Annotated in this window: 45 protein-coding genes and 7 pseudogenes (2 of these 52 only partly in view); 40 read left to right on the forward strand and 12 right to left on the reverse strand. The window is 60.0% G+C overall.

All coding sequences use genetic code 11. The features are described 5' to 3' along the window. Positions 1-1813, reverse strand: the 5' portion of a protein-coding gene (traA, locus tag IEI95_RS07300) for a Ti-type conjugative transfer relaxase TraA (RefSeq protein ID WP_194416219.1). The gene continues 1490 nt to the left of window position 1, outside the view; only the first 1813 of its 3303 coding nucleotides appear in the window; the start codon lies at positions 1811-1813; the stop codon falls past the left edge of the window. 257 nt (positions 1814-2070) lie between these two features. Between traA and traC the strand changes: the two genes are divergently transcribed. From traC to IEI95_RS07340, 8 genes and pseudogenes are all read left to right on the forward strand, one after another. Next, positions 2071-2367, forward strand: a complete 297-nt coding sequence (gene traC, locus IEI95_RS07305) for a conjugal transfer protein TraC (RefSeq protein WP_194416220.1) — start codon at positions 2071-2073, stop codon at positions 2365-2367. Between the two features lie 4 nt (positions 2368-2371). Further along, entirely contained in the window at positions 2372-2587 is a 216-nt protein-coding gene (gene traD, locus IEI95_RS07310) for a type IV conjugative transfer system coupling protein TraD (RefSeq protein ID WP_194416221.1), read from the forward strand. Then, on the forward strand, positions 2574-4535 hold the full coding sequence (traG, locus tag IEI95_RS07315) for a Ti-type conjugative transfer system protein TraG (protein ID WP_194416222.1): 1962 nt from the start codon (positions 2574-2576) through the stop codon (positions 4533-4535). Before traD ends, traG begins: the two co-directional genes overlap by 14 nt. Positions 4536-4540: 5 nt before the next feature. Continuing rightward, positions 4541-4993: a thermonuclease family protein gene (locus IEI95_RS07320; RefSeq protein WP_194416223.1), complete on the forward strand. Its 453-nt coding sequence runs from the start codon at positions 4541-4543 to the stop codon at positions 4991-4993. Between the two features lie 96 nt (positions 4994-5089). Next, on the forward strand, positions 5090-5356 hold the full coding sequence (locus IEI95_RS07325) for a WGR domain-containing protein (protein ID WP_194416224.1): 267 nt from the start codon (positions 5090-5092) through the stop codon (positions 5354-5356). Between the two features lie 83 nt (positions 5357-5439). Beyond that, positions 5440-5607, forward strand: a pseudogene (locus IEI95_RS07330) (HU family DNA-binding protein); the annotation flags it as partial. A 610-nt stretch (positions 5608-6217) separates the two neighbouring features. Beyond that, positions 6218-7759 (forward strand): group II intron reverse transcriptase/maturase, encoded by a 1542-nt coding sequence (ltrA, locus tag IEI95_RS07335; protein WP_194415678.1) that lies wholly within the window; start codon positions 6218-6220, stop codon positions 7757-7759. A gap of 78 nt (positions 7760-7837) precedes the next feature. Continuing rightward, positions 7838-7951 (forward strand): annotated as a pseudogene (locus tag IEI95_RS07340) (HU family DNA-binding protein); the annotation flags it as partial. A 45-nt stretch (positions 7952-7996) separates the two neighbouring features. Here the strand turns inward: IEI95_RS07340 and IEI95_RS07345 are convergent. Then, a complete protein-coding gene (locus IEI95_RS07345; RefSeq protein WP_020046828.1) occupies positions 7997-8305 on the reverse strand; it encodes a DUF736 domain-containing protein in 309 nt (102 codons plus the stop codon). A gap of 206 nt (positions 8306-8511) precedes the next feature. Here IEI95_RS07345 and IEI95_RS07350 point away from each other — a divergent pair, with 206 nt between their 5' ends. Beyond that, on the forward strand, positions 8512-9540 hold the full coding sequence (locus tag IEI95_RS07350; protein WP_060718548.1) for an IS110 family RNA-guided transposase: 1029 nt from the start codon (positions 8512-8514) through the stop codon (positions 9538-9540). Between the two features lie 422 nt (positions 9541-9962). Here the strand turns inward: IEI95_RS07350 and IEI95_RS07355 are convergent, their stop codons facing one another. The 3 genes from IEI95_RS07355 to IEI95_RS07365 all read right to left on the reverse strand — a co-directional run bounded on the left by IEI95_RS07355 (position 9963) and on the right by IEI95_RS07365 (position 11872). Continuing rightward, on the reverse strand, positions 9963-10274 hold the full coding sequence (locus IEI95_RS07355) for a hypothetical protein (protein ID WP_194416225.1): 312 nt from the start codon (positions 10272-10274) through the stop codon (positions 9963-9965). A 28-nt stretch (positions 10275-10302) separates the two neighbouring features. Next, entirely contained in the window at positions 10303-10893 is a 591-nt protein-coding gene (locus IEI95_RS07360) for a pyridoxamine 5'-phosphate oxidase family protein (protein WP_337926565.1), read from the reverse strand. A gap of 394 nt (positions 10894-11287) precedes the next feature. Then, positions 11288-11872 (reverse strand): hypothetical protein, encoded by a 585-nt coding sequence (locus IEI95_RS07365; RefSeq protein WP_194416226.1) that lies wholly within the window; start codon positions 11870-11872, stop codon positions 11288-11290. Positions 11873-11885: 13 nt separating this feature from the next. Here IEI95_RS07365 and IEI95_RS07370 point away from each other — a divergent pair, with 13 nt between their 5' ends. After that, a complete protein-coding gene (locus IEI95_RS07370) occupies positions 11886-12197 on the forward strand; it encodes a hypothetical protein (RefSeq protein ID WP_194416227.1) in 312 nt (103 codons plus the stop codon). Between the two features lie 366 nt (positions 12198-12563). Here IEI95_RS07370 and IEI95_RS07375 read toward each other — a convergent pair whose 3' ends face one another. Beyond that, positions 12564-13214 (reverse strand): DUF7007 domain-containing protein, encoded by a 651-nt coding sequence (locus tag IEI95_RS07375; RefSeq protein WP_194416228.1) that lies wholly within the window; start codon positions 13212-13214, stop codon positions 12564-12566. 81 nt (positions 13215-13295) lie between these two features. Further along, positions 13296-15011, reverse strand: coding sequence for a ParB/RepB/Spo0J family partition protein (locus tag IEI95_RS07380; protein WP_194416229.1), 1716 nt, complete (start codon positions 15009-15011; stop codon positions 13296-13298). A 320-nt stretch (positions 15012-15331) separates the two neighbouring features. Between IEI95_RS07380 and ligD the strand changes: the two genes are divergently transcribed. Next, positions 15332-16378 (forward strand): non-homologous end-joining DNA ligase, encoded by a 1047-nt coding sequence (gene ligD, locus IEI95_RS07385; RefSeq protein WP_194416230.1) that lies wholly within the window; start codon positions 15332-15334, stop codon positions 16376-16378. A gap of 175 nt (positions 16379-16553) precedes the next feature. On the opposite strand, the gene IEI95_RS07390 is transcribed toward ligD, so the two are convergent. Both IEI95_RS07390 and IEI95_RS07395 read right to left on the reverse strand, forming a co-directional pair. Then, a complete protein-coding gene (locus tag IEI95_RS07390) occupies positions 16554-21461 on the reverse strand; it encodes a helicase-like domain-containing protein (RefSeq protein ID WP_194416231.1) in 4908 nt (1635 codons plus the stop codon). A 127-nt stretch (positions 21462-21588) separates the two neighbouring features. Continuing rightward, entirely contained in the window at positions 21589-22170 is a 582-nt protein-coding gene (locus IEI95_RS07395) for a recombinase family protein (RefSeq protein WP_060716698.1), read from the reverse strand. A 137-nt stretch (positions 22171-22307) separates the two neighbouring features. Between IEI95_RS07395 and IEI95_RS07400 the strand changes: the two genes are divergently transcribed. From IEI95_RS07400 to IEI95_RS29735, 4 genes and pseudogenes are all read left to right on the forward strand, one after another. Then, positions 22308-25274: a Tn3 family transposase gene (locus IEI95_RS07400; protein ID WP_070167330.1), complete on the forward strand. Its 2967-nt coding sequence runs from the start codon at positions 22308-22310 to the stop codon at positions 25272-25274. A 324-nt stretch (positions 25275-25598) separates the two neighbouring features. Continuing rightward, positions 25599-26357, forward strand: coding sequence for a FadR/GntR family transcriptional regulator (locus IEI95_RS07405; protein WP_071206344.1), 759 nt, complete (start codon positions 25599-25601; stop codon positions 26355-26357). A 398-nt stretch (positions 26358-26755) separates the two neighbouring features. After that, complete coding sequence (locus IEI95_RS07410; protein ID WP_071206342.1) at positions 26756-28393, forward strand: carboxylesterase family protein; 1638 nt, start codon at positions 26756-26758, stop codon at positions 28391-28393. A gap of 362 nt (positions 28394-28755) precedes the next feature. Beyond that, positions 28756-28947: pseudogene (locus tag IEI95_RS29735) on the forward strand (amidohydrolase family protein); the annotation flags it as partial. A 42-nt stretch (positions 28948-28989) separates the two neighbouring features. Here IEI95_RS29735 and IEI95_RS07420 read toward each other — a convergent pair. Next, positions 28990-29697 carry a GntR family transcriptional regulator gene (locus tag IEI95_RS07420; protein WP_071206340.1) on the reverse strand — a complete coding sequence of 236 codons (708 nt, stop codon included), beginning with the start codon at positions 29695-29697 and terminating at the stop codon, positions 28990-28992. A 171-nt stretch (positions 29698-29868) separates the two neighbouring features. On the opposite strand from IEI95_RS07420, the gene IEI95_RS07425 reads away from it, so the two are divergent. From IEI95_RS07425 to tnpC, 10 genes are all read left to right on the forward strand, one after another. Continuing rightward, positions 29869-30471 carry an amino acid synthesis family protein gene (locus IEI95_RS07425; RefSeq protein WP_071206337.1) on the forward strand — a complete coding sequence of 201 codons (603 nt, stop codon included), beginning with the start codon at positions 29869-29871 and terminating at the stop codon, positions 30469-30471. Continuing rightward, positions 30468-31664 carry an amidohydrolase family protein gene (locus IEI95_RS07430; RefSeq protein ID WP_071206335.1) on the forward strand — a complete coding sequence of 399 codons (1197 nt, stop codon included), beginning with the start codon at positions 30468-30470 and terminating at the stop codon, positions 31662-31664. Before IEI95_RS07425 ends, IEI95_RS07430 begins: the two co-directional genes overlap by 4 nt. Positions 31665-31704: 40 nt before the next feature. After that, positions 31705-32388, forward strand: coding sequence for a DUF4286 family protein (locus IEI95_RS07435; protein ID WP_071207467.1), 684 nt, complete (start codon positions 31705-31707; stop codon positions 32386-32388). Between the two features lie 25 nt (positions 32389-32413). Next, on the forward strand, positions 32414-33676 hold the full coding sequence (locus IEI95_RS07440; protein ID WP_337926568.1) for an FAD-dependent oxidoreductase: 1263 nt from the start codon (positions 32414-32416) through the stop codon (positions 33674-33676). Positions 33677-33719: 43 nt separating this feature from the next. Further along, positions 33720-34700 (forward strand): ABC transporter substrate-binding protein, encoded by a 981-nt coding sequence (locus tag IEI95_RS07445; protein ID WP_081356564.1) that lies wholly within the window; start codon positions 33720-33722, stop codon positions 34698-34700. A 15-nt stretch (positions 34701-34715) separates the two neighbouring features. Beyond that, positions 34716-35510, forward strand: a complete 795-nt coding sequence (locus tag IEI95_RS07450; protein WP_071206327.1) for an ABC transporter ATP-binding protein — start codon at positions 34716-34718, stop codon at positions 35508-35510. Beyond that, complete coding sequence (locus IEI95_RS07455) at positions 35507-36319, forward strand: ABC transporter permease (RefSeq protein ID WP_071206325.1); 813 nt, start codon at positions 35507-35509, stop codon at positions 36317-36319. The genes IEI95_RS07450 and IEI95_RS07455 overlap by 4 nt, the downstream gene beginning before the upstream one ends. 700 nt (positions 36320-37019) lie before the next feature. Continuing rightward, the gene (gene tnpA, locus IEI95_RS07460) at positions 37020-37448 is read left to right on the forward strand and encodes an IS66-like element accessory protein TnpA (protein ID WP_071205534.1); all 429 of its coding nucleotides are present in this window, start codon (positions 37020-37022) and stop codon (positions 37446-37448) included. Between the two features lie 11 nt (positions 37449-37459). Next, positions 37460-37795 (forward strand): IS66 family insertion sequence element accessory protein TnpB, encoded by a 336-nt coding sequence (gene tnpB / locus IEI95_RS07465; RefSeq protein ID WP_197433302.1) that lies wholly within the window; start codon positions 37460-37462, stop codon positions 37793-37795. A gap of 47 nt (positions 37796-37842) precedes the next feature. Beyond that, positions 37843-39507, forward strand: a complete 1665-nt coding sequence (gene tnpC, locus IEI95_RS07470) for an IS66 family transposase (RefSeq protein ID WP_071205530.1) — start codon at positions 37843-37845, stop codon at positions 39505-39507. Here tnpC and IEI95_RS07475 read toward each other — a convergent pair. After that, entirely contained in the window at positions 39488-39721 is a 234-nt protein-coding gene (locus IEI95_RS07475; protein ID WP_071205529.1) for a DUF6429 family protein, read from the reverse strand. The genes tnpC and IEI95_RS07475 overlap by 20 nt on opposite strands. A 720-nt stretch (positions 39722-40441) precedes the next feature. Here IEI95_RS07475 and IEI95_RS07480 point away from each other — a divergent pair. The 6 genes and pseudogenes from IEI95_RS07480 to IEI95_RS07510 form a co-directional block, all read left to right on the forward strand. Continuing rightward, entirely contained in the window at positions 40442-42106 is a 1665-nt protein-coding gene (locus IEI95_RS07480) for a carboxylesterase/lipase family protein (RefSeq protein WP_081356563.1), read from the forward strand. A gap of 157 nt (positions 42107-42263) precedes the next feature. Then, positions 42264-43673 (forward strand): neutral/alkaline non-lysosomal ceramidase N-terminal domain-containing protein, encoded by a 1410-nt coding sequence (locus IEI95_RS07485; RefSeq protein ID WP_071207469.1) that lies wholly within the window; start codon positions 42264-42266, stop codon positions 43671-43673. Positions 43674-43764: 91 nt separating this feature from the next. Continuing rightward, positions 43765-45285 (forward strand): annotated as a pseudogene (locus IEI95_RS07495) (carboxylesterase/lipase family protein). A gap of 372 nt (positions 45286-45657) precedes the next feature. Beyond that, a pseudogene (locus tag IEI95_RS07500) lies at positions 45658-46179 on the forward strand (DUF1403 family protein); the annotation flags it as partial. Between the two features lie 2 nt (positions 46180-46181). After that, positions 46182-46881 (forward strand): annotated as a pseudogene (gene scpB, locus IEI95_RS07505) (SMC-Scp complex subunit ScpB). Positions 46882-46959: 78 nt separating this feature from the next. Continuing rightward, positions 46960-47259 (forward strand): annotated as a pseudogene (locus IEI95_RS07510) (VOC family protein); the annotation flags it as partial. Between the two features lie 94 nt (positions 47260-47353). Here the strand turns inward: IEI95_RS07510 and IEI95_RS07515 are convergent. Beyond that, positions 47354-48304, reverse strand: coding sequence for a LysR family transcriptional regulator (locus IEI95_RS07515; RefSeq protein ID WP_071205809.1), 951 nt, complete (start codon positions 48302-48304; stop codon positions 47354-47356). Positions 48305-48401: 97 nt separating this feature from the next. On the opposite strand from IEI95_RS07515, the gene IEI95_RS07520 reads away from it, so the two are divergent. The 9 genes in view from IEI95_RS07520 to IEI95_RS07560 are tightly spaced (at most 57 nt apart) and all read left to right on the forward strand, a layout consistent with a single transcriptional unit that may run on beyond the window. Then, complete coding sequence (locus tag IEI95_RS07520) at positions 48402-49280, forward strand: dioxygenase family protein (protein ID WP_071205811.1); 879 nt, start codon at positions 48402-48404, stop codon at positions 49278-49280. Continuing rightward, on the forward strand, positions 49277-50338 hold the full coding sequence (locus IEI95_RS07525; protein ID WP_071205813.1) for a maleylacetate reductase: 1062 nt from the start codon (positions 49277-49279) through the stop codon (positions 50336-50338). The genes IEI95_RS07520 and IEI95_RS07525 overlap by 4 nt, the downstream gene beginning before the upstream one ends. 57 nt (positions 50339-50395) lie before the next feature. Continuing rightward, complete coding sequence (locus IEI95_RS07530) at positions 50396-51676, forward strand: ABC transporter substrate-binding protein (protein WP_071205919.1); 1281 nt, start codon at positions 50396-50398, stop codon at positions 51674-51676. Between the two features lie 50 nt (positions 51677-51726). After that, the gene (locus tag IEI95_RS07535; protein ID WP_071207466.1) at positions 51727-52446 is read left to right on the forward strand and encodes an ABC transporter ATP-binding protein; all 720 of its coding nucleotides are present in this window, start codon (positions 51727-51729) and stop codon (positions 52444-52446) included. After that, positions 52446-53168, forward strand: coding sequence for an ABC transporter ATP-binding protein (locus tag IEI95_RS07540; protein ID WP_071207465.1), 723 nt, complete (start codon positions 52446-52448; stop codon positions 53166-53168). Before IEI95_RS07535 ends, IEI95_RS07540 begins: the two co-directional genes overlap by 1 nt. After that, on the forward strand, positions 53155-54018 hold the full coding sequence (locus tag IEI95_RS07545) for a branched-chain amino acid ABC transporter permease (protein ID WP_071205819.1): 864 nt from the start codon (positions 53155-53157) through the stop codon (positions 54016-54018). Before IEI95_RS07540 ends, IEI95_RS07545 begins: the two co-directional genes overlap by 14 nt. Before the next feature lie 4 nt (positions 54019-54022). After that, positions 54023-55141 (forward strand): branched-chain amino acid ABC transporter permease, encoded by a 1119-nt coding sequence (locus IEI95_RS07550; RefSeq protein ID WP_234892424.1) that lies wholly within the window; start codon positions 54023-54025, stop codon positions 55139-55141. Further along, positions 55134-56888: an FAD-dependent oxidoreductase gene (locus IEI95_RS07555; protein WP_071205821.1), complete on the forward strand. Its 1755-nt coding sequence runs from the start codon at positions 55134-55136 to the stop codon at positions 56886-56888. Before IEI95_RS07550 ends, IEI95_RS07555 begins: the two co-directional genes overlap by 8 nt. A gap of 7 nt (positions 56889-56895) precedes the next feature. Then, positions 56896-57671, forward strand: the 5' portion of a protein-coding gene (locus IEI95_RS07560; protein WP_071205824.1) for an intradiol ring-cleavage dioxygenase. 133 nt of this gene lie beyond the right edge of the window; only the first 776 of its 909 coding nucleotides appear in the window; its start codon is at positions 56896-56898; its stop codon lies beyond the right edge, outside the window.

Consider the following 57671-nt stretch of genomic DNA (forward strand, 5'->3'; position numbering starts at 1 on the left):
GCTTCCGCACGTCGCGGCGCAGATGCGCGAGGATCAACGTTGTCTTCGTCTGGTCGTAACCGTGGTTCCAGTCACCGATGAGCCGCTCGACCGCTTCGGCCTTGAGGCGCGTTCCCGTGATCCTGACATTGGCATCATAGGCGGCCAGCGCCTTTTCCACATTGCCTCGCGCCAGATCGAGCGAGGCCTTGCGCATCCAGTCCTCGCGCTGGCGATAGATCGTCTCGAGTTCGGCATAGCCGATGCGGTCGACGATGGCGCGGAAGGCAGCCCCCGCCTCGATCGGCTGGAGTTGTTCGGGATCGCCGACCAGCACGATCTTGGCGCCTGCCCTGACGACGGCATCGACGAAGCCGGCCATCTGTTTTGAGGCGACCATGCCGGCCTCGTCCATGACGAAGACGGTTTTATCATCGAGAACGTCACGGCCCCGATTCCAGCGCAACTCCCATGATGCCAGCGTGCGGCTTTCGATGCCGGCTTCCTTCTCCAGGCCTTCGGCCGCCTTGCCGGCAAGCGCGCCGCCGACAACCCGGTATCCGGCAAGTTCCCAAACCTCGCGGGCGGCTTTCATCATCGTGGTCTTGCCAGCGCCAGCGCGTCCAACCACGGCCGCGATCCGGGCGGGACCGGCGATCCGCTCGATCGCCGCTTTCTGCTCCTGCGACAACCGCTCATGCCGCCGGAACGTTGCATTCAGAGCAGCTTCAGAGACAGCATGGCCGTCCCGGTTCGACAGCCACAACGCCTGCCGCACCATCGTCGCTTCCAGCCGGATCATCGCCCGGGTCGAATAACGGGCGGGTACTTTTTCTCCGGTCGCGAACTCGATCGTGTCGCGCTGCAAACGCAAAACTTCCGGGTTCAGCATGATGCGTGACATCAGTTGCTGGAAGACAGCCGGGTCATCGACATAGCGATGCAGAACCTTGGCGACATCGCGTTCATCGAAGACGCTCTTCTCTCGCGTGATCAGGTCAAGCACGATGGCTGGATTGTTCAGAATGCGGCGGGTGTTTTCGCTCCGCCGCTCTTCGTTCAATTCGATGCGCTCAAGCTCTGGCCGGACGCCCTTCTCCTGTGCCTTGCGCTCGATCGCCTTGGCGCCAACGCCGAGGTGGATCGTCGGTTCAAGCTCGATACCTTGTTTTTCATAGGAACGGCCATCGATTTTGAGATCGATCCCGCCAAGCGCCAGGTGATGGTTCAACCGCTCGAACCATCCATCGCGTAAGGAATTGAAGTCATCCGTCGATCCGGCCCAGAGCTCATAGAGGATTTTGCCGGACTTCGTGCGGACCGGCTGGCCATCCTCGCCATTGACCGCAACCTTCTTCGATCCGAACCCCTCCTCGATCAGCGGGCGCAATGTCGTCATCAGATGGATGTGCGGATTGCCTGGATTGTCGTGGTAGACCCAATCGGCAACCATGGCTTTGGCGAGGATGTGTTTTTCCACGAAGTCGCGAACTAACGCGATGTTCTGCTGCGGGGTGAGCTCCAGCGGAAGAGCGATTGTCAGGTCCCGGGCAAGTTGCGCATCAGAGCGCTTTTCGAAAGCCTCGACCTTGTTCCAGAAGGCTTCCGAAGCTCCGGCAACAGAGCGGTCAGCAATCAACGCGCGGACCCATTTCGGCGCGTCGGCCGGAAGCATGAATTCCTCATGCAGCAGCCCCTGTTTGCGGGTGTAGTCGATGGTGCGGGCCTCGCGCTCATATTCCATCTTCGCGCAGTGCCGGTAGGCCGCAGACAGCACCACGCTGCGGCCGCCGCCGCGGCTGATGATGCTGGCTGAGAAGTGGGCGATAGCCACGACGTAAAACACTCCTGGTTCGAACCTCGTTCGTCGGAAGCGACAACCCTACGACGGCCCCGCCAGGGCCGTGGGCAAGCACGTCGCATCAGCGACGTATAATTGCGCCCTTGGATCCGCTCCTTCGGAACGGCGGGATCATCCTCCAAAGTGTCGGCTTTGCCGACGTGCAGATCTGCACGTTCCTTCGGACGTGCTTTTGAGGAAATCTTGCAACGGAACAGAGCCGCCAAGATTTCCAGGGAGATGCGACCGGAATGAAGAAACCATCATCGAAGATCAGGGAAGAAATCGCCAGATTGCAGGATCAGCTGAGACAGGCCGAAACACGCGAGGCCGAGCGCATCGGCAGGATCGCGCTGAAGGCCGGCCTCGGTGAGATCGAGATCGAGGAGACCGAACTACAGGCGGCGTTCGAGGAGATTGCAGGGCGGTTTCGCGGAGGTAAGGCGCCTTCGACCGGAAGGAAAAATGCCGGGGATGGTCGAACCAGCGGTGAACCGTCGGCGACGATCGCGTCTGGCGCGCCTGCGGGCGGGCCTGGTGAGGCTTGAACGCATGGCCCGCACGATGACGAATGACGCGCGAAAGAAAGACACGCGCGAAAAAATCGAACTCGGTGGCCTGATCGTCAAGGCAGGATTGCGCTTTGAGAAGCGGGCACTGCTGCTCGGCCTGCTGATCGATGCCAGTCGCCGCCTCAAGGGCAACGATGCCGAGAAATCGCGCCTGACAGTGATAGGCGCGGAGGCGTTCGCTCATGACGGCGAGTAAAGTGTTCCTCGCCGTCATCCTGGCCACGACGATGATCGCCGTGGTGGTTTTTATGCCGGGGATCGAACACTGGCTGGCCGCGTTTGGGAAAACCGCGCAGGCCAAGCTGATGCTCGGGCGGATCGGCCTCGCGCTGCCCTATGCGACCGCGGCTGCTATCGGCACGATCTTTCTGTTCGCGGCGAACGGGACAGCGGCTATTAAGGCGGCAGGATGGGGGATCGTCAGCGGAAATGGTGTGGCAATCCTCATCGCGGTGCTACGTGAGGGGGTTCGCCTGGCCGGGATCGCTGGTGACGTGCCAGCAGGACAGTCCGTGCTCGGATACGTGGACCCCGCAACGATGCTTGGCGCATCGACAATGTTCCTCGCCGGCGTCTTCGCACTGCGCGTCGCGATGAAGGGGAACGCCGCCTTTGCCAAAGCCGCACCACGGCGGATCGGGGGAAAGCGAGCGGTGCATGGCGAGGCCGACTGGATGAAAGTGCAGGAGGCCGCAGAACTTTTCCCCGATCCCGGTGGCATCGTCGTCGGTGAACGGTATCGTGTCGATCGCGATAGCGTTGCGGCGGTGTCGTTCCGCGCCGATGATCCGTCGACCTGGGGCGCGGGAGGCAAGAGCCAGCTCCTATGCTTCGACGGCTCGTTCGGCTCCTCGCATGGCATCGTCTTCGCCGGCTCCGGCGGTTTCAAGACGACGTCGGTCACCGTCCCGACCGCGCTCAAGTGGGGTGGTGGACTCGTTGTCCTCGATCCATCGAGCGAGGTCGCGCCGATGGTATCGGAGCATCGCCGCAAGGCTGGCCGGAAGGTGGTCATTCTCGATCCCTCGGCGTCAGGCGTCGGCTTCAACGCGCTCGACTGGATCGGGCGACGTGGCAGCACGAAAGAAGAGGACATCGTCGCCGTCGCAACCTGGATCATGACCGACAATTCGCGCTCGGCGTCTGCCCGCGACGACTTCTTCCGGGCATCGGCGATGCAGCTCCTGACGGCCCTCATCGCAGACGTATGCCTGTCCGGTCACACGGACGAAGAAGACCAGACGCTGCGCCGTGTGCGTAAGAACCTTTCGGAGCCTGAACCCCAGCTACGGGCGCGCCTGACAAAAATCTACGAGCAGTCGGAATCGGGCTTCGTGAAGGAGAATGTTTCGGTCTTCGTCAACATGACACCCGAGACCTTTTCTGGCGTCTACGCCAATGCGGTGAAAGAAACCCACTGGCTGTCCTATCCGAACTACGCCGCGCTCGTCTCAGGCGACAGTTTCTCGACCGACGATCTTGCCGATGGCGGGACAGACATCTTTATTGCGCTCGATCTGAAGGTACTGGAAGCCCATCCGGGATTGGCCCGTGTGGTTATCGGATCGCTGCTCAATGCCATCTACAATCGAAACGGCGATGTGAAAGGTCGCGCTCTCTTCCTGCTCGACGAAGTCGCCAGGCTCGGCTATCTGCGCATCTTAGAGACCGCACGGGATGCCGGACGCAAATACGGCATCACTCTGACGATGATCTTCCAGTCCATCGGCCAGATGCGCGAGGCCTATGGCGGTCGGGACGCGACGAGCAAGTGGTTCGAATCCGCGTCATGGATCTCGTTTGCCGCGATCAACGACCCTGATACTGCCGACTACATTTCGAAACGCTGCGGCGATACGACGGTCGAGGTCGACCAGACTAACCGCTCTTCAGGGATGAAAGGTTCGTCGCGCTCACGTTCCCGGCAGCTCAGCCGCCGTCCACTGATCCTGCCGCATGAGGTGCTGCGCATGCGCGCTGACGAGCAGATCGTGTTCACATCGGGCAATCCGCCGCTCAGATGTGGACGTGCCATCTGGTTCAGACGCAAGGATATGAGCGCGTCCGTCGGAGAAAACCGTTTTCACAAGCAAATCACAGACGGGGTGAAGAGCTATAAGGCCGCTCCGACGACAGACACATAGGCGACATGACATTGAGACTTTTTACGGCAATTGCCAGCCTATCCCCCTTAGCCATTGGCTTCCTCGCATCTGGCGCTTCCGCCCAGCCTTCAAGTAGTGCAAGCAGCGTGAACGAAGCCTTCTCTATCTGCGGAAGCGGGCAACGTATCACCTGCGTGGTGGATGGTGATACGTTCTGGTTTCGAGGTGAGAAGATCAGGATCGCCGACATCGACACGCCGGAGCTCAGCCCGCCAAGATGCGAGCGCGAACGCAAGCGCGGACTTGCGGCGAAACAGCGTCTGCTCGACATTCTCAATTCGGGTCCGCTCTCGTTCAAGACGACCGCAAGGGATGAAGATCGCTTCGGTCGCAAGCTCAGGATCGTCTATCGGGAGCGACGATCGGTCGGCGATCTTCTCGTCGCCGAAGGCCTGGCTCGGAAGTGGGAAGGATCACGTCGCAGCTGGTGCGAATGATCCGGGCGCCGGCGGATCATTGTTGTGAATCGATGATGCCCGACCGATTCAAAACTCTCATTGGACGGCAGATTACGAACGCGCGATTCTACGGGCATGATCACGCAGCCCTACCACATCTATGTCGAGCGTATCGCGCCGGAACAGAACATGGCGCAGTTCTATGCGCTTGCTGTTCAGCCGACATTGTTCGGAGAGGTGTCGCTGGCGCGCGCCTGGGGCCGGATCGGAACGCGCGGACAGCAGATGGTGCGTCTGTTCGACAATGAGCGCCAGGCCATTAACCTGTTCCTCGACGTGCTTCGCGAGAAGCCCAAACGAGGTTATCGGCCAAAACGACCTGTGGACATCCCACGGATCTGATCCTCGTCTCCATCGTCGCCGATGACAATCCGGTCATAAGCTGACACGGATTTTATCTTTGATAACAACATGCGAGGAATTCCATGACCACCACCAATGAAATCGCCGACAAGATTGCAGCCGATAACGGCCTGACGAAGGTTCAGGCCAAGGGCATTGTCGAGGCCGTCTTCCAGGCCATCGCCGATGCCGCAGGCTCCGATGCTGAAACCTCGATCCCAGGCTTCGGGAAGTTTAAGGTCAGTGCGACGTGAAAGTTGCCTAAGTAATTGTTTGTACGGGATTTATATTCCGGGACAAACCTGATGTTCCGTCATCAGTAGCCTACCGGCACATGCGGGACTGGTAACGGTCCGGTTTGAAGCTGTCGGGACAATGTAGCCGGGCCTTCGGGCCATGCCGATGTCGTGAGGCTGAGGCATCTTCTGCGAGCATCAGTGCGGATGAGGCGCTAGGCTGGGTGGTATGATCAATGCAAATGAACTGCTGATAAACGTCGTGAAATTTGACAAGCCAAAGATGCTGACAGGCTTGAACCAAAAGGTGTGCGGTCGGCTGCTTCCCTTTACTTTGGAGGCACACGGACGAAGGACCGCCGGCGGATAGGCAGGATCTAACCCACCCGCGTTATTTAGGTGAAACACGGTAAACCCGTATCGTCGCCCGGCAACGGGCAGGCCGACCGCAAGGAAAGTTGTTGGCGGTGCGGGCAGAGGATGTCGGAGAAAGCGAACGCCGGACTGTAATGGTTTGGACAGGGGTTGCGGCTCGCCAACATCACCCCGCCCGAAAGGGGGCAGACTTCCGACGGGTCTCCCGTCGCGAGAGAATGTGCAGAACCCTCGGCAGGAGGACAGGCAAATGACGGTCACAACAGTGACTGGTGCGGCCTCCCGCGAAGCGGTGAGCTGGGACCAGATTGACTGGCGCAAGGCTTACCAACACGTGCGACGGCTGCAGATGCGTATTGCGAAGGCGGTTAGGGAAGGTCGCTGGGGCAAGGTGAAAGCCTTGCAACGGCTGCTGACCCACTCGTTCAGCGGCAAAGCGCTTGCCGTGAAACGGGTTACTGGAAATCAGGGAAAGAGAACACCCGGAGTGGACCGGATCATCTGGGACACACCGGGTAAGTGCGTCAGAGGATTATTGTCGCTCAAACGGCGTGGGTATCATCCTTTGCCGTTGAGGCGGGTATATATCCCGAAAGCAAATAGCAAGAAACTGCGTCCGCTCGGTATTCCGACGATGAAGGACAGGGCCATGCAGGCACTTCACCTGCTCGCTCTGCTACCTGTCGCGGAAACGACGGCAGACCCGAATTCGTACGGTTTCCGACCGTTTCGAGCGACCCGTGATGCGGCCCGCCAGTGCTATATTGCTCTGCGCGGACGAGGCACGGCGGAATGGGTCTTAGATGCGGACATTGCTGGTTGCTTCGACGAAATCAGCAAAGACTGGCTCATCGCCAACATCCCCATGGACAAGGTGGTGCTCCGGAAATGGCTGGACTCCGGTTACATACAGGATGGTGATTGGCACGCGACGAAAGCGGGTACTCCGCAAGGGGGAATAATCTCGCCCACGCTCGCTAACATGGCCTTGGACGGAATGGAAAAGATGTTACGGGACTTCTACGGCCCAAGACGTCGCAACAGCCTGACCAAGGTCCACTTGATACGTTACGCCGATGACTTCGTCGTCACAGGTGCTTCGAAAGAGGTGCTTGAGGAGGCGAAATCTCTAGTCGAGGACTTTCTGTCGGAACGAGGTCTGTCTCTGTCTGAAGAAAAGACTCGCATCGTGCGGGTCGAGGAAGGTTTCGACTTCCTCGGCTGGAACGTGCGCAGATATGATGGGCATACCCACATCAAACCCGCCAAAAAGAACGTGGTGGCGTTTATGCGCAAGATTCGGACGATCATCAAGGGTGCCGCCGATGTGAAGCAGGAGTATCTGATAATGCGGCTGAACCCGGTCATAAGGGGATGGACCAATTATCATCACAACCAGGTGGCGAAGGAGACCTTCCGCAAGGTCGATCATCTCATCTGGAAGTGTCTCTGGCAGTGGGCCTGTCGTAGACACCCGGACAAGCCGCTTCGCTGGGTGAAGTATCGTTACTTCGCTCGGGAAGGTACACGAGACTGGGTATTCCGCGCAGGGATGAAGGATAAGGCAGGAAACCTCAAGTTCATCCGCCTCATCCACGCGTCCGACGTACCGATACGTCGCCACTGCAAAATCCGGGCCGAAGCGAATCCTTTCGATCCCATGTGGGACAGCTACTTCGCCGGAAGGCGCGGTCTGCCGTCGGAAGTTACGGATCGGCCCGGTGATTCCACATCTCATACCGATGCACAGGAACTGGCGGCTCTGGTCAAACAGGGCTTGGCGGAGGCTTGAGCTGTATGCTGGGAAACTCGCACGTACAGTTCTTAGGGAGGAGCGGCCCGGCAACGGGTCGTTCCTACCCGACAGGCATCGCCGGAGCGCGAGGGCCGCAATCCCGCGACCGGAGAAAAGATGACTGTTGCCGCTTCGAAGAAGCTGACCTTCGCGCCTGCCAAGGCGCTCAAGGATGCACTGAACAAGTGATCCCGGTAGCGGAGAGCCCCGCCTTGGCAGGCGGGGCATCCAGTCTCAGTCCCGGTTCGACCGGGACCAGATGAGGGAGAGGCCTTCCTCGCCTTCGACCTCGATCAGCGTTGCGTAGATCGGGGCCGGGAAGCTCGGGTCGTCGAGCTTGACCGAGAGGTAGTCGCGGCCTTCGTTCGAGGTCTTCTTCCAGCCTGCGCCGAATTCCGTGGCTCCCGCGAGGATGCGGTAGTCAGGGCCTTTCTCGGAGGTGCGCTCGACGGCGCGGATGGTTGCCTTGACGTTGAGGTTGAGGGTTTTGATGGTGCCGGAGAAGCCGTTGCCGGAAGCGGTGAAAGAGCCGATGGTTGCCATTGTCGTAATCCTTTTCGGTTGTTCGGGCCGCGTCCATCGCGGCCTCGATGGCAGTCGATAGGACCGGGGACGATCGGCCTGCACCTGAAAGGCCGAAACGCAGTGGAGGACGGCCAAAGGAGAGGCTTTCTTGATGATGTGGACACCCCCACCACTACCGCCGAGAATATCGGCAGGGACCAATCAAACGTTGGAAAGGAAACGGGATGTCCAGGCTGACAATCGGAATCGACCTTGCAAAGAATGTCTTCCAGGTTCACGGCATTGATGACAGCAGTCGTGTCGTGATCGCTCAGAAACTCCGGCGCACACACCTTCTTGCATTCTTTGCCAAGCTGGAGCCGAGTCTGATCGGCATGGAGGCGTGCGGCTCCGCGCATCACTGGGCTCGCGAACTGACAGGCATGGGCCATGAGGTCAAGCTGATGGCGCCGGCTTATGTGAAGCCGTACGTGAAGCGGGGGAAGAACGACATGGTGGATGCCGAGGCGATCTGCGAGGCTGTGACCCGGCCGACCATGCGGTTCGTTCCAATCAAAACCGCGTCGCAGCAGTCGATCCTGATGGTGCACAAGTCGCGTGCTCTCCTCATCCGGCAGAGGACCATGCTGGTGAACGCCTTACGAGGCCATCTCACCGAGATCGGCATCGTGGCGCCGGTCGGGATCGAAAGAACGGCAGAGCTCGTCGAGCGGGTGCTCGCACACGAGCCGACAGAGCTGGACGTTCCGCCGCTCGTGACTGACATTGTCGTATCCTTGGCCAGGCAAATCGACTCCCTGACCGCCGAGGTCAGGACACTTGAAGCCAAGATACGCGAATGGCAACGAACGAGCGAAGCAGGCCGCAGGCTTGCGACGATCCCGGGCGTCGGCGTCATCACTGCCACAGCACTGGCGGCGACGGTGCCTGATGCGTCAGTCTTCAGGTCGGGGCGAGAATTTGCCGCATGGCTCGGGCTGACGCCACGATCGAATTCGTCTGGAGGAAAAGAGCGCCTCGGCAGGATCACGAAGGCCGGGAACCGATATCTGCGAACGCTGCTGATCGTCGGCGCGACAGCCGTCCTCAGGCATGTCAGGCATAAGATGCACGGGCCGCTCATCGAGTGGGTCAGGAAATTGTTGTTAACGAAGCCCCCGCGCCTGACGACCGTGGCGCTGGCGAACAAGATGGCGCGGATCGCATGGGCCGTGATGACTCGGCAGACGGTATACACAAACGCCATCGCATAGAAACCGACGCACCAGCGTCACCGAGTTCGGAGGGCCTGCCAGACGATCGTGATGAATACCGGTTCCGCCGGGGATCAGGACAACCCGTTCGCGAGACTGCATCTGCAGAATGCGCTTTTTTGATTGGGACCATGATCCGCGGATTTCATCAAGGCCCGCGGCCGTTCGGCCGATCATCAGAGAGGCCGGACATATGCGAGCAGCCAGCCGGGTTCAAAAAGATCAGAAGAAAGGCTTGACCGAGGGGGTGTCCACATATGCCTCGCGAGGAATGGGCGCTTCAGCGCACAGGGGAAGAAAACGAGCCGGCCGTTGCGGATGCCGATCGAGCCGAGCATCGCGAGGTGGTCTTTGGTCAGACATGCCGCATCGAGACCGCAGTGGACGTGCCAGCTGACAGATCAAGTGGTACGGCTATGGCATCAGCTGATGGTGGCCAATAAGGATATGTGCAAAGCACCAACAACCCGGATCGAATGGTCGGAGCCAACGACTGCATGTGGGAGGCTGCCGGGAATGGAGCATTGTAAGAGCCCCTCGCTTAGCGGGTCGCGGCGCCAGGCCTTGATGATCAACCGTACAGGGAACCGCTCTACCTTCTCGTCGGCAGCTCCATGCGGGTTTTCAGCGTCGTTCAAGCGGCCACTTATCGTGTTGGCGCTGACACCCAGCGGGCGACCTACGCCGACCACGGACGCGGCGGTTGCTGCTTCTGGAATCGATTTACTGTCCATAAGCTGGGTGTTGGCGCGAGAGCCGGTGCTACCGCTCGCCGGGCGTTTCGAAAAGGCCGGTCGGAAAGCCGTCGAGGCTGACCTGATTCTTTTCCCGCCAGTAGTCCTCGATCCCGTCGACGCCCTTGGCTCTGGCCCAGGCGTCCATCTGCGGGCGCTCTTCCTGGTATTCAAACAACGGTACGCCGTAGCCGCAGGATGTCTGCACCAGATCGAAGTCGAGCCTTATCATCTGCCGCGCGCCAAGCGGCGCCTTGCCATCGAACCGCTCGTCCAGCAGGCTGGCGAACTCGTCGCTATCGCGATGGATGACGCGCCCTTTGCCGAAAAGCCGCATGATGAGCGGCGGCCCCGAAACCGCACAGAACATGATGGTGAGGCGGTCGTTTATCCCCAGATGGGCAGCGGTCTCGTTGCCGCTGCCGGTGCGGTCGAGATACACCGCGGCGTTGTCGCCAAGGATACGAAACATGTCCGTGCTGCGCGGAGACATGTTGACATGACCGGTCGGCGCTGCCGATGCGGTGAAGAACATGTGCTGTGCCACGATGAAGCGATGGTGTTGCGGTTCGAGAGTTGGGAAGAATTTGGCCATGCCCGAGAATATGGCTGGCTTCATTCGCTGCCAAGACCGGAATTGCGAAAAGTTGATGACACCGGCAACCTTGCTTTCAAGTGAACCCTGCATTTTGACAGTGTTACCGGACACAGGTCACCTGAGGAGCGCCAGCACTTTGAAAAGCGCCTGAACAGTCACCTCATTGCCCAACGCATAGCTGCACTGCACAAAAATTAGGTGCAGCGTGTTGAAAATTCGGGCATAAAGACTTCAGCTGATGCACATGGCGGCTTCCTCCCAGTTCCGCCGCAGCAGCTGTTCCCCTCTGGAGGTCCATGACCTTCACACTTTATGGGCCGCGGTTTTCCGTCGGCCCTTTTTTCTTTTTCCGAACCAGGTTGTAGGGACGGTACCGGACGCTGGTGAAAAGCGGGGCCGAAGCCCCGCGGCTCGGCTACTCGAACGCTGACATCTGGGCAGTCGCGGCTTGTCTGTCGATCGAGTTGGCGGGCTGTTCGACCGTGCGCTCATAGGGCTTCCAGGTCTCTCCGGTGATGTCTTCGTAGGCGGAGACCGCACCTTCGGCTGCCATGCGAAGCACGTGGGCCTGCAGGCCCATGTCGGCTGCGAACTCGCGCTTGCGCTGGGCGCGGCTGTCGAAGCCGACCGGGCCGTCGAGGTCCTCGTCCCTGGTATCGTTGGAGAGTTTCGTGGTGAGATCGCGGGCTTCTGTGACCGCTCGGCTGTAGAATTGCCCGGCGCCATAGGCTGAGCCGACAAACGATCCGACGATGCGTTGCATGTGGATCTGCATCGCCTTTTCGGCAAGGCCCTCCTTCAGGGCGTCGGCGCTTTCGATCAACTGGCCGCGATGGAGGTCGCGGATCCCGTCGCTGTCGATGAGGGCAAGGCCGAAGCTTTCGGAGATGCGCAGTGCCTGGGTGGCGTTGGGGCAGGCGAGCCTGACCATTTCGAGGGTGGTGGCGCGTTGGGATTTGGCGGGACGGTATTTCTGGGTGGAGCGGTTGAGCGGTGCCATGATCGGATCCTTTATGAGCGATGTTTTCAGCGAAGCCCGGGGTGCCGGTTGTCATCCGGCTCAGCCCCTCGGGTGCGGGCAAAAGGACAGGGGCATTAGTGGCCCGGCCCAAGGTCAGGGCATCGCCAAGAGGAGCGAGGACGGTTTGCGGATGGTGCGGCCCGCCTTTAAGCGGGCTGCGGCAGACGCGGGCCTGCCTTGCAACGAGGCGATGCTCCTGCCGCAACGCGGCGCGCCAGCGGCCTTTGACCGGGACGCGCCCATGTCAGACCGCAGCAAAACCGAGGTGCTGTGCCGGCCGACGATCTGGTCCACGACAGCATGATGCAATCGCCATCCCCGATCCGACCCTGGCAACGCCGCGTCACCCACTGGGGGCCCTGACAAATCTCGGGGCAAGCACACGCCATTGCAAGCCGGTTGCCCTGTGGGGTCTCTTCCGCGCTTCGATCAACGCTTTATCGCACCCTCGCGTTGGCCGGGCTTCCGCTCTCACCCGGCTCCGTTGATATGCGTGCAGTATTCGATGGTTGGCCATGCCATGCCTTGCAGGTCCACCGCGCCTTCGTTTGTCGTGTCAGCTCAGCCCGCCGGGAGCGATAATCCTGCTGCCGTGCCCAGATCCTGCGATAGAGCTCGATGAAATCGATCACCTGATTTCGGGGAGGGTGGCTGTCTGTGAGCGCATCAGTCATTGCCTTGCCGCCCAGGTCACGAAGCTCGACGGACCGTCATATGGCTCGTGCTTGGCTGGATCGATGACGAAGCCATGCCGGCCGATCGTGTAGTCGGAGCGTGGAACCAGGAACCGTCGTGCGCCGGTCTCGCCCCGGATCCCGCCCAGCGTCGCGATGCATTCGACGAAACCCGGTTGGTGATCGGAACTGAGTGCCGCGATGACCACCCAGTTATTGCAATGGAGACTCTCGAAATCCTGTCGGTCGCGCATATGAGACTGGCTGCCAGTCAGTTTGATGCCCATGACGCGCTCGTAGGCATCAGGGAAATAGTCGCGAAGCGTCCGATCGGCCAACCGACGTTCATAGGTCGTGAATAGATCCGGGAAAGCATGGGCAACCTTCGCCCATTCACAATCCTCTTCGTAAAATTCGGTGTCATTACGATAGAGGGCATGGACGATGGTATTGGCATTTTCGTCGAGGTGGAAACCACCATGGCTGGCGGTCGAATGCAGAACGATATCGTCGGCATATCGCCGCGAGACCTGTGCCATGCCCCAAGGCGTCGATGCTCCTGCTTGTATCGTCGGCCGGTCCAATGACCTTAGTTCAGCCTCATGCACCGCTTTTTCTGTGGCCATGTCATCATGGATCTCTGCCATGACAAACTCCTTCTGATCGCTGGAAACAAAAACGCCGCCAGCGTGAGCCAGCGGCGTCGGTTCAGATCCTGGTGCCTGATGCTATTCGGCGGCCTCGCGAAAACCCTGGTCGGCCTCTTCCACGGCGGCCGAATGGTCCACAATTCCACAACCGGAAGGCCGATCTTCGAGCGTATCGGGAACGTCGTCGGCATCCTCCAATCCGCTGTCGACGGTGGTGTAACGTCCAGCCCACGACCGCACGTCCTCAGTGGAAGGCGCGAGCAGCGCTGCTGGATGCACCAGCTTTCCCACGGCAAAATGCTCGACCAGAGCCGCACGGGTATCCTTCACTTTGATCCGACCGGGCACGCCCGCCGTTTCCGCGGTCGCCTCCAGCGCAGTGCGTGACAGGCATGAGAGGAAGTCTTCCGTCGCCATATTGACCAGGAACTCATCAGCGCCGACAGCGTCGCCGGCAATACGGGCGATCAGGCCGCTATCGGAGCGATTGCGCCGAAGCGAAAGGACTTCGATCAGGACCGAGCGCGCAGCCTGCACCAGTGTCTGTCGATCGAAGGACAGCTTGCCGTCCTCGCCAATCAGCCGGGCAGCATGCGGGCCGCATTTGGCATGACCGTAGGGATTGTCCGATGCGCCGCTGGCAATGCTGACATTTGTGCCGGTGAAGGCGAGAATGAGCAGAGCCATCAGAGTGTCGTCCTCGATCGGCGCCCGGGCGAGCGCCTCGTGCAGAGCATCGGTGCGCAGATCGCCGATCATGTCGAGACCCTTCTGGGTCACGTCGGGCCGCGCCTTGGTTACCTCGACCTCGTCAACGACGGTTTCGACACCATCCGCATCCTTGACCAGCTTGGGCTTCTTCACTTCCGGCATGCGGTAGGCAACGGACTGAACCGAGCCATCGCGCGCGTTAATGTACCAGCCGGTCAGGTCGCCTTTGCCCGGCTTGCCGTAGACCTGTTGTGCTTTGGCAGGCAGCTTAGCCTGGCCGTATTCATTGGTCTCGATAACCGAGCCGCGCTTGGGCAGGTTGTTGGCAAGCCATTCCTGCTGCGCCCCGAGGAATGCCTCGACATCGGTGGTGTAGCGGCTGTCTTCATCGGCGGGTGCAAACAGATCCTCGACCCAGGTGATGCCGTAAGCCTGCGCCAGATCGTCGCCGAAACTTGCATGTTTGGCCAGCATCCGGGTCGTGGTCAGTGCCCGGGCAACCTCCCACCACGAGACCTGCGGCTCCTGCTTCTTCGGCTTATACTTCTTCCAGACCTCGGCCTGTTCGTCCTGGCCTGCGGCGGCGATCGTGCGCAGCTGCTGCTCGTTCGGCATATCACCCCGCGCCATCTGGTCGAGCATGGCGGGCAGGATGTTGGCGAGCAGCCGCAGTTTGCGGATCTGCCGGCTCGTGAGTGCCAGCGCCATGGCGATCGACTCCTCGGTCCATCCGAGAGCCACCAGCCGCTCAATGGCGCGCCACTGATCGACAGGGTTCAGCGGTTCGCGGGCGATGTTTTCCGCAAAGGACTGCATGGCGCCGAGATCGTCTGAGGGATCAGCGAGCAGCAGGGGGATTTCCAAAAGATCCGCGGCAATCGCCTGGGCGGTGCGGCGGTGACCGAAGACGATGATGTAGCTGTTGCCGCCTTCCGGATCGAGTTTGACGATCGGCGGCTGCACGACGCCGATGGCCCTGATCGATGCGCGGAGCATCGCGTCGGACTGTGGCGAGGATTTCGACTGGCGGGACCGGTCGGGATTGTCCTTCAGGCTGCGCGGATCGGCTGTAATCAACTGCATGGGAATGACCTCTCGGTTTTTGGCGGACGGACTGTCCTTGCCTCCTCATCTTCATCTCGAAGACACCTCCCGAACCGCAGGATGGGCCGGCGGCTGCAATTGCGCCGGAGCAGATCTGGCTTGCGGGAGAGCGAGGCACACCTGCCTTGCGAGACAAGCTGGCCCGGTCTCGGCGACAGGCGCGATTGAGGGAACCGGCAGCCGTTGGACCGTCCTTGCGAACCGGTTTCCTTGCCTCCTTCGTCCCCTCCCTCGTCGTCCTCCCTTCCATTTCCAAGCGATGTCACACGATTTTAAGCAATTGCTGCTGAACTCTGGCCATGACAAAGCCGCCGCGCCAGAAATCCCAGCCGCTTTTGCGGGAGACGGACGCTCCGATCCGCTCGCGACCGCGCAAACCCCGCGATCCGGCGCAGCCGCAACTTCCTTTCGACCCGATGCCCGATCGCATCGAACCGTGCCTGGCGTTGTTGAAAGCAAAACCGCCATCGGGACCGGACTGGATCTATGAAATCAAATGGGACGGCTATCGTATTGCGGTTCACATCGAGCCAAACTCGGTGCGGATCATCACCCGCGGCGGTCATGACTGGACCGACAGGTTTCCGGCAATCGCCGCCGCTGCGCGCAAGCTTGGCGTCGGGACAGCCATTCTCGATGGGGAAGCCGTCGTGCTCGATGCCGAGGGCCGCTCGGACTTCTGGGCGCTGCAGCGTTCGCTTGGCGGGCGCGGGGGCAGACAAGCGTCAGACGATGCTATCCTCTACGCATTCGACCTGTTGTATTTCGATGGCCATGACCTGACGAAGATGGAGCTTTCCGGACGTCGTCACCTGCTGGAAGACCTGATCGGCGAAAGCGACGGAGCGATCCGCGTCTCCGAGATGCTCGAAGCCGATGGAGCGACACTTCTGGCGGCCGCGCGCGAGCACGGCCTCGAAGGCATTATCGCCAAGCACCGCGACAGTGCCTATCGTTCGGGCCGGCTCGGCGACTGGCTGAAGATCAAATGCATCCAGAGCGAAAGCTTTGTGATTGTCGGATACGAGCCGTCCTCTGCAGCACGCGGCGGGATCGGCAGCCTGTTGCTCGCAGCCTACCAGGGCGACGCGTTCGTCTATGTCGGTTCGGTCGGGACTGGCTTCAAAGAGAAAGACACTATCGAACTGCGCCGGATGCTGGACACGCTGAAGACCAGGCGTGCTCCCGTTCCCGTCGACAAGAAGGGGGCCGTCTTCGTTCAACCGACTTTGATTGCCGAGATCGAATACCGCGCCTGGACCGACGACGGCAAGCTGCGGCATGCCTCATACAAGGGTCTGCGAGATGTGCAAGATAACGCGGCGATCTACAAACTCGGCGAGTAGCGCCCGAAGGTGCCAAAATGAAAGGGCGCTCTACCCTTTCGGGGAGCGCCCTTCCAACCCGGACAGTTTCAAACGCGCGGCAATCGCCACTGTGAGGCAAACCATCGAAACGGGTGATGACCGATAAATGTGTATGGTCCGACCCCGTTTCAAGTGACGGTGAATATGCCGTTTTTTACGCGGCTTCCTGACGATCCTCCTCTGGTTCATCGGCGGTTGCCGCAAGATCCCTTTCGATCTCGTCCAGATGGCTCAGTTTGAGTTCGAGTTCGGCTTCGAATGAGAAGCTCTCTCCCAAACGCGGCGTATAGGAGGCGAGACGTCGTTTCGCATCGACGAGCCTATTGCGATGGTTCTCGCGTTCCTGTTCAAACCCGCCAAGCGCATGTTCGAGCCGGGAGATCGCGCCGATCGGCGTGGTGGTGACAGCCAGGTCGATCTCGTAGTCGCCACCAGTGCGTTTGAGAAACGTCTCGTAGCGATAACCGTCCTTGCCGAACCGCTCGCCATGATAGCCAAGATCGAAACCGCCGATCGTGGCGATGCTCACCTCATTCTCCTGCTGAAGCTGAACCAGCGTGAGAATCTCCTTCATAAGCGCGCGTCCAGCCAGTTTGCGTTCATCGAAATCTTCGCTTCCGACCTGTATCGAGAATGCGTCGCCCGCGGTCGGAACCAAACGGGCGATGTCGCTCCCCACATCCGCGATCCGGCGGCTGGAAAACTCGATATCGCGTTCAGCGTCACGGATCTGCCGGCGGATCGCATGCTGATCGTCGATATGGGCGGCCCGCAGCCGGTCAAGACGGGCGATTTCAGCCTCCAGCCCCGCCTTCTGCATCAGCCGCTCGTCGCCTGAAGCAATCGCTTTGGCCATGGCGAACTGATTGGCCTGCCCCTCGCCCATATCCTCAAGCCGTCGAACGCTGGTGTCGCCTGACAGGGCGGCGGCAATGAAACGAGCCTTGCGCTCATTGTTCTGCCACATGGTGGCGTCGAGGCTGCCGAGCGTTGCGTAGGCGAAGACGTCGACCTCGTCATGCTGGTTGCCTTGGCGGATGATCCGGCCCTCGCGCTGCTCGATCTGCGATGGGAGCCATGGCACGTCGAGGTGATGCAGCGCCTTCAACCGGGCCTGAACGTTGACGCCGGTGCCCATTGTCTCCGAGGACCCGATCAGGACGCGGACCTTGCCGGCATTGAAGTCGTTGAACAACCGCTGCTTGGCATCCGACTTCTTGTAATCCTGCATGAAGGCGATTTCGGGAGCCGGCACGCCTAGGCGGACGAGCTCATCGCGGATCCAGCGATAGGCGGAAAAACCCCGCGTCGCCTCGACATTGATCGTGCCGAGATCGGAGAAGATGAGCTGGCCGGCGCCCGGCCGGTCGAACGGCTTTCCGTCCTTGCGACGATACTCCGCCCCTCCCGTTTCCTGCCAAATCCGGTGGGCGTTGGAGACAAGCGCGTTGAGCTTGTTGGCGGTCTCATTGCCCATGGCCTGATCAACCAGGCGCAGATCGATCGCGGCGTGACGTCCGTCGGTGATGACCGAGAGAAGGATGTCATCGCCGGGCTTGGCCGGGCCATCGCGCATCTCGATCGCCTTGATCCGCGCGTCCAGCTGTTTCTGGTAGGACTTGAAAGCGGCCGTCGGCTCGGCGGTGACGATCTGGCGCTTGCCGCCGGAGACCTCCGGCACTTTCACATAGGTTTTCAGATCGACGGGCAGCACAACGTCGGCGAAGGAGCGGAACATGGCAATCAGTTCCGGCACATTGACGAACTGGCTGAAGCGGGTGACCGGCTTGTATTTGCCCGACGGCTGCAGTTCGAGTTCGGTCGAGGTATCGCCGAAGGTCGAGGCCCATGCGTCGAACTCGTGCAGACCACGTTCCGACAATGCTGCCGGATCCATCATCCGCTGCACGGAGAACATCTCGCCGAGCGTGTTGGTGATCGGCGTTCCCGAAGCCAGCACCAGCGCCCTGCCGGGGTTCTTCGTCTCGAGGAAGCGGGATTTGACGAACAGATCCCAGGCACGCTGCGAACCGTTCGGATCGACACCGCGCAGGGTCGACATGTTGGTGGCGAACGACAGCTTGCGGAATTCCTGCGCCTCGTCGACGATGATCTGGTCGATGCCGAGCTCCGAGAGGGTCAGCAGGTCGTCCTTGCGGGTGGCCAGCGCTTCCAGCCGTTCCTTGTGACCTTCCTTCATGCGTTCAACGCGCTTGCGCGACAGTCGGTCGTCGCGCTCGACCTTGATCAGCAGCTCCTCGTAGAGCTCCAATTCGTCCTGGATCATCTGAGCCTCGAACGATGAGGGAACGGAGATGAAGCGGAACGCCGAGTGCGTGATGATTATGGCATCCCAGTTGGCGGTGGCAGCCCGCGACAGAAAGCGGTGTCGCTTCTCCCTGACAAAGTTGGTCTCGTCGGCAATCAGGATCCGTGCGTTGGGATAGAGCGCCAGAAACTCGCGGGCCGCCTGCGCCAGGCAATGGCCGGGCACGACCAGCATCGCCTTGTTGATCAGCCCGAGCCGGCGCTGTTCCATAATGGCGGCGGCCATAGTCAGCGTCTTTCCAGCACCGACGGCATGGGCGAGATAGGTGGCGCCAGCCGAAATGATCCGCCAGATGCCGCGCTTCTGATGACCGTACAAAGAAAGCGCGCAGCAAGCGCCCGGTAGTTGGAGATGGGCACCGTTGAAGGATCGCGGCGCGATGTTGTTGAACGTGTCGTTATAGACCCGCGCCAACCGGTCGGTGCGATCCGGATCAGACCAGATCCACGACTGGAAGGCGGTCTTGATCTTGGCAAGCTTTTCCTTGGCGGCTTCCGTCTCCACCGTGTTCAACACCCGGCGCTCGGTCTCGCCATCGCGGACCGTGTCGAAGATCTGCGGCACGGAGGAGTTCAGGGCGTCCGACAGCAGCTGGCCCGCATGGCGGCGATGGGTGCCCCATTCCGTCGTGCCTGCCGCAGACCATTCAAGCTGCCGGGCATTGACCGTCCATGTCGCCAGTTCCGGGAGATGATGGATGGAGATCTCGGCGTCCATGGTCTGCCGGACGAAGGCAACAACGTCATCGGCAGGAATCCAAGGCGCGCCGAGGCGTGCGGTGATATCCGAGGGCCTGAGATCGGCGGGCTGGACGCGCTCCAGCGCCGCAACATTGCGCGCGAATGCGGGATCTAGGTCCGCGGCCGCGCGTGCAGCTACCAGCTTCGACCGGACCGCGCCGGACAAATAGGCATCTGACATCTGCCAGGAGCCGCTGGACGGATCGCGGAAGATGGATTCACCCAACTCATCGATCACACCTTCCACGTCACGATGCAGCAACTCGGCAATATGATCGGGGTCGACATGACCGCGTTCGTTGAGAACCACAGCGAGCGCGTCTATTGCAGAGGTGATCAGGGGTGTGGGCGGAGGCGCGATCACCCGCTCGGTAAAGATCGGTCCTGGCTTCGCTGTGTTGGTCTCCAGATCATAGTCCTCAATGGAGGCGACCAACCAGCAATCGGGATCGTCGAGGAAAGGCGCAAGATTCGGCCGGCGATGGACCTCCCTGACTTCACCGGTTTCCGGATCCTCCGATGTCGAAACGGACGTGAAGTTGATCGGGCCGAATTCTCGCACGAAGCTCGACCAGGCGATGCGCAGCGAGACCTGCGCCTGAGTCCACGGCTGGTCGCGTTCCTGAAGCTTGAGAATGAGCCGGACCGCATCGCGGATCGGGATCAGCTTTCGGATGATCAGGGCGTGCTTGGCAAAGATGCCATCAGTGCTGCGGCCCTTCCTGACCTTGACCGGGACAGCGATCCCATCCACCAACTGCATCAGCGCCGTGGCCTTGCCAATGAAATAGCTTCCCTCGCGCACCTTGGGATCGTCTGGCCGCTCTGCCGTCGCCTCGGTCACCTCGTCCTCGAGCGCGAAATCGATCGGCGTGACATCACCGTCGTAGAGGTCGGCCGATAGCCGACTGATCGCGTCGTTCAGGCTCGTTTCGAGATCATTACCGAACGGGAGGCAGGTATAGGTCTCGCCGAATGGACCTGACGTCATCGCATGGCGGCCCAGCACCATGTCGGGGTGATCAACGAACCACCTGTTGATACGGACGCTGTCGCCCTCACCTGCAGACTGGACATCCGCGAGATCAAGCCAGTTGCCGCTTCCAGCCTGGTCGTCGGCTCGTCGCTTCCGGAAAAAGAGAATATCGACGACCACATCCGTTCCGGCGTCGGCGCGAAAGCTGCCTTCGGGCAGGCGGATTGCACCAACGAGATCGGCCATGCCAGCGATGTGTTCGCGGGCGCGGGCGTCGGCCTTGTCCATCGTGCCGGACGAGGTCACGAAAGCGGCAAGACCGCCCGGCTTCAGCCGGTCGAGGGACTTGGCAATAAAGTAATCGTGCAGCCGGAAACCGAGAGACCGGAAGGCCGGATCGCTCTTCACCGTCCTGTCAGAAAACGGCGGATTGCCGATCGCCAGATCGAAATGGGCTGGCAGATCCGTCCGGGCGAAATCACTTGTGATGATCGTGGCCCGCGGTTGTAGCAGCCGAACGATGCGGGCGGTGACGGGATCGAGCTCGACGCCGGTGACGTGGCTCACCTTGGAGAGCGCCTCGGGCATGAGCGCCGGAAACATACCCGTGCCGATGCCCGGCTCCAGGATCCGACCGCCCTTGAACCCCATGCGGATTAGGCCCGACCAGATGGCACGAACGATAAATTCCGGAGTGAAGTGGGCATATTGCGTGCACCGCGCCAGAGACGCGTAGTCCCCTGCCGCAACGGCACTTTCCAGATTGCCGCCGAGCTCCTCCCAGCCTTTGCGAAACGCCTCGTCGCCGGGACGCCGGAAAATGCCGTTGGCCAGATCCGATGCACCGAAACCGGTGAACTTGATCAACCTTTCCTGCTGGTCAGGTCGGGCCGGCAATCCGTGACGTTCGATCTCGTTCGCCAGCAGGATGGCGGCGATATTGTCGCGCGCACGGTCGCGCCAGGTTTTGGCGAGACCGCGAAAACCCTGCAGCCGGAAATCCACCTTCGCCCGCATCTGCGCCTTCGGCTTTGGTTCTTTGCGAACAGGGACTGCTGGAGCCGGCGTCGATGGCGGCGGGTCGATATGGCTTCACGACACGAAAGTGGCGAATCTGTCCGACTTTTAAGAACGTATCCGGAACTCAGGTTGGTTTGACCGTGGATGTCGTTGCTTTTTCGGCCTTGAGAGCTTCGTAGAGGGCGGTTTTCCCGATTTTCACGCGGGCCGCGGCTTCCCGGACGTTCAAACCGGCCGCCAGATGCTGGCGGGCTTTGGCAAGTTTGTCCGGGGTTACGACGACTTGTCGGCCACCGCGTCGGCCGCGTTCCTCTGCGGCTTGCAGACCGGCACGTGTTCGTTCCCGGATCAGATCGCGCTCGAACTGTGCCAGCGCGCCGAACAGGTGGAAGACCAGGCGACCGCCGGATGTCGTGGTGTCGATGTTTTCGGTGATGGATCGGAAGCCGACGCCTTTGGCCTCCAGTTCGGTGATGATCTCGATGAGGTGCTTCATCAACCGGCCGAGGCGGTCGAGCTTCCAGACTGTGAGCGTGTCGCCGTCGCGAACGTAGCGGATCGCCTCCGCCAATCCGAGTCGGTCAGTCTTCGTGCCGGATGCCTTATCCTCGAACAGCCTTTCACAACCTGCTTTGCGCAAAGCGTCGAGTTGCAGGGCGGTGTCCTGGTCGCCGGTGGAGACCCTTGCATAGCCGATAGCGGTCATGAGACGTGGTTTGTCCGATTTGCCGTTTCATGACAAGGTTTGCGGACAAGAACTGTGGATGCCGCGAAACGTTCGTTTGTCGGACACGCATTTTCCGTTTCGCTGCACTCTCCGCGGCGAAACGGGAAGATCAGAGAATGGTGCGAAGAGCATTACTGAGCGAGGCATGGTGGCAACAGGCGACGATCATCCCGGATAACGAAAGGGAGATCGCCAAACATTACACGCTGGATCGATCGGATCTCGACCTGATCATGCGACAGAACAAGGCCTCGAACAGACTGGGCCTCGCCTGTGTTCTGGCCACGCTACGATACCCTGGCCGACCGCTTGCGGATGGCGAGGTCCTGCCGGCTGGCGTCTTACGATTTCTGGCGCGGCAGATCGGCGTCGATCACCATGAGATCGAACGTTATTTCGAGCGCCCACAGACGCGGCGCGAGCATCTGGCCCTGCTTTTCGACAGAATGCAGATGCGTCCGTTTGTGCCTTCGGACGTGCGGGCACTCACAGGCTGGCTGACACCTGCCGCACAAACCCTGCGCCACGCCGATGTATTGGCGGATATGGTCGTGGAAGAACTGCGACGCAGGAGAATTCTCTTGCCAGCGCGGCCAGCGCTCGAAGCCATCATTCATGTGGCGATCAGGCGCGGCATTCGTATTGCTCATCGGGCCTTGGCCGGCGGGATCTCAGAAGGCCAAAAGCTCGATCTGGACAAGCTTCTCGATCCGCGTGAGGGGACAAGCGTGACTATTCTTGCCTGGGCGAGAACGCCAGCATTGTCGCCAGCCGCCGTCAACCTCGACAGAATTGCCGAGCGCATTCGCTTTCTCCGGTCTCTGAACCTGCCGACGACGTTGATGGATCGCATTCCGGCCAAGGTCTTTGACGAATTTGCTGCAGAGGGGACGCGAATGAGCGCGCAGCATCTGCGCGACCTTAACACCGAACGCCGACATGCTGTCCTGGCTGCAACAGTGCTCCACCTTTCCCGCCATCTCACCGATTGCGCGATCGACATGTTCAAGAAACTCATGGGCATCCTGACGCGGCGAGCCAATAACCAGGCGGCTGCTCGCGTCACCCGATCCGTTCGGGAAGTGCAGACGCCGTTGAAGGACGTTTCAAAAGTCTGCCATGCGATCATCAAGGCCAGAGAGAAGGGTGAGGACATGGCCAAAGCGCTTGATCTGGTCATCCAATGGCCAGCTTTTACAACCAGTGTCCAGGCGGTCGATACGCTGATCGCGCCGGATGTTATCGACGGTAAAATCGAAATGCTCCAGCGCTATCCGACGATCAGGAAACTGGCGCCACAGTTTCTCTCCACTCTCGTGTTCCGCGGTCACGCAGTGGCGGCGAACCTCTTGCGGGCGCTATCCGTGGTCGCGGGTCTATATCGTACGGGCAAAAGGACCATACCCGACAAGGCACCGATCTCCTTTGCGCCGAAGGGCTGGATGCCTCTCATACTCAAAGATGGAAAGATTGATCGCAGGGCTTATGAGCTTTGCCTGTTCAGCGAATTGAAGCGCCGGCTCGATGCGGGCGATGTCTGGGTGGAAGGAGCCAAACGCTTCCAGTCTTTCGAAAGCTTTCTCATTCCCACGCCGACATTCGAGCTGATGCGTGAGGAAGGACCGCTTCCAATCGCCGTTGATACCGATGTCGAGACGTATCTTCGCCAACAGCGCCAGCTGCTGAACGATGGACTGGCTGACCTCTCGCGTCTGGCCGCAGCCGGCGAGCTCGACGATGTAGAACTGACCGGGGCGGGGTTTAGCGTCACGCCGCACAAGGCTATGTTTCCGGACATCGCCAAGTCGCTGAAGCTAAAGGTGGAAAGCCGTCTGCCTGCGATCCGCATCACTGACCTTTTGCTCGAGGTTGACGCCCGAACGGAATTTTCGAACGCCTTTACCCATTTGCGCAGCGGTCGGACGGCCGACAACAAGCTTGCGCTCCTCACCGCCATCCTGGCGGACGGGATCAATCTCGGTCTCACGAGAATGGCGGACGTTTCCCCCGGCATTACGATGCGCCAACTCGCCTGGGCGCACGACTGGCATATTCGCGAGGAAGGTTACACGGCCGCGCACGCCATTCTCGTCAACGCCCAGAGGCAATTGCCTCTGGCAAGCTTGTGGGGCGATGGAACAACGTCATCCTCCGATGGCCAGTATTTTCCGGCGGGCGGACACGCCGAGGCGATCGGCGACCTCAACGGCCGCTATGGTCCCAACCCCGGCGCCAAATTCTACCGGTTCACCTCTGACCAGTACGGCGCTTTCTACATCATCGCCATGAATGCCAATGCGAGCGAAGCCATCTATGTCCTCGATGGACTGCTCTATCATGGCAGCGATCTCGCCATCGGAACCCACTATGTCGATACCGGCGGGGTAAGCGATATGAGCTTCGCCCTTTGCCATCTCGTTGGTTTCCAGATTGTGCCTCGGCTGCGCGGTCTCAAGGATCGCAAGCTCTATCTTTTCCCGCGCGACGCGCCTCCCGAAAACCTGGCGCCGCTCGTTGGCGAGCACATCAACGTCGAGCGGATCAAGGCAAACTGGAACGACATCCTGCGGCTGGTCACGACGATCCGTTCCGGGCAGGTTCGGCCTTCGACCCTGTTGGCAAAGCTGTCCGCATTCCCACGCCAGAACGGACTGGCGTTGGCGCTACGCGATCTCGGTCGCATCAATCGGTCCATCTTTCTGCCCCAGTGGTGGCAGAACCCCGAAATGCGCAGGAACGCGACGGCCGGCCTCAACAAGAGCGAATCCCAGAACACCTTGGCCCGCGCACTGTTCTTCAATCGCCTCGGAGAATTGCGCGACCGGACTTTCGAGAGCCAGTTCTACCGAGCATCTGGACTGAACCTGCTAATCAACGCCATCGTCTACTGGAACACACTCTATCTTGAACCGGCGTTCGCCGAGCTCAACCGAGATGGCATTCCCACGCCGCTTGACATCATCAAACACATTACCCCACTCGGCTGGCAGCACATCAGTCTCACCGGCGATTACATCTGGACCCCAACAGACGGCGTTGATCTCAGGCCATTGCGGCGCGAAACATCTATCCTCGCAGCGTGATCACCATACGTTCTCAAAAGTCGGACAGATCCAACACTTTCGTGTCGTGACGCCACAACGGGCATTTTCGTTCTTTTGGTATTCCGGTTTACTGGTAGACCACTTCATGATAGACAGATGCCTTCTCGTGTGTCAACGCTCGACAGACAACAATTTTATCTGCCCTGTATGCAGCCCCTTCGGGGGTCGATAAAACGAGAACGGCTCCGTGCTGTATTACGAGTCTTTGAAGCTGGATTGCCCTTGAGGCTTGGATGGAAGGGGATGCCGAATGATCAAATATGCGGACTGGATTTTCGAGAGCCGGACAGCGGGGAAACAGTCATGACGGGACTGAGCAAGATAGCCTTGACCCCGCGGGTTCCTCTCGCCTCGGAGGTTGCTCACCGGATCCTCGACTATCTGTTTTCAGGAGAGGTCAGGCCCGGAGACCAGATTCCGTCCGAACGGCAGCTTTCGGAAGCGCTCGGTGTGAACCGTCCCGCGGTCCGAGAGGCATTGCGTGCGCTTTCCTTTCTCGGCCTTCTGGAAATCCGGCAAGGCAGCGGCACCTATTTCAAGGACCCTTACGAGAACCTGCTTTTCACCATCTTCGAACTCAGCATCATGTTCGGTGACCGAAGGTTGATGGAGCTCATCGATGCACGCGCCGAACTTGAAGTTACGATGGCAGGACTGGCTGCGAAATCTAGGACAGAGGAGCAACTCCATGCGCTTTCGCAAAATCTCGAAGCGCTTCGGACGTCGAGGGGATCGGGCTTCATTGATGCCGACACCAATTTTCACAACACGATCGGCGAAGCTGCCGATAACGATGTGCTCCGAGACATGCTGAAGGGTGTGCGGACGATGGTCCGCAAGTGGCTTGGAACAAACATCCGTTCCGCCAATCCCGAGACCACCGCTATCGCATTCGGCGAACACACTCCGATCTTTGAGGCCATCCGGGACCGGGATGTGGAAGGTGCGCGCGCCGCGATGGCCCTGCATATGGCAGGCGCCAAACAGCGACTGGCCGAGTCGGTGGATCTTTTGCGAGCGACCCGCTCTGCGGAGGCCCGCCAAAGGAGCGCTGGAGCCTGATCATCCCTAAAGCGATCATCCTGACGCTCTTCATCTACATCGTTTTTGATCAGATCCTTCACATTCCCTGGCCGAGGACCGTTGTGGGTGAATTGCTACCGCCCTTTTTGCAGATCCCGGGAATGTGACGGGCTTGTCTATGGGTGAGGTGCAATCCGATGCTGTGCCGGCATATCTGGTTTGCTGCTTGCGTCGCTTGTTGAGCCGCGGCTTGGTCGCCTAGAATGAAGTTGGTGTGGTTTCTTTTGCGCCCTGTGCAGTGCCGATTGAGCCGTAGGTTTGAGTCTGCCGCGCGGGCGCGGGACAGAACGAAATCTGCCAGTATTAAAGGGGAGGATGTCTTGAACGGGAAGTCACGTTGGGAAGGTTGCGCTCGGCACAGCCGTTGGGCGATCTTCATGCTGATCCTGGGAAGTGCCGTTTCGGGAAGTTTTGGAACGGCAACATTTGCTCAGGATGAAGCGATCGAAGAAGCGCTGGTCACGGGAGGAAAAGTTCAAGGATCGTTGAGCGATACTCCGGGCGTGACACAGTTTCTCGGCATTCCTTTTGCCGGGAACGTCGGCGGAGAAAATCGCTGGAAGCCGGCGCCACCCGTCAAGCCGTGGGACGGCGTTCTGGTCGCCGACAAATGGGGCGACCAGATGCTTCAGGATCCCAACAAGCTGAGCGATGCACCGATCAGCGACAATGGCTTGAACCTGGCGATCTGGACGCCGGCTCACAGCAGCAGTGACAGGTTGCCCGTCTATATGCTGATCCATGGCGGCGCGAACCGCCTGGGTGCCAATGGGATGAAGGATCTGTATGCTGCACAGCTCGCGGCAAAGGGCGTCGTGGTCGTGTCGGTTCAATATCGACTTGGCGCGCCGGCCTGGTTGTCGCTTCCCGAGATGGCCAAGGCGAGCTCGGCAGGCCCGAAGGGTAATTTCGGCGTGCTGGATCTGGTTGATGCGCTCAAATGGATTCAGAAAAACGTCCAAGCGTTTGGCGGTGATCCCGCAACCGTCACGATTGGCGGACAATCGGCCGGTGGTGAAAACACCGTTGCTCTGCTTCGCACGCCGCTTGCCAAGGGGCTGTTCAAGCGCGCATTCATCCAGTCGAGTTTTACCGGCTTCCTGCCAGGTAAGACCGTGGATTTCGCCCAGAAATCGAAACAGAACCAGGAAGCCGTGAATAAGATATTTGGCAAGGAGATGACTCTTGCCGATCTGCGTGCCGTTGAATCCAAGGTCTGGCTCGACAAGTGGCAAAGTGGGAAGGAAACATTGTTCGGCGTCATGGCCGGTGCGGTGGCAACTAACCAGTTCTACACCATCGACGACTATGTTTTCACAAAGGATTCCGTGAATCTTCTCCAGCCGGGCGATTTCGACGGGTTGGACGTCATCATAGGTCAGACGGCCGACGAATATACAGGTTTGCGACCGAACGACCTCAAGATGACGGACGAGGAGCAGCACAAGGCCATGCTGGCGGCCATTCGTCCTTATCAGGCAGGCAATGTAGATGAAAATGTGTTTTCGCTTTACGCCACGGACGATCCCGTCGAGGCTTACCGCCTGTCACTGCGGATGCTTAACGACTACATGTTCGAATACGTGCGGATAGGCGCTGAATATGCCAAGGCGCACAGCAACGCCAATGTTTATCTCTATTACTGGGATCATTGGCCGCCAGGCAAGGATCAAGGTTTCCGCCGCGCTTGGCATGCGGGCGATAACTGGTATTTCAACAGCTCGCTGCGCCTGGGCAACCGCGATCAACTACCCTGGACGGATCCGGATATCGCCATGCGCGACATCTCCGTCAGCTACCTCGCGAATTTTATCAAGTCCGGGGATCCGAACGGCCACAACGTTCCGCATTGGGGGCAGGTCACGCCGAAATCCGGCGGTCAGTTCCTCCGATTCCATGAGGGTGAAGCATCCATGCGCACGTCCACTCTTTACCCGTCACGGGACCGATATCTCCGCGAGGAGGTCCTTAAGGGGATTGGTATGACAGAGGACCAGGTTAGGGGTCGCAATTGAGCAAAGTGTGGCGATAGACGCCATCCTTTGCTGGCTGGTCTAGACGATCGGCCGAGGAAGAGCGTGGCGGGGATCTAGGATCTTCTCGCCGCGCGCCGCGGGCATCGCCCATCACGTCCGTTCCGCCGAGATTTCCGCTGAATGGACAACGGTTCGCGCCGACCTTGTTTACCGCGTCTGCGAGCTTCTTCCGCAGAACTTCGTACCTGTCGGGTTGCTGCCGCAGTTTCGCGGACAAGCGCCGCCGGAATGCATTGCAGAACTGGGTCGTATCGGTGAGAAGCTCGGCTTCGTCGGCACAGCCTCAATTCCTCCACGTCCGGCGGCCATTGGATTTTTAAATCACGGGGGGCAAGCCCCTTATCCCCCGTTATGAGGCGATGGCGGAGCTTGAAGTGCCCGCGATGATGCACGTCTCGTCCTCGCAAAACGATAATTTCTATGCCACCGGCCCGCACATCAATGCGGATACGACCGCCTTTATGCAGCAGATTCAAGGGGATCTGTTCAAGTGCTTTCCGACGCTGAAGTTCATAATCCCGCATGGCGGCGGTGCGGCTCTCTACCACAACGGCCTGAGAATTAACGTTTCGGCCTTAGTCCGTCGCCAGATGTTTGACTCCATAGCTTGCTCTGCCAGAGCGTGCGTAAACTTCTGCGGCTGCGCGGGACGCATTGATGACATGAGCGGCCGCAGTTTTACGTGCGCGTTGCTCGTCCCCCTCAGAGATGGCGTCCGCGATAGCCGACATCTCCTCCAAGGACGCGCGGGCCCGGCCGGGTTGGGACATAGACATCCCGCGAAGAAAGCTGATGCGCGCATGTAGACCGTCGATGATTTCCGCAATCACAGAATTCCCAGCTGAACGCAGAATTGAGTCATAGAACTCCCTGGTGTGAGAAATTTGGCCGGCAGCATTTCCCTGCTCGACGGCATGCCGAAAAGCGGCAAGGGCCCCGCGCATTTCCTCCAGATCGGAAGGGAGGGCGTTCCTCGCAGCCAAAGCCGCCGCCTCCGCTTCGAGCAAGTTGCGGGCCTGGTAGATCTCCTGGGCTTTAGACCACGGCAGCACGGGAACGATCGGGCCGCGATTTGGTATGATATCGACAAGCCGCTCAGCTTCGAGACGCCTCAGAGCCTCTCTGAGAGATGGTCTGCTGATGCTCAGCAATTGACATAGCTCGGCTTCCACAAGCCGGTCGCCAGGGCGGAAACGCCCTTCAAGAATGGCGCTACGCAACGCGCGCACCGTTTCGTCCAATACCGTGCCGTTGACGGCGCCGCGATCGATCTTGGTTTGCAAAATACCTCCCTACGGTTCTTTTTCTTGCTGCGGCTTCACCATAGCATGCTTCCGATCGTCAGACAAACAGATCGTCCCTCGCAATTTTGTCTGACGATATGCGGTTATGCTTGACATATTGTAAGACGATAAGTATCTTCCCACTAGAAGCAATTGTAGGCGATTATCCCAATGGAACTAAATATCCGTCGTATGCTGACGGTCAAAGACGACGCCTATGACGATGGCGTCACCCGCGTGGAAAGGCCGCTTCGAAAGGTGGCCGTCATCTTCGTCGTCGCGAATCCGCTTGCCGGTACGCGGGGAGCCAATGTGCAGGGGTTGATCGACGTCAGCCCGAAGCTTGGTGAAATGATGGGGCGCAAGCTCGTCGAGGCGATGGGAGAGTTCGAGATCCAGGGCTATGGCAAGGGCGGCCTCGTGGGGCTGGGCGGAGAGCAGGAGCATGCCAACGCCTTGCTGACGACCGCTTTTGCCAACCCGCTGCGGAGTCAGATTGGCGGGGGGGAAGCGTGGATTTCTTCCTACCAAAAGGTTGTCGCACCGAATGCGGTCATCGACATCCCGATGAACCACAAGGACGAAATCTATGTCCGTTCGCATTATGACGGCATGACCCTCACCGTTCCGAACGGGCCTCAATACGACGAGATCGCGATCATCTTCTGTGCCGCGAGCCGCGGACGGCTGAGTGCCCGCGTCGGCGGCCTTACCCATGAGGAGGTGCTGACGCGCAAGATGGCTGTTCAGGCTAGTCGGGAGGGCGCGACGTGAAGACCGCGATCGTCAACATTGGCAAGATAGTGTCCGGTGATCTGGCCGCTCCCTTCGTGGCCGGGGATGGCCTTTTGATGGAAGATGGGCGCATCGCCGAAATTGGAAGCCTCGATGCCGCACAGATCGAGGCTGCTGATGTGGTCATCGATGCCGACGGCGCGGTCGCGATTCCCGGGCTCATCGATTCCCACGTCCATATCACCTTCGGCGACTACACGCCGCGGCAAAAGACGGTCGGCTATCTCGAAAGCTATGTTCATGGCGGTGTCACGTCATCGGTCTCCGCCTCGGAGGTGCATGTTCCCGGCCGGCCCAAAGATCCTGCGGGTGTGAAGGCGCTCGCTGTCGCGGCCATGAAGTGTTTCGAGACATTCCGGCCAGGTGGCATGCGCGTTCATGCAGGCGCGGTCATATTGGAACCCGGCCTCACGGCCGCCGACATGGTGGAGTTACGTTCCCTGGGGCTGCGTTATGCGAAGGCCGGGTTCGGGGCGTTCGCCACTCCGTTCGACTATGCATCCCTGGTCAAGGCGGCTCGAGATGCCGGGCTCATTACGATGGCGCATACCGGCGGAGCATCTATACCCGGGTCCTCCGGAATTTGGGCGGAACACATTCTTGCAATGAACCCCCATGTTTCGTTTCACGTCAATGGCGGTCCGATAGCAATGCCCGAAGCGGGCTTCGAACGGCTGGTATGCGAATCTGAAGTTGCCTTGCAGATCTGCACCGCGGGAAACCTGCGTACCGCCCTGCTTGTGGCCGATCTTGCGACGAAACATGACAAGCTCGACCGACTTTTGATCGCCACCGATACGCCCACCGGAAGCGGGATCATGCCGCTCGGAATGCTGTATACGATCAGCCATCTTTGCGCGCTGAGTGATATGCCCCCGGAAATTGCGATTGCAGCCGCAACCGGAAACAATGCGAGGGTTTTCGGGCTTTCTTCCGGCATACTGGCTGTGGGCCGAGATGCGGATGTCGTGCTGGTCGATGCGGGCGCAGGCGGATCGCAGACGGATGCTTTGGCAGCGTTGCGAAACGGCGACATACCTGCCGTGTGCGCGGTCGTTACGGATGGCGTTCCCCGTTTTGTCGGGCGCAGCCGAAACACGCCAGCCGGCCAGCGCAACGTTCGCACGGCGTCCAGCCGCATCGTCAATCTTTTCGATCACACGGGACATTGAACCTCGTCGCTTTTTGCCCCGCAAGCAGCCAGGAGCAACCATGCCTGCCGATGCCGTTCTCTTCTCTGAAATGACGCCCCAGCCGGATTGGGAAGATACCTTCAACACGTGGTACGACACGGAGCACATCCCGATTCGGATGAAAGTCCCAGGTTTCGAGGGCGCGCAGCGCTATCGCGATATCGCAGGCGGCGGATATCTTGCCGTGTATGACATGGCTGCGCCCGAAGTGCTCGAAAGCGCTGAATATCTGCAGATCAAGAACAGCCCTTCAGAGCAGACCGCCTCCATGCTGGGATCGGTGTCCGGCTTCACCCGCTATACAGGCAAGCTAATCGGCTTGCAGATGCGGCCGCAGGTGGAGGACGTGGACATGCTTCTCTCATCACCATTCCTGTATGCGGTCTTCTTCAGCGTTCCCGCAGACAGCGAGGCGGATTTCAACGCGTGGTACGACGCTGAACACGTCCCCATGCTGCTTGGCTGCGCCGAATGGCTCGGATGTCGGCGCTATCGGATCGTGTCGGGCGCTCCCGAAAACTTCACCCATATCGCCCTGCACCATCTGAAGGACCTGTCGGCACTCGACAGCCCGGAACGGGCGCGTGCGCGAAGGACAGAGTGGCGCGACCGGCTCGCGTCCAACGACTGGTTCAAGGGAAGCTATGGTACGTTTGCCCGTCATGGCGAGCGGTTTATCGGGGACGCCCCGCAGTTATCCTGACGCAGTTTCTTCGTCATCGCCGCGGATGCCCGCCGTACCGGCCATCGCGATCATTTTAGAAGGCAAAGTGAGAATGGATAATCGTATCGTTATCGTCGGCGCTGGACCGGCAGGTCTCGTGACCGCGCTGACCCTCGTGAAGGCAGGCCTACCCGTTCTGGTTATCGAACGAAACGCCACGCTGCTGGACGATCCGCGTGCGGCGACGATCCATCCCGCGACGCTCGATATTCTGGACGAGTTGGGCATCGTGGACAAGGTGAAGGAGGAAGGGCTGTACGCGCCGGTCTTCCAGTTCTGGGACCGCCCGTCGGGCGCGATGGTCGCCGAGTTCGATCATGCGTTGCTGAAGGGAGAGACCCGCCACCCCTATGTTATTCAGTGTGAACAGTTCAAGCTGTCGCGTATCGTCTGCGATCTTATTTCCGCCAATGCGCTTGCCGAGATTCGTTTCAATGCGAATGTCCAGGAGATCGCGGTTGTCGATGAAGGCAAGGTCCGCCTGACGGTTTCGACGCCCGAAGGAAATGAGACGATCGAAACGCCCTGGCTGATCGGTTGCGACGGCGGTCGCAGCACCGTGCGCAAGTCGGCGGGCATCGAATTTGGTGGCTTCACGTGGCCGGAGCGTTTCGTGGTCATCACCACGCCCTTCGATTTCGCGGCAGAGCATGGCTATAGCTATCGCAGCTACTTCGCCGATCCCGACGAATGGTGCAATTGCTTCAAGGTGAGCGGCTATGACGGGGTGGCGTTGTGGCGTACTGTATTTCCGGCCGATCCGGCCATCGGCGATGACGAGTTGCTCAGCCGGCAATTCGCCGAGCAGAAGCTTCAGCGCTTCTTTCCCAAAAGCTCGCCCTACGAGGTCGTTCATCACAATATCTACACGGTTCATCAGCGCGTCGCGGAGACCTTCCGGAAGGGCCGTGTTCTCCTCGCCGGGGATTCGGCCCATATCAACAATCCGATCGGCGGGATGGGGTTGAACGGCGGCGTGCAGGACGCCTTCAGCCTGGGGCAGAAGCTTGCGACCGTTATCAGAGCAGAAGCTGGCGAGCACGTTCTCGACCTTTACGATTTTCAGCGCCGCACGATCACCACGAAATTCGTTCAGGAACAGTCGATCCAGAATAAGAAGCGGCTTGAGGCGAAAGACGCCGATGTGCGCCAGCGTAATCTCGATGAACTCCGGTCGATTGCCGCCGATGCAAAGCTCGCCAAGGAGTTCCTGATGCGAACCTCGATGATCGCTGCACAGCGCGCGGCCAACGCGCTCACCTTGTAGCCGTAACTCGTACTCACAGACAAATAAAGAAAAGGGGAATGACATGAAAATAACGAGCAAATTTACTTACATCGCCGCCATGCTGGTCCTTTGCGCAGGCTCCGCCCATGGCGCGGAAACGTTCCGCTATGGAACCGTCGCCATCAAGGGAGATGCCGGTTTCGTATACATGGGCACGCAACCCGGCATCACCAAAAAATATGGTGCCGACATCGACCTGCAAGCTTTTCAGGGTGACGCTATTCTTTTGAAAGCGCTTATCGCCGGCCAGATCGACGCCTATATCGGCAATCCTGGCGGTCCGATGATTGCCGCAAGCAAGGGCGCGAACATCAAGATCGTGGGATGCCCGTGGCCCGGACTTACCTATGCCCTCTACACGAAATCCGATGTCGGGTCGGTCGCGGACCTGCGCGGCAAGACGATCGGCGTTTCCGCTCCAGGAGCGTTGCCCGACCTTTTTGCCAAAGCAGTGGTCATGTCGGCCGGCATGACCGCTAGTGACGTGAAATTTACCGTATCAGGCAGCGATGCCGAACGCGTGGCGGCGGTTGCCGCTGGCGTTACCGCTGCCGCACCCAGCTCAAGCGAATTCACCGCCAAGGCTGCGAGCCTTGGTCTGAAGCAATTGGTCCATGCTCGCGATATCGTTCCCAAGTATATACGGTTCTGCATCATGACGCGCGGCGACCTGCTCAAGAGCGAGCCCGGTCGGGTCGAAGCCTTCCTTGCGGCGCAGATCGATGGTTTTTCGAAAGCCCTCAATGACAAGAAGGCGATGACGGAACTGTCTTTCGAAAAAGCCAACCTGCCGAAGGACGATCCTTCGCCGGAGCTGATCTACAACGAGGTGACGCAGTATAATGCTGTCGATCCCACTATGGCCGTAAACGTCGAAAACCTGGCCTGGATGCGGGATCTGCTAGTGAAGACAGGCAACATCAAAGGTGATTTCGACCCCGCGACCATGGTCGATACGGCTGTGCTGACAAAGGCCCGTGCTCTTGCCTCCAGCAAGCAGTAGGCCGGAGGATTAACAGTGTCACTTGTCCAACTGCAGAATGTCGCCAAGACCTTCCTCACGAAGGTCGGCGGCAGCAAAAGGAGTGTCGAGGCTCTCCGCGGAGTTTCGTTCAACGTCGAAAGGGGAGAGATACTAGCTATCACGGGGGCAAGTGGCTGCGGGAAGACCACGTTGCTGAGAATTATCATGGGCTTGGAACAACTGACGACGGGCGCGGTGTTTGTCGGCGGCAGACACGTTGATGGATGTGGTTACGACCGAGGGCTGGTCTTTCAGCATGCGGAATTGCTTCCGTGGCGCAACGCGCTGAAGAACGTCGCCTTCGGCCTGGAACTAAAGGGCGTGGCTACTCCCGAGCGCGAAGTCGCGGCTCGCGAGTTCCTCGAACTTGTCGGCCTCGGCAATGCTGCCGATCGTCTGCCTCACCAGCTTTCGGGCGGGATGAAACAGCGCGTCGGGATTGCGAGGGCGCTGGCCATTCAGCCGGAAGTCCTGCTGATGGACGAGCCGTTCGGCGCGCTGGATGCCCAGACCCGCGAAGGTTTGCAGGACGAGCTCATGGAGATACAGACGAAGACGCAGCAGACCGTTATCATCGTCACCCACGATCTAGACGAAGCGGTGCTGCTGGCCGACAGGGTCGTCGTCATGGAAAAAGGGGTGGTGAAGGAAATCCTCAATATCAAGCTGCCGCGACCGAGGCCGAGTCTTGCGGCTCTAAGGGGCAATCCCGAATTTGGCGACAAGCGGTTGCGCCTCTGGGAGCTTCTCAGACAGGGCAAAGGAAAGCAGGAAGGCAGAGCATCATGACGATGGAGACAAACAGTCCTAAAGCGCGTAGTCCGTTGTTTTCGGCCGCCCGGGCCTCCTTGGATCGCCGGTTGCTCACAATTTTCTCATTGGTCGTCTTCTTTGCGTTCTGGGAAATGTTTGGGCGACAGATCAATCCGTTGTTCGGATCATATCCATCGGCAATCGCTGAAAAGCTCGTGGAAATGACGCTCAACGGCCGTTTGCCGACGGCATTCTTTCAAAGCATGCAGGTCTTCTTCTTGGGGTTTGCGATTGCCACGCTTAGCGGCATAAGTCTCGGCCTAGTGCTTGGTCGGTCGCGTTCGCTTGAAGCTCTGTTTGGTTTCTATCTGACCGCCGGAAACTCGATGCCGATGATCGCAGTCGTGCCCCTGTTCATCCTGTGGTTCGGTCTCGGTTTCGGCGTGAAAGTCGCGATTATCGCCGCCCTTTCCTTTTTCCCTATCTGCATCAGCACCTGGGACGGCGTGCGATCGGTTCCCAAATCCCTGGTTGAGGTCGGAAGATCTTTTGTTGGCTCACGTTCGGCGATCCTCTTCAAGATTGTGCTACCGGCTTCGGTGCCATCGATCATGGCCGGCCTCCGGCTTGCCGTCGGCAAGGGTGTTATCGCACTCGTAATCGCGGAGTTCCTGACATCATTGTCCGGACTTGGAGGGATCATCCTCAGCGCAGCAAACAACTTCGACACCGCCGAAATGCTGGCTCCCATCGTGGTTCTGCTGGCTTTCGCTGTCGCGTTGAATGCGGTAATGCTGAGGCTGGAGCGGTTCTTGGCACCGTGGCATCTCGAGGTGACGGGGTAAGAGGCTCGCCGGCCTCCTGCAACGCCGCCAGGCGCCGATCCGATCCGCGGCAGGGCCTTTTCGCCGCGCCAACTGGCCGGCGTCCTGATGAGGCATGAACAGCAGCTTTATTATGGTGGTCGGCAGAAGGCGTCCGAGCGCCACGCACCAGGCGATAGCTTCTCGAAATTCACGATCCGATCTGGGAGGAGCGTGGACGACTTTCCCGGCAGCGTTCCGTTCTTGAATGGGACAGGGGATCTTGCCTGTCGTGTTTTCGACGTTGTTCGAAATGTAGAAAGCTCTTGAACCGCTGGAGCGACAGGACTGGCTCAGTGGGCAACTCGCCGCGGCCCATCTGGGCGTTCGGGGAAAGATCGTTTCGCATCTACGGTCAAACACGCCTCACTAAGAACGCGTGAAAGACGCGGCCGAAGTGCACTTTCCCTTCTGCGTCGGTCCCTACCGACGCTTCCCTGCCGAACATTCGCTTCGGTCTTGCTCATTTTCTCGACAATCTTACGCGTGCGAGATGACAGGACCAAGCCTACAAATTCCGAGACGCTGAGCGGAAACATGGCGGGTTCCCTCAGTTCCTCAAAATTCCAAAACCGCGAATGGCAGCAAGCTGGTACGCCTCCGAAGAAGGCCGCATTGTGCTTGTGAGTGATGCCGTGGATGGTCTGTCTATATAGACGGCAATATAGACGGTGCTTTAACCATGGACATTATGGATGACCGCCCGGGTCTGGTCAGCCGGATGGAGATTGTCGAGAGGGGTCGACGTCGGCGATTCACGGATGAGGCGAAGCTGGCGATCGTGGCGGAAAGTTATAGCGGTCTGCGCCAGGTCACCGCAACGGCAGCGCGTCACGGGATCACGCGCTGGCAGTTGAACGGGTGGCGCAGGGCCGCGCGTGAAGGAAAGCTTTCCGGGACTTCAGCGGATGGCTTCGTACCGGCACTGATCGTACCGGAGCCCAGTGTCGCAACAGCCGAGCCCGCATCGACTACGCCCGTGCAGCCCCTCGCAACGAACTGCGGTCGCATGGAAGTCATGAGCGCGAACGGCAGGCGTATCATCGTAGATCGGGATGTCGACGTTGAGGCGTTGCTGCGGATCATGCGTGGTCTGGAGACGCTGAGATGAACCCATTTCCAATGGGATCAGGGGTCAAGGTGTGGCTGGCGACGGGCCATACCGACATGCGGTGCGGCTTTCCTTCGTTGGCGCTACGGGTACAGGAAGTCTTGAAGCATGAGCCATTGTCAGGCCACCTGTTCGTCTTCCGGGGTCGCAGATCGGATATTTTGAAGATCATTTGGCACGATGGATTGGGCGCTTGTCTGTTTACCCGACGGCTGGAGAAAGGTCGGTTCATTTGGCCGAATGTGGAGGGCGGCGCGGTTGCGATTTCGCCGGCGCAGCTATCTTATTTGCTTTCCGGGATAGACTGGCGCAACCCGCAAGAAACATGGCGCCCGACGCGGGTTTGAGTGCATTTTGCGATTGAATTTGCCGCCAGGTCTGATTCACTATCACCATGACGACGGCACCGTTCTCCCTTCCTTCGGACCTTGCCAGCGCCCAGGCGGCGCTGCTGGCTGAACGTGAAGCGCGGTTGCGCAGCGAGGCCGAGCGGGATGCCGCCGTCGCCGAAGCGGCGAATGCCCAAGCCAGGCTCTCCAGCACCGAAGCTTTGATCGCGTATCTGCAACTGCAGATCGGAAAACTGGAACGTGAACAATACGGCCCGCGCCGTGAGCGCACCCAGCGGCTTATCGACCAGCTTGAATTGCAACTCGAGGAACTGGTGGCTGCGGCGACCGAGGATGAACTGGCGGCTGAAGCTGCTGCGGCGAAAGCCCAGACCGTACGTGCCTTCACGCGCAAGCGACCGGTACGCAAGCCCTGGCCGGATAATATCGAGCGCGAACGCGTCGTCATAGATGCCCCCACGGTTTGCAACGGCTGTGGCAGCTCGCGGCTGTCGAAGCTTGGTGAGGACATTACCGAGACATTGGAGGAGATCCCCCGCCGCTTCAAGGTGATCGAAACGGTGCGAGAGAAGTTCACTTGCCGTGATTGCGAGGCGATCAGCCAGGCGCCGGCGCCGTTCTACACCACGCCGCGGGGCTTCCTCGGCCCCAACCTGCTGGCGGCGATCATGTTCGACAAGTTCGCCCAGCACCAGCCGCTGAACAGGCAGGGCCGACGCTTCAAATGCGAGGGGATCGATCTGTCGACCCAGACGCTGGCCGATCAGGTCGGCCATGTCAGCGCCGCCGTCAAGCCGCTCTTCGATTTGGTCGAAAGCCACGTGTTCGAGGCCGAGCGGCTTCACGGCGACGACACGACGATACCGATCCTGGCCAAAGGACAATGCACGACGGGCCGCATATGGACATATGTGCGCGACGACAAGCCCTTCGCAGGTCCCGCGCCGCCCGCGGCGGTCTTTTACGCCTCCAGCGACCGGCGCGGCGAACATCCGCAAAAACACCTGGCCGAATTCGAAGGCATTCTGCAGGCCGATTGCTATAACGGCTTCAATCCCTTGTTCGATTGGACGACGAAACAGGTGCCGGTGACGCCTGCCTTCTGCTTTGCCCATGCGCGCCGAAAGTTCTTCGAACTTGCCGATGTCTCTCGAAACGCCCGTCGGGGCAAAGGTGCAAAACCTATCTCGGCAACTGCGCTGGAGGCGGTGAAGCGGATCGACGCCCTTTTTGACATTGAGCGTGACATCAACGGATGGAGCGCCGATGAGCGGCTCGCCGTGCGTCAGGAAAAAAGCAAGCCGCTGCTCGTCGACATGGAAGAGTGGCTGCGCCGGGAACGAGAGAGCCTGTCGCGGTCCTCACCCGTGATCGAACCTATCAATTACATGCTGTCGCGCTGGGCCGACTTCGCCCGATACGTCGACGATGGCAGAATCTGCATGACGAATAACGCGGCGGAAAGAGCCTTGCGCGGAATTGCCCTGGGGCGCCGAAACTGGACATTCGCCGGTTCCGAACGCGGTGCGGACCGCGCGGCAGTCATGCTAACCCTGCTCACGACTGCGCGTCTGAACGAAATCGATCCCAAGGCCTGGCTCGCCGACGTGCTCGCACGTATCGCAGACACTCCCGTCTCCCGCCTGCATGAATTGCTGCCTTGGAAGTGGAAGGCGCAAAGATCCCCATCTACCCTGGCTGCCGCGTAAACAGCTGTCGGAATAGCTCCTCCGACTGCCGCAGGCCTTCATCCGTCAGAATGAGCGACTTCGACTTGTTGACCGGATCGCCGATCAAACCCTTCTTGTGGAGCCTATCTGTCGTTGCCCAGTCAAAGCCTTTCCAGGCGCAGCACTCGTCGTGGAGCGTTAGCCACAACAGCGCAAGAACCGCATCGTCGATCTTGTCCTCGTCGATATCCATTCATCGATCTTACCATGCGCGATGAGCAAAATCCCGCGGCCTTCCTCGGATGGATACGCAAGCTGGGCTGCGTAATCGGGACGGGAATAAACACGCCGTCTGCGATCGATCGAGAAAGACTATCACAGTGCTCGCGGCCGGTGAGCATTCGTCTCGTACATATTCCACGATGGCAAGGATGCCGCCCAGAGCAAGAGCGCGGCTCGCCGCACGACAGAAAGTGGGGTGATCGGACGAGCGCGCCGCTGTTGCGGCCACCACACCGAGCGCACCTCCATCAGCGACAGGCCGGTGCTCTGCCTTGCCGTCGCGAACGGAGACGCAAGAAGTAGCCGGCTGCATTATGCCCTGCTGGGCGCACCGGAGGCGAGTTGACGGGTGAAGATGGCCCGTACCGCGGCCGACATCGAGCATCGGCAATCCCGAACGCACAGGAGCTGCTTCAAGCCGCGCGGCACCCAGCGGAAAGCGCCAGCCGAATATTGCCGCGGACCTGTGCGTAGCGGTCACCGATCGTCTATGCGCTCTGATTTGACATTCACATTTGCTCTATCAGTTATGCCGTTTGCGAGCATTGACTTAAGTCGATTATGTTCGACTTTACCGAGGTCCTCCCAATAGGAGGCATCCCGCGGCTTTGGAGGAAGCTGCTGGGTTTACCAATTTAGCGCAAGACGATTTCTTACGCCCGAATGTCGTCACGGATTGGAGGAGTACCAGATGAATTACAAACGAACGCTTACATCTAAAGACCTTTATTTCGCCACTGGTAAAACGACGCGCTGCCTCGCATTGACCTCGGCCATCCTGCTCGCGAGTGTGGGAACTGACTTGGTGGCCTACGCGGCCTCGTACACGTCCGGGGCCGATGCCGCCGTTGTCGATACCAGGGCCGGTGAAGTTGTCGGAGCCGAACGCAACGGGGTCTACAGTTATCTCGGCGTGCAATATGCGACTGCCGAGCGTTTCATGCCGCCGAAACCGGTAACGTCATGGGAGGGCGTGCGGCCTGCAGTGGCGTTTGGAGAAACATGCCCGATCCCGGCGATGAAATCGGTCGCAGGTGATGAGCTGTTCAATCCGCACCGCTATTTGCCGACCAGCGAAAATTGCCTGTCCCTCAATCTCTGGACGCCAGGCCTGAAGGACGGAAAGAAGCGGCCCGTCATGGTCTGGCTGCATGGTGGCGGCTACACCAACGGTTCCTCGATCGAACAGGTCGCCTATGACGGCGAAAACCTGGCGCGCAAGGGCGACGTTGTGGTCATCACCCTCAATCATCGCCTGAACGCGCTCGGTTTCCTCGATCTTTCCGCCTACGGGCCTGAATACAAGGAATCCGGTAACGCCAGCATCGCCGACCTCGTCGCGGCACTGCAGTGGGTGAAGGACAATGCCGAGGCCTTCGGTGGCGATCCGGGCAATGTGACGATCTTCGGCCAGTCGGGCGGCGGCAGCAAGGTACGAACGCTTATGGGCCTGCCAGCGGCAAAAGGCCTGTTCAGCAAGGCGATCGTCCAGAGCGGTGCGACTACGACTCCAACGACCAACCAGAAATCCGCGCAACGCATCGCCCAACTGACCCTGAAGAACCTTGGCCTCGAGACCTCCCAGGTCGCACAGCTGAAGACTTTGCCGGTTGCGACACTGATCGAGGCCGGTACGAAGGCGCTGGAGGATGCGAAGAAGGAGGGTGATCCGAACCCGCGCTGGGCACCGGTCGTGGACGGCTCCTACCTTCCGCGCGATCCGGTCGGTGATGGATGGGTCGACCAGGCAAAGGACATTCCGCTGCTGATCGGTACCGTGCTGAACGAGCAGGAAACCGTCACCCGCTTCAACCCGGCCGTTCTTTTCGCCGACAACAAGAACAAGTGGACCGCCGAAAAGACCAGCGCCAAGCTGAAGGAACGCTTCGGCGACAAGGCTGATGCCGTCGGCAAGGCTTTCGTCGAAGCCTATCCCGACAAGAAACTGGCCGATGCCGCCTATGTCGATCTCACCGGTCGGCCCGGCACGCTGAAGAACATCCAGCTCAAGGCCAAGCAGGGTGGCGCGCCTGTCTATTCATACGTGTTCACGCGTGAATCGCCCGCCATGGGCGGTATCGGCGGTGCATGGCATTGCTCGGAAATTCCCTATGTCTTCGCCAATGCCGAACTTGTTTCGCAAGCGACAGGCGGCGGACCCGAGGCTGCCGCCTTGCAAGACAAGATGAGCCAGGCGTGGATCAATTTCGCAAAGTCCGGCAATCCGAACCATCCGGGCCTGCCCGAATGGCCGGCTTATGCCGCCGACAAGGGTGCGACGATGATCTTCGACAACAAGAGCGAAGTCCGGTTCAATCACGACCTGCCGCTGCTCAAGGCCGCCGGCGTGATGTAGCCCGCATCTCGGTCCCATTCCTGATGAGTGACAAACTTCCGGCGGTGCCGTCGCCGGAAGAGTGGCTAACCTTTACGCGATGTCACCGGATGTCCAGCCGGCGCGCCACAAGAACCGGCTCCTGCATTTCTTTTCATTTATTCCATCGGAGAAAAGCATGAAAAAGACAGTTATTAGCCTCGCAATCGCATCGAGCGTATCCGCCCTGGCGGCGGTCCCTGCCGCGGCGCAGAGTGCAACGGGCACGCTGCGTGCGGGGGCTGCGCGCATAGAGATTACACCGCCGGCGAACCCGACCTATCCGGCAATGAACGAATACGATCACGAGAAGCTTTATCTCCGGGCGATCGTCGTCGACAACGGCAAGACGAAGATGGCGCTCATCGGTGCTGATCTCGGCGGTATCAACGAGGAAGTCTGGGCCGAGGCCAGCAAACGCATCGGCGAAACGCTCGGCATTCCGCTTCAAAACGTTGTCCTGTCATCCACCCATACCCATAGCGATTGGCCGGCCAACGCGACCACGGCGCCCGGCCAGCCGCGCTATGGCAGCGATTTTGTATCGAATGTTGCGGTCGATGCGGTGAAGAAGGCCGTTTCCGCATTGCAGCCGGCAAAGGTCGGCTATTCCACGGGAGAAGCTTATCTCAACGTCAATCGCGACGCGATCAATCCGCAGACGCATCTGTGGACGCAGGCAGCGAATTTCAATGCCTATTCCGACAAGACCGTAAGTGTCCTTTCCGTCATCAAGCCGAGCGGCGAGCCGATCGCGACCTATGTCAACTACGCGATGCATCCTGTGAACGGCTACCTCTCGGGTTTTGTCAGCGGAGATTTCGCCGCCGCCACGAGCCGCTATATCGAGCGCAATTTCAGCGACGATGTCGTGGCGATATTCACCCAGGGGGCATCCGGTGATCAAAATCCGCGCTGGCTCAGAACCGGTACCAACACGCTCGCATCGAAAACGGGATTGCCGATCTCCGGCTACGAGATGAGCCGGGAAGATATTGAGGCGCCATTGCGCAACAAGCAGGTAGCGGACGGCCCGCTCGATCCGAAAAGGGCGCGTCAGCTTGCCGATTATATCCAGGCCCTCGGGGTTATACTCGGAGAAGAGGTCATCCGCGTCATGTCGCATACGGATGGATGGATGGCATCGCCGGAAATCTGGGCGGCGCAAGCGACGCTGACCTGCCCCGGCCGGACGCGGCTCGACAAAGTGCGCGAAGGAGCGGCTGGTCAGTACGAGGACGGCAAGGATGTCGATATCCGGCTAGGGGCCGTTGGCATCGGCGATATCGTGCTCTCGACCGTCAACGCCGAGATCTATAGCCGTATCGGCCAACGCACCAAGCAGATATCGCCCCTTTCGAAAACCATGTTGATCACCCTGGCGAACGGTCGCGCCAATTCCGGCTATATTCCGGACGACCAGTCGTTCGAACATCAGACGTTCCAGGTTCTGGGTTCGCGGCTGAAGCCGGGTTGTGCCGAAGAGGGTATCGCGAAGGGCATTGCCGGTCTGGTCAGCGACCATATCGAACGCAAGGGCACGAACTGACTTGCGCCAAAGGCTCCAGAAATAAACTGAGGACCTTAGATCAGGAGTAATACGAATGTTGTTTGCACATCGCCCCGCGATGATCGGCGTCATGCTGCTATCATTCATCGCACCCGCCGCGCATGCCATCACTCAACCGGTTTCCGCGCCTGTTGGCGAAGTCGTCGGACAGGAGCAGGGCGATCTGCTTGTCTATCAGGGTATACCCTATGCCCGACCGCCGGTCGGTGATTTGCGCTTCGCTCCGCCTCGGGAGGCGGAGCCGTTCAAGCAGCCCTTCGTCGCAGATGCCCCCGGCAACGAGTGCGTCCAGCACGCGGTGTTCTGGCGTCCGGACAAAGGGGCAAGCTGGACCGAGGATTGCTTGACCCTTACCATCTACCGGCCGTAGGGAGATGCGGGCAATCTACCCGTCATCGTGGGATATCATGGCGGTGGATCGCGCAATGGCGCCAAGACCGACTGGGACCCGAAGGAGATGGCAAGGCGCGGGAATATCGTTGTAACCGCGAACTACAGGCTGGGAGCTCTCGGTTATCTCGCGCTTGCGGAACTGAATGCGGAATCACAGGATGGCACGAGCAGCGGGAACTTCGGGGATCTCGACAAGATCGAGGCTCTCAAATGGGTCAAGAAGAACATCGCCGCTTTCGGAGGCAATCCGGAAAGGGTTGTGGTTGCAGGACAATCGGGTGGAGCCCGAGGTGTATGCTTCATCGTCGCGTCGCCGCAGGCGAAAGGCCTGTTTCATGGAGCGATCATAGAAAGTGGACGCGACTGCCCGAGCATGTCGAACGAAAAGGCCGTGGAAAGCGGGGAGAAATTCGCAGCCGCAATTGGTTGTGCGGACAAGGCAAGCCGGCTTGCCTGCCTTCGCAGCAAGAGCCCCGATGAAATCCTGGACGCTCAGGAAAAGTCCGCTCTGCCTCTCCCAACGGTTTCCGGCGGCTATGCCATGCCGAAACCGCCTCTGGAGGCATTCGAGACCGGAGAATTCAACCGGGTTCCGGTCATCGTGGGTAATACGCGAAACGAAGCGCGCATATTCGTCTATGAGGCCAACGATCTGAAGGATCAACCGGTCAGTCAGGCCCAGTATCGCGCCGAAGTCCGCAAAAACGAGGGCGACAGAGCGGAAAAAATCCTCGCCGCATATTCGGCGACCGAGAAGACCGCCCCCGGAGCCGCGCTGGCCGATTATAGCACCGACCGAGGCTCTACCTGCCCGACAACGAAGCTCGTCACGGCACTTGCCCGCTGGACCTCAACATATGCTTACGAGTTCAGGGACGAGACGGCGCCGTTGCGGTCCTATGCCTCCGTGCCGCGGTCCTTCGCCGTAGGAAGCGGCCATAGTTCGGAGCTTCCCTATCTGTGGGGAGAAAGCATGGTGCCTGCGGGCTTGACGACCCGGCAATTGAAACTCGCCGAGGTGATGCGTCGTTTTTTTTCGGCGCTCGCGGATCCCAAAGGAATGCCGTCTGAATGGCCTCGATTTACCGTGGAAAGACCCCAGCGTCTGGCGCTTCTGGAAGACGGCGTTACGAAGGTCATCAGCGAAGACGAGTATCGCGCCGCTCATCGTTGTGACCTGTGGCAGGCTGAAAAATAGTCAGCATCGTCCAGCCATATCCGCATGTTTACCAGATCCATCGTAAGGCAAAGCTGATTGTGGGAGTTCCGCGATTAATCGCGACACTTCGGGGCGCCCAGCGGGATCGCATCAGGGATCGCATCAAAGGTTTGTTCCGGGCGGGACGCGTAGCAAGATGGTCCTCGCCCCAATAACTGTCTGTCGCGCTGCTGTGTATGGCGCGTCCGGGTGTTTGCTGAAGCGATATGACGGAGCGGCTTAGAGGTACTGTTCGGTCAGGCAACGGTGCTACACAAGATCGAGATGGACTTTCTCGACGACATGCTGGCCGCCTTGCGGGGGAAGCAACCCCGGAATGGCTGATGATCGATAGCACTTTCGTGCGGGTTCGATTCTGCAAATCAGTCCGGGCGAGCAGCATCCTTCGCAGTGGCGGACCTGTTAACGGCGATCTTTGCCGTTCGCTCGGACGCCGAGGTGATGGCGGCGGGCCTCGCAGAGAGGGTGTTGGCGCACAAGTTGAAATGGCAAAAATCCGTGCCGCCGCTGCTGCCTGAGCGTTTTGGTCCGGCTTTCCGCACCATCGGCGGCAGAGGCCGCGTTCGGCCGGGCGAACCGGCTTACCCAAAAGCTATCTGCCTGGCGCTCGTCGATGGCGTGGACGTGGCACTTCGGTCCGCAGCAGAGATTGATCGCCGCGCGAGGCGGCTGCCGGGCGGTGGTGCCGAAGTCCGAACCAAAGGCGCCGAGCCGGTGATCCACAAGCTGCTGACCGAAGATGCAGTGCCGGCCTCTGCGCCGGGCAGTGATCTGTCACGCTGGGCCGCGAACCGGCTGTCCGAGCGCCTGGAGAGCTTCGAGGCGGTGCGCGAGCTGTCCGGCCGGTCCTCCTTCCGGATATTCGGGTTGTGACTATGGCGGGAGCGAGCGCTGCCAAAATCAGGCGGGGACAGACGAAAAGACGACAGCAAGAACTCTTGTACGATCGCGAGCTTGAAGACCTGCATCCGGAGATGCGCTGGCAGGAATGGATGATGCGGGTCGAGGCGGTGATCTTTGCCTCCGCCGACCCGTCACTCGCGAGACGCTGGCGCGGGTGGTGGGAAAAGACTGCAGCATCGATCTGCTGATCGACGACCTCATTGAGGAACTGTGCGCCCGACCCTACGAACTGGTGTCGGTGGCCGGTGGCTGGCAGCACCGAACCCCGGCCGCGGTTCGCCGAGACGATCCGCGCGTCTTCGGCGCCGACAAGGGGAGGGGCGGCGGCGCTCTCCGAGTTCGAGGCGATGGCGTTAATGGCGGTGGGATATTTCCAGCCGGTGACCCGCGGCGAGCTCTCGAAGATCTTTGGCAAGGAAGTGAGCCGTGACGTTATCGGCAATTTGCATCCTCGGGTTTCATCGGCTCGGGGCCGCGCAGCCCGACGCGAGGGCGTCGTACACCTATGTGACGACGCCGCACTTTCTCTCGGCCTTCGGCGTGGAGACATTGCGGGACCTGCCGAACTTGGAGGCGCTTGAGGATGCGGGCCTGCTGGGCAGGCATTTTCTGCAAAATGCGGCAGAGACGTCTAAGGATGAGGGCGAAGAGGAGGCAACATCCGATCGGTAAACGGGAGAGCCTGGCGTCACCAAATCGCCTTGGCTTTTAACTTCATTCGAAACAGATGCAATGAGTGGTAATAGTTCTATGCGGTTTGTGAATCCAATCCCTTTCGTTCGCGATATCAGCAGATCGCGGGAATTTTATGAGAAGAAGCTCTACTTGAGAGTGCTGGAGGATGCGGGAGGCTTCGTCCTGTTCGAGTCAGGCTTTGCCATTCACGAGGGAGTGGCACTCGCGAGAACCGTTTGGGGCGATGTGGCCGAAACGGAAGAATCCTATGACCGGCGAAACCTGCTGCTATCTCTTGAGCATGAGGATATCCACGCGGCATTTGAAAGCATCGGACCGTATGTCGAATTGATCCATCCGGTTGAACGCTCAGCCGCCCAATCCTCGCACCGGTGACATCTTGCGCTAAGTGGACGGCCGATCCGATGGTGACGCATCACCTCACCCTACCATGCGCAGCGGAGGTCGGTTAGACGCCCCAAATCACCGCCTCTTCGTGACGCTTGATTAATTGCCGCAAGTTCTGAAAACCGGAGCGGATGAAGGTGCTGAATTCGTCAATGGCCGCAGAATGCGTGGCGTCTATGCGCTTCAGGATCGCCAAGGCTCGTTCCGGATGAGGAATGCTGATCGGAAGAGCCGTGATCGTCTTCTCCTTGCGTTGGGCAAAAACGACGCTGTGGGGCATGACTGTCAGCGCATCCGCGGTTTTCATGTAGTTGATCACTCCCATTAGCGAGCCGCCGGAATAGCGTATCTTGATCTCGGTTGCACCGAAGGAAAGAAGCAACGCGCGCAGATCCGTCAGCAAGGGGCTGCCCGGCGGCGGAGCGACCCAGGGGTAGTCGAGCAGTTGGCTCGGCTGCGGTCGGCGCTTTAGGAGGAGGGGGTGCGTTACCCGACAGGCGACGACGTTGCGGCCCGGCAGGATCTCTTGGAATTCTAACCCGGAACCCTCTTCGAGGATATCGATGGGGCAGATCGCGAGGTCGATCTGGTCAGCCTTCAGCGCAGCCCGCAGGTCGGGAAAATATCCATAGCTCTGCTCGATGCGCACGTCCGGGCGGCTCGCCTGAAATTCCGCGCAAAGGCCGGCGATGAGCGCATCCATGAAGAAGGGCGTGCCGCCGAGCCGAACGACACCGCTCTTGCCCAAGCGAAAGCTTTCCAGAAGGTCGGAAGCCTTTCGGGAGGCCGCGAGCATGACGAAACCGTGCTCGGCGAGCGCTAAGCCTAAGGAGGTTGGTTGCAGTGGTCTGCGACCCTTGATGAACAACGGCTCGCCGACGCGCTTTTCCAAGCTGGAAAGGGTGCGCGAGACGGCGGGTTGAGCCAGCCCCAGCAGGGCCGCGCCCTCCGTCACGCCGCCCGTCTTGACGACGGCAGCGAGCTGGATCAGGTGGCGTTCATCTATTTTCATAACAATCGGTTATATCTAACCTGAAAAAAATCATCAATCCGTCCGTCCCCAGCTGTTATTATGATTCCACCGGCACAGCGGACTTGGGAGGAGAAGCATGGCGGAGCAGGCCAAGGCGCTCATATTCAGCGAAGCGACATCTTCGGAAGCATTTGCTGAGCGCTTTTCTTCGGGCAAGGATCGGAAATTTGCGGCGCTGATCGTCGCAGCCGTCACCCATGTACATGATCTTATCAAACAACACCGTCCGACCCAGGAGGAGTGGCGCAAGCTGCTCGCCTTTCTGACCGAGGTCGGCCATGCATCCGACGAAAAGCGACAGGAGTGGGTACTGCTGTCCGATCTCATCGGCGCTTCCGCGCTGGTCGAAGAGATCAACTCACGACGGCCCAAAGGGGCAACCCCCAATACCATTCGTGGCCCTTTCTTTCGGGCAGATGCTCCGGAGCGTGTCAATGGCACCTCCATTTCACTGGACGGCATCGGCGAAGCGTTGAGCGTGCGCGGACAGGTGGTCGATCTCGACGGAAAACCCGTCACCGGCGCGGCGGTCTTGACCTGGCAGGCCAATGCGGAAGGTTTCTACGAGAATCAGCAGCCGGACCGGCAACCCGAACATAATCTGCGCGGTCTCTTTCGGACCGACGTTGATGGACGGTTCCACTACCGCTCGGTGATGCCGTCAGGCTATGGCGTGCCGAACGACGGCCCGGTCGGGCGATTGCTTGCCGAGGCCGGCTATCCGTTGCACCGGCCGGCGCATCTCCATTTTGTTGTTCGGGCACCGGGCTTTGAAACCATCACCACGCATATCTATGACGCCGGCGATCCGCTTCTCTCGGAAGACGCTCTGTTTGGTGTCCGGCCGGAACTCGTCAAATGTTTCGAGGTCAAGGACAACGAGGGGCGGCGCATGAAAACCGTCGATCTCACGTTCGTCATGGTTCGGGCCAAGCCGGGGAGGGCCGCCAGATGATCCGCAGATTTTCCTATGCCGGCAGTCCGGCGCAGATCGTCTTTGGTGCGGGCAGCAGGAACTCGGTAGCCGAGTGGATCGGCAAGGCCGGATGCAGGCGTGCTCTGGTCCTTTCGACACCGCACCAGCGGGCCGATGCAGAAGCGTTGGCTGTAGAAATCGGTCCGCTCGCCTGCGGCGTCTTTGCCGGGGCCGTCATGCATACGCCGGTCGATGTGACCGAGACCGCGATGAAGGTGGCAGCCGACATGCGTGCGGACTGCGTCGTGTCGCTCGGCGGGGGATCGACGATCGGGCTCGGAAAGGCGATCGCCTATCGCACGGATCTTCCGCAGATCGTCGTGCCCACAACCTATGCCGGATCGGAGGTAACCCCTATTCTCGGTCAGACCGAGGCCGGCCGGAAGACGACGGTGCGCGATGCGAAAATCCTCCCGGAGATCGTGATCTACGATCCGACAATGACCTATGGCCTGCCCGTGTCTCTGAGCGTGACCAGCGGTCTGAATGCCATGGCCCATGCCATCGAGGCGCTTTATGCGCGTGACCGTAACCCGATTTCGTCGCTGATGGCATTGGAAGGTCTTTCAGCCTTCAAGCGAAGCCTGCCGGTCATCGCCGAAAGCCCGGAAGACGCGGATGCACGCGGTGACGCGCTTTATGGCGCTTGGCTCTGCGGTTCGGTGCTCGGTACCGTCGGCATGGCGTTGCACCACAAGATCTGCCACACGCTTGGCGGTTCGTTCGATCTGCCGCATGCCGAAACGCATGCTGTGATGCTGCCGCATACTGCGGCCTTCAATGCTGCCGCTGCAGCACCGGAGCTTGCGGCTGCAGCCGCGATCTTCGGAGGCTCGCTCGGCGGCGGGCTCTGGGATTTCGCCAGGGCGATCGGTGCGCCGTTGTCGCTGAAGCAGTTCGGACTGCGCGAGGAGGACCTGGATCGTGCCGCCGGGATCGCGGTCGAGAACCCATATTGGAATCCGCGTCCCATCGATCGGGATTCGATCAGGCAACTCCTGCAGGACGTATGGCAGGGCCAGCGACCGGCAGGATGACATTTCATCGCGCGCCTTATGGCGCGCTCTTTGGGAGGAGAGACGATGACTGAAGGCATTTTTACAAGACGCAGATTTTTGAAGACGACGGCCGCCGGGGGCGCTGCACTTGCTGCATCCGGCCTGGCTGCACCAGCGATTGCCCAGAAGGCGGCGATCAAGCTCGGTTATGTCAGCCCGCGCACCGGTCCGATGGCGGCATTCGGCGAAGCGGACAAGTTCGTCATCGACGCCTTTCTCGCCACCACCAAGCGGATGGGCCTCAACTACGAGGTCGTGGTGAAAGATAGCCAGTCCAACCCCAACCGCGCCGCCGAAGTTGCCAAGGAGCTGATCGTCGATGACGAGATCAACCTGATGCTCGTATCGTCGACGCCGGAGACGACCAATCCGGTCTCGACAACCTGCGAAGCCGAGGAAATGCCCTGCATTTCCACGGTTGCGCCATGGCAGCCATGGTTCATTGGCCAGCAGGGCAATCCGGGCGATCCGGCATCGTGGAAACCGTTCGATTATGCCTACCACTTCTTCTGGGGACTGGAAGACATCATCGCCGTCTTTACCGGCATGTGGGGCCAGATCGAGACCAACAAGAAGGTCGGTGGCCTGTTCCCGAATGACGGCGACGGCAATGCCTGGGGCGACAAGGTCGTCGGTTTCCCGCCGGTTCTCGAAAAGCTCGGATACGGCCTCACCGATACCGGCCGCTACCAGAACCTGACAGATGATTTCTCTTCGCAGATCAACGCGTTCAAGAAGGCAGGCAGTGAGATCCTGACGGGCGTGATGATCCCACCGGATCTCACCACGTTCTGGAACCAGGCCAAGCAGCAGGGGCTGAAACCGAAGATAGCTTCGATCGGCAAGGCACTCCTCTTCCCGCAGACGGTCGAGGCACTCGGCAATGCCGGACACAATCTCTCGACGGAAGTGTGGTGGACGCCGAGCCACCCGTTCAAGTCCTCGCTGACCGGCGAAACCGCTGCCGCGGTGGCGGATGCGTTCACCAAGACGACCGGCCGTCCCTGGACGCAGCCTATCGGTTTTGCGCACGCCATGTTCGAGATCGCCGTCGATGTCATGAAACGAGCCGGCGATCCCGCCGATGGCGAGGCTGTAGCGAAGGCGATCGGTGCTACCAAGCTCGATACGCTGGTCGGGCCGATCGCCTGGGGCAACGAGAAACTTCCGCCTTTTGCCCGCAAGAATATCGCCAAGACACCTCTGGTCGGCGGCCAATGGCGCCTGAAGTCAGGTGGCGGCTACGACCTTGTGGTTGTCGAAAACGGCCTTGCGCCGAACGTCCCGCTCGGCGGCAAGCTCGAAGCGCTGGCGTGAGATAATGCCTCCCGGCCTTGCGGCCGGGAGGCTTCAGCAGAGGAAAGCCGATGCCCATACTGGAACTCAACGGTGTCTCGAAATCCTTCGGCGCGCTTGTCGTCGCGGAAAACATCGGCTTTGCGGTGGAGCAGGGCGAAGCGCTGGGCGTGATCGGGCCGAACGGCGCCGGCAAGTCGACCCTGTTCAACCTGATCAACGGCAACCTGCCGGTCGCAAGCGGCTCGATCAGCTTCGACGGACGCGACGTCACCCATATGCCGCCGATGCAGCGCTGTCTTGCGGGCATGGGGCGTACATTCCAGATTCCGCAGCCCTTTGAACGTTTGAGCGTATATGAAAACCTGCTTGTCGCGGGTGCCTTCGGCACTCAGACCGCCGAGCGCCATGTGGCGGATGCCTGTGCCGACATCCTGGTCGAGACGGGGCTTATCGGAAAGGCGAACATGCCAGCAGGATCGTTGACGCTTCTGGAGCGCAAGCGTCTCGAACTGGCAAGAGCGCTAGCTACCCAGCCGAAGCTTCTGCTGCTCGACGAGATCGCCGGCGGCCTGACGGAAGGTGAGTGCCATCAACTGGTCGCTACGATCAAGCGGGTCCATCAGCGTGGGATGACGATCATCTGGATCGAACATGTATTGCATGCGCTGACGGCGGTGGCGGAACGTATCCTGGTGCTCAATTTCGGTCGGGCCATCGGGATCGGAGCGCCGGACACGATCATGGCTTCGAACGAGGTGCGCGAGATCTATCTGGGGATGGAAGCCTGATGGCAAACCTCATTGAAATACATGGCCTGACGGCTTTCTACGGTGACTTCCAAGCGCTGTTTGGCATCGACATCCGCCTGGAGGCCGGCGAGACGATTGCCGTGATCGGTGCCAACGGTGCCGGAAAATCTACCTTGATGCGGTCGATCGCCGGCGTGATCGCCGGCCGCCCCGAGATGATCCTGCATCGCGGCGAACCCATTGGTCAGCTTGCCGCGCCAGACGTCCTGCGGCGGGGCATCGCTCTGGTCCCTGAAGGGCGAAAGCTCTTTCCGTCGCTGACCGTCGAAGAAAACCTGCTTATCGGCAGTTACGGCCGCAAGGGCAGGGGACCGTGGACGCTCGAAAGCATCTATGCGCTGTTTCCGATCCTGAAGGAGCGGCGGAAAAACCCGGCACCGGCCCTTTCCGGCGGCCAGCAGCAGATGGTGGCGATCGGGCGAGCCTTGATGTCCAACCCGGAAATCCTTCTCTGCGACGAACTCAGCCTCGGTCTTGCGCCTGTTGTCATCAAGGATATTTACGCCGCCTTTTCGAAAATCCGCGCAGCCGGTGCCGCGATCGTCGTCGTCGAACAGGACATCGCCCAGACTCTCAAGGTCGCCGACCGCCTCTATTGCATGATGGAAGGCCGGATCACCTTGACGGGCCGGCCGGCAGATCTGGATCGCAGTCGTATCCACGACGCCTATTTTGGAGCGAAACCGCATGAACTGCCTTGATACGCTCCTTCAGGGCGCACTGCTCGGCGGTCTTTATGCGCTTTTTGCGGCGGGCCTCAGTCTCGTTTTCGGCATCATGCGTCTCGTCAATCTCGCGCATGGCGACCTGATCGTGCTGGCCGCCTTCCTGATCCTGCTTCTGGTTTCCTCACTGGGGCTCAACCCATTCGTTGCAGCAGCGATTGCCGCGCCGCTGATGTTCGCCGTTGGCTGGTTGCTGCAGTATCAGCTGCTCAACCGGACGCTCGGCAAGGACATACTGCCGCCTCTGCTCGTGACGTTCGGCCTGTCGATCGTCATCCAGAACGGCCTGCTGGAGGGGTTCACGACGGACAGCCGGCGCATATCCGCCGGTGCGCTGGAAACCGCATCGATACAAGTTGCTGGCATCAATGCCGGCATGATGCCGCTGATCACTTTTGCCTCGGCTGTTCTGGTGATCGTCGCCCTCAACCAGCTCATCTACCGTACGGCGCTGGGGCAGGCATTCCGGGCGACGTCGGATGACGTGGTCACCGCGAGCCTGATGGGAATCCGGCCGAACGGCATCTTCGCCATGGCGACCGGTTTAGCGATGGTGATCGTAACGATCGCGGCGCTTTATCTCGGCATGCGGGCCAATTTCGATCCGACCGCCGGACCGGCTCGGCTGATCTATGCCTTCGAAGCCGTCATTATCGGTGGTCTCGGTTCGCTGTGGGGCACGCTTGCCGGCGGGGTCATTCTGGGGGTCGCGCAAACGGTCGGCTCGGCGATCAATCCGGAGTGGCAGATCCTGGCGGGGCATATCGCCTTTCTGCTTGTGCTCGTCTTCCGGCCGCGCGGCCTTTTCCCCAGGGCGGCGGATTGAGACCATGACGACGACGGATCTTAAAACGATGACGAGCGAGATCGAAACATCCTCTGGCTGGCGGGTCGAGACCCGCACCCGGCTGTCCGGTACATTCGCCATTCTCGGGCTGCTTGTCTTCGCTTTACTTGCGACGGCGCCCTTCCTGGCATCCCGCAGCGTCGTGCAGAACCTGTTTTTCATCCTGACCATGCTGACGCTGGCTCAGAACTGGAACCTGCTTGCCGGTTATGCAGGCCTCATCTCCGTAGGCCAGCAGCTTTTTGTCGGCTGCGGTGCCTATGCGCTTTTCGGCCTTGTCATTCTGGCGGGCGTCGATCCGATCCTGGCCGTTCCGCTTGCGGGCGTATTCGCCATGCTCGTCGCGCTGCCGACGGCCTTTTTCGTCTTCCGGCTCTACGGCCCCTATTTTGCGATCGGCACCTGGGTCGTGGCCGAGGTCGGGCGATTGCTGCTTGCGCAGTGGAAAGCGCTTGGAGGTGGGACCGGCACATCCCTGCCGCGAGACGCTATGCGGGATATGCTCGGCCTGTCCGTTTTGCAGGATTGGTTCGGCATGCGCGCCTCGGTCGCCGTGGATGCTCTCACCTATTGGCTTGCACTGGCGCTGGCTTTCGTGACGATCGTCTTTGTCTACAAGCTGCTGCGTAGCAAGCAGGGGCTTGGCCTGGCGGCTGTGCGGGACAACGAGACGGCGGCGCGCGCACTTGGTGTCGATGCGAGGCGGCTGAAGACCGTGGTCTATCTGCTGACGGCCTTCCTGACCGGGATTGCGGGCGCACTGGTCTACCTGCAGAAAGCACGGATTTCTCCCGATGCTGCATTCTCGCTGACGGATTGGACGGCCTATGTCGTTTTCATCGTGGTGATCGGCGGCATTGGCACCATCGAAGGGCCGATCATCGGACTGATCGTCTTCTTCCTGCTGCAGAACAGGTTTTCGAGTTATGGTTCCTGGTATCTGCTGGCGCTGGGGGCGCTTGCCATCCTGACCATGCTTTTCGCGCCCCGGGGTCTCTGGGGCCTGATATCCAGCCGTACCGGCTGGGAACTCTTTCCGGTTCGCCGCCTGCTGAGGGGCGGACCCATCCGACAGACTGAAAAGGGAGGGCCGCATGGCTGACATCACCACCGACGTTTTGATCATTGGCACGGGACCCGCGGGCTCGGCGACTGCCGCCCTGTTGGCGACCTACGGGCTGGAGCCGCTGGTGATCAACAGGTACCGCTGGCTGGCCAACACACCGCGGGCTCACATCACCAACCAACGCACGATGGAGGTGCTGCGCGACCTCGGCCGCGATGTCGAGGATGAGGCTTACCTCTTTGCGACCGAGCAGAATCTGATGGGGCAGAACGTGTTCTGCACCGCCGTGGCCGGCGAGGAGATCGGCCGCATGCAAAGCTGGGGCAACCATCCGCTCTCGCGGGCGGAACATATTCTCTCGTCCCCCGGCCGGATGAACGATCTCCCGCAGACCTACATGGAACCGCTGCTTTTCAAGACGGCATGTTCGCGCGGCGCCCAGTCCCGCATGTCAACCGAATATCTGCGTCACGAGCAGGATGCCGAAGGCGTCACCACCACCTGTCTCGACCGATTGACAGGCAAGGAACTGACGATCCGCTCGAAATTCCTGATCGGTGCCGACGGCAGCAATTCCAAGGTCGCCGAGCATGCGGGCCTGACTTTTGAAGGCAAGATGGGCGTTGCTGGCTCGATGAACATCCTGTTCGAGGCTGACCTTTCGCGTTACGTCGCCCACCGTCCATCAGTTCTCTACTGGGTGCTTCAGCCAGGCGCCGATGTCGGCGGCATCGGTATGGGGCTCGTGCGCATGGTGCGGCCGTGGAGTGAATGGCTCATCGTCTGGGGCTACGACATCAATCAGCCGGCGCCCGAGGTCGACAACGCTTTTGCCACCAAGGTCGTTCGCGAACTCGTGGGGGTTGAGGATCTAGAGCCGAAGATCAAATCGGTCTCGACCTGGACGGTCAACAACATGTACGCCACCACGATGTCGAACGGCCGTGTCTTCTGCATGGGTGATGCAGCCCACCGCCATCCACCGTCGAACGGGCTTGGCTCGAACACGTCGATCCAGGACGGTTTCAACCTGGCCTGGAAGCTCGCCATGGTGATCAAGGGGCAGGCCGGGATAGGGCTTCTGGACAGCTACCAGGCCGAGCGCGCACCTGTCGCCAAGCAGATTGTTGCCCGCGCTAACAAATCGATCGAGGAAACTGGGCCAATCTTCAGGGCGCTCGGCTTGCTCGATTCCGTCGATCCAGTGAAGATGCAGCAAAATATGGACGCGCGTTGCGACGACACAGCCGGTGCCGAGCATCAACGCAAGGCAATCCGGGAGGCGATCGCCCACAAGGTCTACGAGTTCGATGCCCACGGCGTCGAGATGAACCAGCGTTACAAGTCGAATGCCGTGGTGACTGACGGCCAGCCTGAACCGATCTTCGAGAAAGATCCGGAATTGCATTTTCAATCAACGACTTGGCCGGGAGCTCGGCTGCCGCATGTCTGGCTGTTCGGTGCAGACGGCGAAAAGGTCTCGAGCCTCGATTTGACGGGGAACGGGGTCCTCACACTGCTCACCGGTATCGGTGGCGACGGCTGGATCACGGCGGCCAAGACTCTGTCGAAAGAGCTTGGCATACCGATCGTCGTCCACAAGATCGGGCCACGGCAGAAGTGGCAGGACCTGACCGGCGACTGGGCGCGCGCCAACGAGATTAGCGATACCGGCGCGTTGCTTGTTCGTCCCGACCATCACGTTGCTTGGCGTTCGCATGCCGTGATCGTCGATCCGGAAGGCAACCTGCGCCGTGTCCTGAAGACCATCCTAGCTAGATGAGGCAAACATGAGCACTTGGGAAAAAGGCTATTTCACTGAAGAAAACTCCGTCGAAGTCGTTACAAACCGCAACGCAAATGCCAAGAGCGAGCGACTAAAAGAGGTGATGGAGGTCGTCACCCGGAAGCTGCACGAGGCGGTGAAGGAATTGGAGCCGACCCAGGACGAGTGGATGGAAGCGATCCTCTTCCTCACCCGAACGGGGCACACTTGCACCGATTGGCGACAGGAGTTCATCCTCTTGTCCGACGTGCTCGGCGTCTCCATGCTCGTCGACGCCATCAACAACCGCAAACCATCCGGCGCCTCGGAAAGCACGGTGCTCGGACCCTTTCACGTCGCAGATGCCCCGGAATTGCCAATGGGCGCCAATATCTGCCTCGATCAGAAGGGCGAGGATATGGTCATCGGCGGACGCATTCTTAATACCGAGGGCGGACCGATATCCAACGCCGTCATAGATGTCTGGCAGGCGAATGACGAGGGCTTCTATGACGTGCAGCAGAAGGGTATTCAACCGGACTTCAACCTGCGCGGCGTCTTCCGCACCCGCGAGGACGGACGTTACTGGTTCCGGGCCGTGAAGCCGAAATATTATCCGATCCCCGCGGACGGCCCGGTCGGCCAGCTACTTGGACACCTCGGCCGTCATCCGTTTAGGCCAGCCCATCTGCACTACATCATCAAGGCAGACGGTTTTGAGACGCTGACGACCCACATCTTCGATCCTGACGACCCTTACATCAATTCAGATGCTGTGTTCGGGGTCAAGGAGAGCCTGCT

This window comes from Agrobacterium vitis (assembly GCF_014926405.1).
Classification (GTDB): Bacteria; Pseudomonadota; Alphaproteobacteria; order Rhizobiales; family Rhizobiaceae; genus Allorhizobium; species Allorhizobium vitis_H.

What these genes read in the sequence shown, in the direction of transcription:
- traC (WP_194416220.1), top strand. Translation starts at nt 2,071, where the DNA reads ATGAAGAAACCATCATCGAAGATCAGGGAAGAAATCGCCAGATTGCAG.
- traD (WP_194416221.1), top strand. Translation starts at nt 2,372, where the DNA reads ATGGCCCGCACGATGACGAATGACGCGCGAAAGAAAGACACGCGCGAA.
- traG (WP_194416222.1), top strand. Translation starts at nt 2,574, where the DNA reads ATGACGGCGAGTAAAGTGTTCCTCGCCGTCATCCTGGCCACGACGATG.
- IEI95_RS07320 (WP_194416223.1), top strand. Translation starts at nt 4,541, where the DNA reads ATGACATTGAGACTTTTTACGGCAATTGCCAGCCTATCCCCCTTAGCC.
- IEI95_RS07325 (WP_194416224.1), top strand. Translation starts at nt 5,090, where the DNA reads ATGATCACGCAGCCCTACCACATCTATGTCGAGCGTATCGCGCCGGAA.
- ltrA (WP_194415678.1), top strand. Translation starts at nt 6,218, where the DNA reads ATGACGGTCACAACAGTGACTGGTGCGGCCTCCCGCGAAGCGGTGAGC.
- IEI95_RS07345 (WP_020046828.1), bottom strand. Translation starts at nt 8,305, where the DNA reads ATGGCAACCATCGGCTCTTTCACCGCTTCCGGCAACGGCTTCTCCGGC.
- IEI95_RS07350 (WP_060718548.1), top strand. Translation starts at nt 8,512, where the DNA reads ATGTCCAGGCTGACAATCGGAATCGACCTTGCAAAGAATGTCTTCCAG.
- IEI95_RS07355 (WP_194416225.1), bottom strand. Translation starts at nt 10,274, where the DNA reads ATGGACAGTAAATCGATTCCAGAAGCAGCAACCGCCGCGTCCGTGGTC.
- IEI95_RS07360 (WP_337926565.1), bottom strand. Translation starts at nt 10,893, where the DNA reads ATGAAGCCAGCCATATTCTCGGGCATGGCCAAATTCTTCCCAACTCTC.
- IEI95_RS07365 (WP_194416226.1), bottom strand. Translation starts at nt 11,872, where the DNA reads ATGGCACCGCTCAACCGCTCCACCCAGAAATACCGTCCCGCCAAATCC.
- IEI95_RS07370 (WP_194416227.1), top strand. Translation starts at nt 11,886, where the DNA reads ATGAGCGATGTTTTCAGCGAAGCCCGGGGTGCCGGTTGTCATCCGGCT.
- IEI95_RS07375 (WP_194416228.1), bottom strand. Translation starts at nt 13,214, where the DNA reads ATGGCAGAGATCCATGATGACATGGCCACAGAAAAAGCGGTGCATGAG.
- IEI95_RS07380 (WP_194416229.1), bottom strand. Translation starts at nt 15,011, where the DNA reads ATGCAGTTGATTACAGCCGATCCGCGCAGCCTGAAGGACAATCCCGAC.
- ligD (WP_194416230.1), top strand. Translation starts at nt 15,332, where the DNA reads ATGACAAAGCCGCCGCGCCAGAAATCCCAGCCGCTTTTGCGGGAGACG.
- IEI95_RS07390 (WP_194416231.1), bottom strand. Translation starts at nt 21,461, where the DNA reads ATGCGGGCGAAGGTGGATTTCCGGCTGCAGGGTTTTCGCGGTCTCGCC.
- IEI95_RS07395 (WP_060716698.1), bottom strand. Translation starts at nt 22,170, where the DNA reads ATGACCGCTATCGGCTATGCAAGGGTCTCCACCGGCGACCAGGACACC.
- IEI95_RS07400 (WP_070167330.1), top strand. Translation starts at nt 22,308, where the DNA reads ATGGTGCGAAGAGCATTACTGAGCGAGGCATGGTGGCAACAGGCGACG.
- IEI95_RS07405 (WP_071206344.1), top strand. Translation starts at nt 25,599, where the DNA reads ATGACGGGACTGAGCAAGATAGCCTTGACCCCGCGGGTTCCTCTCGCC.
- IEI95_RS07410 (WP_071206342.1), top strand. Translation starts at nt 26,756, where the DNA reads ATGCTGATCCTGGGAAGTGCCGTTTCGGGAAGTTTTGGAACGGCAACA.
- IEI95_RS07425 (WP_071206337.1), top strand. Translation starts at nt 29,869, where the DNA reads ATGGAACTAAATATCCGTCGTATGCTGACGGTCAAAGACGACGCCTAT.
- IEI95_RS07435 (WP_071207467.1), top strand. Translation starts at nt 31,705, where the DNA reads ATGCCTGCCGATGCCGTTCTCTTCTCTGAAATGACGCCCCAGCCGGAT.
- IEI95_RS07440 (WP_337926568.1), top strand. Translation starts at nt 32,414, where the DNA reads ATGCCCGCCGTACCGGCCATCGCGATCATTTTAGAAGGCAAAGTGAGA.
- IEI95_RS07445 (WP_081356564.1), top strand. Translation starts at nt 33,720, where the DNA reads ATGAAAATAACGAGCAAATTTACTTACATCGCCGCCATGCTGGTCCTT.
- IEI95_RS07455 (WP_071206325.1), top strand. Translation starts at nt 35,507, where the DNA reads ATGACGATGGAGACAAACAGTCCTAAAGCGCGTAGTCCGTTGTTTTCG.
- tnpA (WP_071205534.1), top strand. Translation starts at nt 37,020, where the DNA reads ATGGACATTATGGATGACCGCCCGGGTCTGGTCAGCCGGATGGAGATT.
- tnpB (WP_197433302.1), top strand. Translation starts at nt 37,460, where the DNA reads ATGGGATCAGGGGTCAAGGTGTGGCTGGCGACGGGCCATACCGACATG.
- tnpC (WP_071205530.1), top strand. Translation starts at nt 37,843, where the DNA reads ATGACGACGGCACCGTTCTCCCTTCCTTCGGACCTTGCCAGCGCCCAG.
- IEI95_RS07475 (WP_071205529.1), bottom strand. Translation starts at nt 39,721, where the DNA reads ATGGATATCGACGAGGACAAGATCGACGATGCGGTTCTTGCGCTGTTG.
- IEI95_RS07480 (WP_081356563.1), top strand. Translation starts at nt 40,442, where the DNA reads ATGAATTACAAACGAACGCTTACATCTAAAGACCTTTATTTCGCCACT.
- IEI95_RS07485 (WP_071207469.1), top strand. Translation starts at nt 42,264, where the DNA reads ATGAAAAAGACAGTTATTAGCCTCGCAATCGCATCGAGCGTATCCGCC.
- IEI95_RS07515 (WP_071205809.1), bottom strand. Translation starts at nt 48,304, where the DNA reads ATGAAAATAGATGAACGCCACCTGATCCAGCTCGCTGCCGTCGTCAAG.
- IEI95_RS07520 (WP_071205811.1), top strand. Translation starts at nt 48,402, where the DNA reads ATGGCGGAGCAGGCCAAGGCGCTCATATTCAGCGAAGCGACATCTTCG.
- IEI95_RS07525 (WP_071205813.1), top strand. Translation starts at nt 49,277, where the DNA reads ATGATCCGCAGATTTTCCTATGCCGGCAGTCCGGCGCAGATCGTCTTT.
- IEI95_RS07535 (WP_071207466.1), top strand. Translation starts at nt 51,727, where the DNA reads ATGCCCATACTGGAACTCAACGGTGTCTCGAAATCCTTCGGCGCGCTT.
- IEI95_RS07540 (WP_071207465.1), top strand. Translation starts at nt 52,446, where the DNA reads ATGGCAAACCTCATTGAAATACATGGCCTGACGGCTTTCTACGGTGAC.
- IEI95_RS07545 (WP_071205819.1), top strand. Translation starts at nt 53,155, where the DNA reads ATGAACTGCCTTGATACGCTCCTTCAGGGCGCACTGCTCGGCGGTCTT.
- IEI95_RS07550 (WP_234892424.1), top strand. Translation starts at nt 54,023, where the DNA reads ATGACGACGACGGATCTTAAAACGATGACGAGCGAGATCGAAACATCC.
- IEI95_RS07555 (WP_071205821.1), top strand. Translation starts at nt 55,134, where the DNA reads ATGGCTGACATCACCACCGACGTTTTGATCATTGGCACGGGACCCGCG.